Annotated in this window: 57 protein-coding genes and 1 tRNA gene (2 of these 58 only partly in view); 24 read left to right on the top strand and 34 right to left on the bottom strand. The window is 42.4% G+C overall.

What is annotated here, in order from left to right; translation table 11 throughout:
- Window positions 1–438, bottom strand: partial view of an AMP-binding protein gene (locus tag ACXACN_RS19410; protein WP_474966691.1) — the beginning only. 1,446 nt of this gene lie to the left of the window's left edge; only the first 438 of its 1,884 coding nucleotides appear in the window; the start codon lies at window positions 436–438; its stop codon lies beyond the left edge, outside the window.
- A 15-nt stretch (window positions 439–453) separates the two neighbouring features.
- Window positions 454–1,227: an ABC transporter ATP-binding protein gene (locus ACXACN_RS19405; protein WP_474966690.1), complete on the bottom strand. Its 774-nt coding sequence runs from the start codon at window positions 1,225–1,227 to the stop codon at window positions 454–456.
- 331 nt (window positions 1,228–1,558) lie between these two features.
- Here ACXACN_RS19405 and ACXACN_RS19400 point away from each other — a divergent pair.
- Both ACXACN_RS19400 and ACXACN_RS19395 read left to right on the top strand, forming a co-directional pair.
- Window positions 1,559–1,631, top strand: a tRNA-Ala gene (locus tag ACXACN_RS19400).
- 192 nt (window positions 1,632–1,823) lie between these two features.
- Complete coding sequence (locus ACXACN_RS19395) at window positions 1,824–3,848, top strand: methyl-accepting chemotaxis protein (RefSeq protein ID WP_474966688.1); 2,025 nt, start codon at window positions 1,824–1,826, stop codon at window positions 3,846–3,848.
- 37 nt (window positions 3,849–3,885) lie between these two features.
- On the opposite strand, the gene ACXACN_RS19390 is transcribed toward ACXACN_RS19395, so the two are convergent.
- From ACXACN_RS19390 to trpE, 8 genes are all read right to left on the bottom strand, one after another.
- Complete coding sequence (locus ACXACN_RS19390; protein ID WP_474966687.1) at window positions 3,886–5,298, bottom strand: sodium:solute symporter family protein; 1,413 nt, start codon at window positions 5,296–5,298, stop codon at window positions 3,886–3,888.
- A 716-nt stretch (window positions 5,299–6,014) separates the two neighbouring features.
- Window positions 6,015–6,599 carry an anthranilate synthase component II gene (locus tag ACXACN_RS19385; protein WP_474966685.1) on the bottom strand — a complete coding sequence of 195 codons (585 nt, stop codon included), beginning with the start codon at window positions 6,597–6,599 and terminating at the stop codon, window positions 6,015–6,017.
- A 31-nt stretch (window positions 6,600–6,630) separates the two neighbouring features.
- Window positions 6,631–7,431 (bottom strand): tryptophan synthase subunit alpha, encoded by an 801-nt coding sequence (gene trpA, locus ACXACN_RS19380; protein WP_474966684.1) that lies wholly within the window; start codon window positions 7,429–7,431, stop codon window positions 6,631–6,633.
- 1 nt (window position 7,432) lies between these two features.
- Window positions 7,433–8,626, bottom strand: a complete 1,194-nt coding sequence (gene trpB / locus ACXACN_RS19375; RefSeq protein WP_474966683.1) for a tryptophan synthase subunit beta — start codon at window positions 8,624–8,626, stop codon at window positions 7,433–7,435.
- On the bottom strand, window positions 8,607–9,263 hold the full coding sequence (locus ACXACN_RS19370) for a phosphoribosylanthranilate isomerase (protein WP_474966681.1): 657 nt from the start codon (window positions 9,261–9,263) through the stop codon (window positions 8,607–8,609). The genes trpB and ACXACN_RS19370 overlap by 20 nt, the downstream gene beginning before the upstream one ends.
- Window positions 9,260–10,024: an indole-3-glycerol phosphate synthase TrpC gene (trpC, locus tag ACXACN_RS19365; protein WP_474966680.1), complete on the bottom strand. Its 765-nt coding sequence runs from the start codon at window positions 10,022–10,024 to the stop codon at window positions 9,260–9,262. The genes ACXACN_RS19370 and trpC overlap by 4 nt, the downstream gene beginning before the upstream one ends.
- Window positions 10,017–11,039: an anthranilate phosphoribosyltransferase gene (gene trpD / locus ACXACN_RS19360; RefSeq protein ID WP_474966679.1), complete on the bottom strand. Its 1,023-nt coding sequence runs from the start codon at window positions 11,037–11,039 to the stop codon at window positions 10,017–10,019. The genes trpC and trpD overlap by 8 nt, the downstream gene beginning before the upstream one ends.
- Window positions 11,036–12,544, bottom strand: coding sequence for an anthranilate synthase component I (gene trpE / locus ACXACN_RS19355; RefSeq protein WP_474966677.1), 1,509 nt, complete (start codon window positions 12,542–12,544; stop codon window positions 11,036–11,038). Before trpE ends, trpD begins: the two co-directional genes overlap by 4 nt.
- 601 nt (window positions 12,545–13,145) lie before the next feature.
- Between trpE and sigY the strand changes: the two genes are divergently transcribed.
- From sigY to ACXACN_RS19315, 8 genes are all read left to right on the top strand, one after another.
- Window positions 13,146–13,661 carry an RNA polymerase sigma factor SigY gene (gene sigY, locus ACXACN_RS19350; RefSeq protein ID WP_474966676.1) on the top strand — a complete coding sequence of 172 codons (516 nt, stop codon included), beginning with the start codon at window positions 13,146–13,148 and terminating at the stop codon, window positions 13,659–13,661.
- Entirely contained in the window at window positions 13,654–13,974 is a 321-nt protein-coding gene (locus ACXACN_RS19345; protein WP_474966675.1) for a YxlC family protein, read from the top strand. Before sigY ends, ACXACN_RS19345 begins: the two co-directional genes overlap by 8 nt.
- Window positions 13,971–14,195 (top strand): sigma-Y antisigma factor component, encoded by a 225-nt coding sequence (locus tag ACXACN_RS19340; RefSeq protein WP_474966673.1) that lies wholly within the window; start codon window positions 13,971–13,973, stop codon window positions 14,193–14,195. The genes ACXACN_RS19345 and ACXACN_RS19340 overlap by 4 nt, the downstream gene beginning before the upstream one ends.
- Before the next feature lie 37 nt (window positions 14,196–14,232).
- Window positions 14,233–14,454, top strand: coding sequence for a PLD nuclease N-terminal domain-containing protein (locus ACXACN_RS19335; protein WP_474966672.1), 222 nt, complete (start codon window positions 14,233–14,235; stop codon window positions 14,452–14,454).
- The gene (locus ACXACN_RS19330) at window positions 14,451–15,371 is read left to right on the top strand and encodes an ABC transporter ATP-binding protein (protein WP_474966671.1); all 921 of its coding nucleotides are present in this window, start codon (window positions 14,451–14,453) and stop codon (window positions 15,369–15,371) included. Before ACXACN_RS19335 ends, ACXACN_RS19330 begins: the two co-directional genes overlap by 4 nt.
- Window positions 15,349–16,122, top strand: coding sequence for an ABC transporter permease (locus ACXACN_RS19325; protein ID WP_474966669.1), 774 nt, complete (start codon window positions 15,349–15,351; stop codon window positions 16,120–16,122). The genes ACXACN_RS19330 and ACXACN_RS19325 overlap by 23 nt, the downstream gene beginning before the upstream one ends.
- Before the next feature lie 147 nt (window positions 16,123–16,269).
- The gene (locus ACXACN_RS19320) at window positions 16,270–17,040 is read left to right on the top strand and encodes an SDR family NAD(P)-dependent oxidoreductase (protein WP_474966668.1); all 771 of its coding nucleotides are present in this window, start codon (window positions 16,270–16,272) and stop codon (window positions 17,038–17,040) included.
- A gap of 100 nt (window positions 17,041–17,140) precedes the next feature.
- A complete protein-coding gene (locus ACXACN_RS19315; RefSeq protein ID WP_474966666.1) occupies window positions 17,141–17,638 on the top strand; it encodes a DUF6241 domain-containing protein in 498 nt (165 codons plus the stop codon).
- Between the two features lie 27 nt (window positions 17,639–17,665).
- On the opposite strand, the gene ACXACN_RS19310 is transcribed toward ACXACN_RS19315, so the two are convergent.
- The gene (locus tag ACXACN_RS19310) at window positions 17,666–18,064 is read right to left on the bottom strand and encodes a GNAT family N-acetyltransferase (protein WP_474966664.1); all 399 of its coding nucleotides are present in this window, start codon (window positions 18,062–18,064) and stop codon (window positions 17,666–17,668) included.
- Between the two features lie 292 nt (window positions 18,065–18,356).
- On the opposite strand from ACXACN_RS19310, the gene ACXACN_RS19305 reads away from it, so the two are divergent.
- Window positions 18,357–18,824: a hypothetical protein gene (locus tag ACXACN_RS19305; protein ID WP_474966662.1), complete on the top strand. Its 468-nt coding sequence runs from the start codon at window positions 18,357–18,359 to the stop codon at window positions 18,822–18,824.
- Window positions 18,825–18,898: 74 nt separating this feature from the next.
- Here ACXACN_RS19305 and ACXACN_RS19300 read toward each other — a convergent pair whose 3' ends face one another.
- Window positions 18,899–21,052: an ATP-dependent helicase gene (locus tag ACXACN_RS19300; protein ID WP_474966661.1), complete on the bottom strand. Its 2,154-nt coding sequence runs from the start codon at window positions 21,050–21,052 to the stop codon at window positions 18,899–18,901.
- Between the two features lie 251 nt (window positions 21,053–21,303).
- Window positions 21,304–21,507: a hypothetical protein gene (locus tag ACXACN_RS19295; protein WP_474966660.1), complete on the bottom strand. Its 204-nt coding sequence runs from the start codon at window positions 21,505–21,507 to the stop codon at window positions 21,304–21,306.
- 214 nt (window positions 21,508–21,721) lie between these two features.
- Between ACXACN_RS19295 and ACXACN_RS19290 the strand changes: the two genes are divergently transcribed.
- From ACXACN_RS19290 to ACXACN_RS19280, 3 genes are read left to right on the top strand one after another with little or no spacing between them, the layout of a single operon-like run.
- Window positions 21,722–22,306, top strand: coding sequence for a TetR/AcrR family transcriptional regulator (locus ACXACN_RS19290; RefSeq protein WP_474966659.1), 585 nt, complete (start codon window positions 21,722–21,724; stop codon window positions 22,304–22,306).
- A gap of 13 nt (window positions 22,307–22,319) precedes the next feature.
- Window positions 22,320–22,664 (top strand): DMT family transporter, encoded by a 345-nt coding sequence (locus tag ACXACN_RS19285; protein WP_474966657.1) that lies wholly within the window; start codon window positions 22,320–22,322, stop codon window positions 22,662–22,664.
- A 2-nt stretch (window positions 22,665–22,666) separates the two neighbouring features.
- A complete protein-coding gene (locus ACXACN_RS19280; RefSeq protein WP_474966656.1) occupies window positions 22,667–22,981 on the top strand; it encodes a DMT family transporter in 315 nt (104 codons plus the stop codon).
- 883 nt (window positions 22,982–23,864) lie between these two features.
- On the opposite strand, the gene msrA is transcribed toward ACXACN_RS19280, so the two are convergent.
- Window positions 23,865–24,551 carry a peptide-methionine (S)-S-oxide reductase MsrA gene (msrA, locus tag ACXACN_RS19275; protein WP_474966655.1) on the bottom strand — a complete coding sequence of 229 codons (687 nt, stop codon included), beginning with the start codon at window positions 24,549–24,551 and terminating at the stop codon, window positions 23,865–23,867.
- A gap of 86 nt (window positions 24,552–24,637) precedes the next feature.
- Window positions 24,638–26,545, bottom strand: a complete 1,908-nt coding sequence (locus ACXACN_RS19270; RefSeq protein ID WP_474966653.1) for an endonuclease MutS2 — start codon at window positions 26,543–26,545, stop codon at window positions 24,638–24,640.
- A gap of 1,357 nt (window positions 26,546–27,902) precedes the next feature.
- Between ACXACN_RS19270 and bshB2 the strand changes: the two genes are divergently transcribed.
- Window positions 27,903–28,589 (top strand): bacillithiol biosynthesis deacetylase BshB2, encoded by a 687-nt coding sequence (bshB2, locus tag ACXACN_RS19265; protein ID WP_474966652.1) that lies wholly within the window; start codon window positions 27,903–27,905, stop codon window positions 28,587–28,589.
- 158 nt (window positions 28,590–28,747) lie between these two features.
- Complete coding sequence (locus tag ACXACN_RS19260) at window positions 28,748–29,497, top strand: FixH family protein (RefSeq protein WP_474966650.1); 750 nt, start codon at window positions 28,748–28,750, stop codon at window positions 29,495–29,497.
- A 123-nt stretch (window positions 29,498–29,620) separates the two neighbouring features.
- Here ACXACN_RS19260 and typA read toward each other — a convergent pair whose 3' ends face one another.
- The gene (gene typA / locus ACXACN_RS19255; RefSeq protein ID WP_474966649.1) at window positions 29,621–31,462 is read right to left on the bottom strand and encodes a translational GTPase TypA; all 1,842 of its coding nucleotides are present in this window, start codon (window positions 31,460–31,462) and stop codon (window positions 29,621–29,623) included.
- 320 nt (window positions 31,463–31,782) lie between these two features.
- On the opposite strand from typA, the gene ACXACN_RS19250 reads away from it, so the two are divergent.
- The gene (locus ACXACN_RS19250) at window positions 31,783–32,724 is read left to right on the top strand and encodes an RluA family pseudouridine synthase (protein ID WP_474966647.1); all 942 of its coding nucleotides are present in this window, start codon (window positions 31,783–31,785) and stop codon (window positions 32,722–32,724) included.
- A 32-nt stretch (window positions 32,725–32,756) separates the two neighbouring features.
- On the opposite strand, the gene ACXACN_RS19245 is transcribed toward ACXACN_RS19250, so the two are convergent.
- Complete coding sequence (locus ACXACN_RS19245; protein ID WP_474966646.1) at window positions 32,757–33,056, bottom strand: 4a-hydroxytetrahydrobiopterin dehydratase; 300 nt, start codon at window positions 33,054–33,056, stop codon at window positions 32,757–32,759.
- 19 nt (window positions 33,057–33,075) lie between these two features.
- Window positions 33,076–34,848, bottom strand: coding sequence for a M3 family oligoendopeptidase (locus ACXACN_RS19240; protein WP_474966645.1), 1,773 nt, complete (start codon window positions 34,846–34,848; stop codon window positions 33,076–33,078).
- An 841-nt stretch (window positions 34,849–35,689) separates the two neighbouring features.
- Between ACXACN_RS19240 and ACXACN_RS19235 the strand changes: the two genes are divergently transcribed.
- The gene (locus tag ACXACN_RS19235) at window positions 35,690–36,616 is read left to right on the top strand and encodes a TIGR03571 family LLM class oxidoreductase (RefSeq protein ID WP_474966924.1); all 927 of its coding nucleotides are present in this window, start codon (window positions 35,690–35,692) and stop codon (window positions 36,614–36,616) included.
- A gap of 16 nt (window positions 36,617–36,632) precedes the next feature.
- A complete protein-coding gene (locus ACXACN_RS19230; protein ID WP_474966643.1) occupies window positions 36,633–37,334 on the top strand; it encodes a DUF5694 domain-containing protein in 702 nt (233 codons plus the stop codon).
- A 60-nt stretch (window positions 37,335–37,394) separates the two neighbouring features.
- On the opposite strand, the gene ACXACN_RS19225 is transcribed toward ACXACN_RS19230, so the two are convergent.
- Window positions 37,395–39,020, bottom strand: a complete 1,626-nt coding sequence (locus ACXACN_RS19225; protein WP_474966642.1) for a BCCT family transporter — start codon at window positions 39,018–39,020, stop codon at window positions 37,395–37,397.
- Between the two features lie 255 nt (window positions 39,021–39,275).
- On the opposite strand from ACXACN_RS19225, the gene ACXACN_RS19220 reads away from it, so the two are divergent.
- Window positions 39,276–39,548: a hypothetical protein gene (locus ACXACN_RS19220; RefSeq protein ID WP_474966641.1), complete on the top strand. Its 273-nt coding sequence runs from the start codon at window positions 39,276–39,278 to the stop codon at window positions 39,546–39,548.
- Window positions 39,549–39,551: 3 nt separating this feature from the next.
- Here the strand turns inward: ACXACN_RS19220 and ACXACN_RS19215 are convergent, their stop codons facing one another.
- From ACXACN_RS19215 to ACXACN_RS19205, 3 genes are all read right to left on the bottom strand, one after another.
- The gene (locus ACXACN_RS19215; protein ID WP_474966639.1) at window positions 39,552–39,806 is read right to left on the bottom strand and encodes a hypothetical protein; all 255 of its coding nucleotides are present in this window, start codon (window positions 39,804–39,806) and stop codon (window positions 39,552–39,554) included.
- 671 nt (window positions 39,807–40,477) lie between these two features.
- Window positions 40,478–40,900, bottom strand: a complete 423-nt coding sequence (locus ACXACN_RS19210) for a hypothetical protein (RefSeq protein WP_474966638.1) — start codon at window positions 40,898–40,900, stop codon at window positions 40,478–40,480.
- A 135-nt stretch (window positions 40,901–41,035) separates the two neighbouring features.
- A complete protein-coding gene (locus tag ACXACN_RS19205) occupies window positions 41,036–42,463 on the bottom strand; it encodes an aldehyde dehydrogenase family protein (RefSeq protein ID WP_474966637.1) in 1,428 nt (475 codons plus the stop codon).
- A 147-nt stretch (window positions 42,464–42,610) separates the two neighbouring features.
- Between ACXACN_RS19205 and purU the strand changes: the two genes are divergently transcribed.
- Together purU and ACXACN_RS19195 are read left to right on the top strand one after the other, a co-directional pair.
- On the top strand, window positions 42,611–43,507 hold the full coding sequence (purU, locus tag ACXACN_RS19200; RefSeq protein ID WP_474966635.1) for a formyltetrahydrofolate deformylase: 897 nt from the start codon (window positions 42,611–42,613) through the stop codon (window positions 43,505–43,507).
- 132 nt (window positions 43,508–43,639) lie between these two features.
- Window positions 43,640–44,134: a L,D-transpeptidase family protein gene (locus tag ACXACN_RS19195; protein WP_474966633.1), complete on the top strand. Its 495-nt coding sequence runs from the start codon at window positions 43,640–43,642 to the stop codon at window positions 44,132–44,134.
- 41 nt (window positions 44,135–44,175) lie between these two features.
- On the opposite strand, the gene ACXACN_RS19190 is transcribed toward ACXACN_RS19195, so the two are convergent.
- From ACXACN_RS19190 to mbcS, 3 genes are all read right to left on the bottom strand, one after another.
- On the bottom strand, window positions 44,176–44,832 hold the full coding sequence (locus ACXACN_RS19190; RefSeq protein ID WP_474966632.1) for a reverse transcriptase-like protein: 657 nt from the start codon (window positions 44,830–44,832) through the stop codon (window positions 44,176–44,178).
- 68 nt (window positions 44,833–44,900) lie between these two features.
- Window positions 44,901–45,329, bottom strand: coding sequence for a GNAT family N-acetyltransferase (locus ACXACN_RS19185; protein WP_474966630.1), 429 nt, complete (start codon window positions 45,327–45,329; stop codon window positions 44,901–44,903).
- 91 nt (window positions 45,330–45,420) lie between these two features.
- Window positions 45,421–46,995: an acyl-CoA synthetase MbcS gene (mbcS, locus tag ACXACN_RS19180; protein ID WP_474966629.1), complete on the bottom strand. Its 1,575-nt coding sequence runs from the start codon at window positions 46,993–46,995 to the stop codon at window positions 45,421–45,423.
- A gap of 425 nt (window positions 46,996–47,420) precedes the next feature.
- On the opposite strand from mbcS, the gene ACXACN_RS19175 reads away from it, so the two are divergent.
- Entirely contained in the window at window positions 47,421–47,639 is a 219-nt protein-coding gene (locus tag ACXACN_RS19175; RefSeq protein ID WP_474966628.1) for a hypothetical protein, read from the top strand.
- Window positions 47,640–47,648: 9 nt separating this feature from the next.
- On the opposite strand, the gene ACXACN_RS19170 is transcribed toward ACXACN_RS19175, so the two are convergent.
- The 7 genes from ACXACN_RS19170 to ACXACN_RS19140 all read right to left on the bottom strand — a co-directional run bounded on the left by ACXACN_RS19170 (window position 47,649) and on the right by ACXACN_RS19140 (window position 55,812).
- Window positions 47,649–48,398 carry a GntR family transcriptional regulator gene (locus ACXACN_RS19170; RefSeq protein ID WP_474966626.1) on the bottom strand — a complete coding sequence of 250 codons (750 nt, stop codon included), beginning with the start codon at window positions 48,396–48,398 and terminating at the stop codon, window positions 47,649–47,651.
- Window positions 48,373–49,221, bottom strand: coding sequence for a YitT family protein (locus ACXACN_RS19165; protein WP_474966624.1), 849 nt, complete (start codon window positions 49,219–49,221; stop codon window positions 48,373–48,375). The genes ACXACN_RS19170 and ACXACN_RS19165 overlap by 26 nt, the downstream gene beginning before the upstream one ends.
- A 346-nt stretch (window positions 49,222–49,567) precedes the next feature.
- Window positions 49,568–51,427 carry an ATP-binding protein gene (locus ACXACN_RS19160; RefSeq protein WP_474966922.1) on the bottom strand — a complete coding sequence of 620 codons (1,860 nt, stop codon included), beginning with the start codon at window positions 51,425–51,427 and terminating at the stop codon, window positions 49,568–49,570.
- A gap of 177 nt (window positions 51,428–51,604) precedes the next feature.
- A complete protein-coding gene (locus tag ACXACN_RS19155) occupies window positions 51,605–52,474 on the bottom strand; it encodes a DNA-3-methyladenine glycosylase family protein (RefSeq protein WP_474966622.1) in 870 nt (289 codons plus the stop codon).
- Between the two features lie 905 nt (window positions 52,475–53,379).
- Window positions 53,380–54,159 carry a delta-lactam-biosynthetic de-N-acetylase gene (gene pdaA / locus ACXACN_RS19150; protein WP_474966621.1) on the bottom strand — a complete coding sequence of 260 codons (780 nt, stop codon included), beginning with the start codon at window positions 54,157–54,159 and terminating at the stop codon, window positions 53,380–53,382.
- A gap of 83 nt (window positions 54,160–54,242) precedes the next feature.
- Complete coding sequence (locus ACXACN_RS19145) at window positions 54,243–55,550, bottom strand: Na+/H+ antiporter family protein (RefSeq protein ID WP_474966619.1); 1,308 nt, start codon at window positions 55,548–55,550, stop codon at window positions 54,243–54,245.
- A gap of 112 nt (window positions 55,551–55,662) precedes the next feature.
- A complete protein-coding gene (locus tag ACXACN_RS19140; RefSeq protein WP_220585678.1) occupies window positions 55,663–55,812 on the bottom strand; it encodes an SE1561 family protein in 150 nt (49 codons plus the stop codon).
- Window positions 55,813–55,955: 143 nt separating this feature from the next.
- On the opposite strand from ACXACN_RS19140, the gene ACXACN_RS19135 reads away from it, so the two are divergent.
- The gene (locus ACXACN_RS19135; RefSeq protein WP_474966618.1) at window positions 55,956–56,831 is read left to right on the top strand and encodes a mechanosensitive ion channel family protein; all 876 of its coding nucleotides are present in this window, start codon (window positions 55,956–55,958) and stop codon (window positions 56,829–56,831) included.
- Here the strand turns inward: ACXACN_RS19135 and ACXACN_RS19130 are convergent.
- A complete protein-coding gene (locus ACXACN_RS19130) occupies window positions 56,801–57,595 on the bottom strand; it encodes a YfkD family protein (RefSeq protein ID WP_474966616.1) in 795 nt (264 codons plus the stop codon). The genes ACXACN_RS19135 and ACXACN_RS19130 overlap by 31 nt on opposite strands.
- Before the next feature lie 62 nt (window positions 57,596–57,657).
- Window positions 57,658–57,671, bottom strand: partial view of a YczE/YyaS/YitT family protein gene (locus ACXACN_RS19125; protein WP_474966615.1) — the final stretch only. Its footprint extends 598 nt past the window's final position; only the last 14 of its 612 coding nucleotides appear in the window; its start codon lies off the right edge, out of view; it ends in the stop codon at window positions 57,658–57,660.

Raw genomic sequence — 57,671 nt, 5'->3', positions numbered from 1 at the left:
AGTGTAGGACCTAAGGCCTTTTTCATTATAAAATAAGATCGCCTCAATAGTTGAAAACGAATCAATAATTTCAAGCAGCTTGTCTACTTGTTCCTGATCCTCTACAACTAATACCTTCGGTTCACATTCGCGCAGGTAATGAGCCAACGTTTCCGGGGAGGCATCTTGATAAATCCCTACAGGCAATGCTCCAATCGCCTGGGCTGCGAGTTCTGCCACTAGCCATTGCGGCCGATTGTCGCCGATAATTCCAATACGGTCACCAGACTGGATGGATAACTCCTCTTGGAATCCAAGAGCCAGTGACTCAACCTCTTTATAATAATTGTGCCATGTCCATTCTTTCCAAATGCCCAAATTCTTCTGTCGAAAGGCTACTTTCCTCCCTTCATTTTCCGCTTTTTCAAATAAAAGCTGAGGTAGCGTTCGGTGCGTCATTCCACAATTCCCTCCTTATGTGGTCACTTCTTGTTCACCCAAATAGGCTTTGATAACATCCGGGTTCTTCTGAATTTCTTCAGGTGTACCAAATCCGATACGTTTCCCAAAGTCCAACACAGCAATTTTGTCAGAGAGGTCCATGATGACTCCCATATCATGTTCAATGAGAAACACTGTAATGCCATTCAGTTCATGCATATCTAAGATGAACCGGGCCATGTCCTCTTTTTCAGCACTATTCATCCCTGCCATCGGTTCATCAAGCAGAATCACTTCAGGTTCAAGAGCAAGGGCACGGCCCACTTCGACTCTTTTTTTCAATCCGTAAGGAAGTGTACCGACTGGCGTATGACGGATGTCCTGCATTTCAAGAAATTCTATGACTTCCTCCACGGACTGACGGTGCACGACCTCTTCCTTCTCCGCACCACCCCAGTAAAGTCCACCAGCGAAAATACCTGCTTTCATTTTGACGTGACGTCCAAGCTTCAGATTATCCAGGACAGACATATGTTCAAACAGAGCGATATTTTGAAATGCACGGGCAATACCTAGAGAAGTCCTTTTGTAAGGCTTCATTCTCAGTATTTCTTTACCGTTAAAGCGGATTGAGCCTGCAGTCGGTTTGTACAGTCCACTTATACAGTTCAGCATGCTCGTCTTCCCTGCTCCATTCGGCCCAATCAAAGAAAAAATCTCACCTTTCTCTAAATGATAGGACACGTTGTCCAAAGCCTTTACTCCACCGAATTGCAACGAAACATTTTCGACCTCTAGAATAGGCAAAAGCGAGAATCCCCCTTTTATGTAAGCGTTATCATCGTTATAAAAGTATTATATAGCCTTAAAGAGAGAAGTCAATATAGTTTTTGTAATTTTGAGAATATTAAGTATATTGTTAGATTATGTAAAAACTTCTGACCTTTTGATATGAAAGGGGTGGAATCGGTCCCGCGACCCTCCCTCCAAAATTAAAATTTATTATATAATTTCACAACCTCCCATCTTCATTTTTAATGCTTTCCTTATTTTGAAAACAACCATCTATGAAGAATACAAAAAACTCTTGATTTTTATCAACGATCTAGATAAAATAATAATTGTCGAAAAAATATACGGGGCATTAGCTCAGCTGGGAGAGCGCTTCGCTGGCAGCGAAGAGGTCAGCGGTTCGAGCCCGCTATGCTCCACTGCTTAGAGCCACCATTTCTATTACTTGAAATGGTGGCTTTTTCTATATTCATAGAGCAACTATTGAAAACACTTTTCTTATTAAATGTAGGACGGTTCTATTGAAAATTGTATCTACTTGCCGATAAATGTAGAAGAACGATGTTGTCAACATGCGGCATCGATTCTACATACGAATCGGAGGTACAACTATGTTCAAAAAAAGAAACAAGAGCAAACAGGGGTCCTTTTGGAACCGAACCTTGCAAAGGCAAATCTTAATTCCATTTCTCACATTAATCGTGGCCGCTGGCATCATCATTGGTTATGCGAGTTATACATTCGGCGTTTCCATTACGACCGATGAACTCACCGATAATGTAGAAAAACAAATGAACTCTTTAAATGATTCATTCGAATTGTTTTTCCAATCTCAAGAAGATATCGTCAACCACTATTCCCAGGAACCGGCATTCATCAATTATGCTACTGAAGAAGACCGCGTCATTCGTCGCATGGATGACATCATTTCATCCAATGAAATCGTAAAGAACGCTTATATGGGTGTTGAAGAATCGGGTGAAACCATTACAGATTCCACCTTGACCTTACCATCTGATTTCGACCCTAGAGGACGTCCCTGGTACAAAGACGCAGTAGCAAGTAAAGAGGACCTCATATGGACCGCTCCCTATATGGATACCAATACGAATGAAATGATCATGAGTGTTGCCCGCACGGTTATGGATGGCAGTGAAGTAATGGGAGTGTTCTCCATCGATCTTAATATGACCTCCCTTCTTAACCTTGTGGAAAATGCAAAAATCGCCGAAACCGGCTACGCAGCCATTTTTGATAAAAACGGAACATTCATCTCCCACCCGGACGCTGAACTTGTAGGTTCAGACGAATCAGAAGAGAACTATTACCTGAAGATTATTGAGCAGGACCAGCCTTCAGGTGTCGTCACTTACGAATTTCAGGGGCAGGATAAAACATTAGGCTACTCGATTAATGAAACGACTGGCTGGATTATCATAGGCACGGTGTACAAATCCGAATTGGAAGCTAAAGGAGCTGCTGTCCTCTTACCAATTGCGATCACCGTTTTAATCATTTTAATCATATCTATCATTGTTTCCTTCATTATTGCACGTCGAATACGCCGTCCCATTGTTACCTTACAAGAAAATATGAAACTTGTTGAAGAAGGCGATCTGACTGTTGATCTCCTTCAACAAAGAGATGATGAAATTGGACAGTTATCAACTTCGACTCACGAAATGAAAGAAAGCATCAAGAGAATCATTGAACAATTGCAAGAAGCAACCGAAGCCGTATCTACACAAAGCATTGGCTTAAAACAATCTGCTGATGAAGTTCGAGAAGGAAGTGAACAGATTGCTTCCACAATGGAAGAACTTTCGGCTGGTTCTGAATCACAAGCGCATAGTTCCTCTCGCTTGTCTGAGATGATGGATTCGTTTGTTAACGAGATCAAGGAAGCCAGACAGAATGGAGAAAACGTCGCAGACTCTTCACAACAAGTGTTATCCATGACGAATGATGGCAGTCAGATGATGCAGCATTCGGTAAATCAGATGCAGAACATCGACCAGATTGTCAAAGATGCCGTCGAAAAAGTACGAGGTCTGGATCAACAATCCCAAGAAATTTCTAAACTTGTACAAGTCATTCAAGATATTGCCGAGCAAACCAATTTACTATCTTTGAACGCTGCTATTGAGGCTGCACGGGCTGGAGAACACGGAAAAGGCTTTGCCGTAGTCGCGGATGAAGTTCGTAAATTAGCCGAGCAGGTAACCAACTCGGTAGAAGATATTACAGGGATCGTGAACGGTATACAAAATGAGTCTACAAATGTCGTCACAACATTACAGCATGGATATGAAGAAGTGGATCAAGGAACAAAACAAATGAAAATAACCGGAGAAACTTTTGACAAAATTGAGGAATCAGTGACTGATATGGTAGCTAAAAGTCGTGAAATATCCGACAAACTGAAGAAAATTTCTGAGGATAGTTTTGAAATGAACGCTTCGATCGAAGAAGTGGCTTCAGTTTCAGAAGAATCTGCAGCCGGTGTGGAACAAGTGACAGCCGCTGCTCAACAATCTAACAGCTCGGTTGAAGAAGTTTCTCATAGTGCAGATGAACTATCTTCTCTATCTAAACAACTAGATGAACAAATCCGCCATTTTAAAGTCAAAGAGTAAACAAAAAAAGCCTCCCGAAATGGGAGGCTTTTTTAAATTATGAAGCTTTTGTTACCTTTTCTGTTTGAGTCGCGGATGTCGTCATTAACGTTGCGACGATCAATACAATAACCGCAACAGGTACAGCGACGACTACGCTGTTCACTTCAAAAGGCTGCCCTAGAACAATTTCCCATGTTAATGTGGCCAGCACACCAGCGATCATGGAAGATACACCACCGACCGCATTGACGCGCTTCCAGAAGAATACGGCCAGTACAGCAGGTGTCAACCCTGCGCCATAAACCGTATAAGCATACATTTGTACACTTAACACTGTTGGGAAGTAACTGATGATTACGAAGGCGAATACGCCAAGAGCCACAATGAAAATTCTTGTCATAGCAAGAAGTTTTTTATCAGAAGCATCTTTATTCACGTACTTACCGTACAGGTCATATGTTAAGTTCGTAGCTGCAGAAAGCAAGTAAGAATTCCCTGTCGTAATGATGAAGGAAGCTGCTGCTGCAAGCAAAATACCGCCGATGGCGACCGGCATTGCAATGGTAGTTGCCATCAATGCCATTCCTGGATCGATATCCGGGAACAAGGAGCGGGATGCGAAAGCGATTAAAGAAATGGATGGTGAAATGACGATCATCGCGATCAGCCAGCCCATTTGCGCACGCTTTGCGGATTTATCTCCTTTGGAAGAGGCAAGACGTTGATACATGTTTTGGTCACCAAGTAATAAGAACAAAGAAGGCAATAGATAACCGATCATTTGAATCGTCGTCAATCCACCCGTTGCACTCATGTGGGACTCAGGTACATTAGCGACGATCTCACTCCATCCACCTGCGACCATGATGATTGTTGGGACAGTAATAATCAAACCACCCACCATCAAAAAGCCGCTGATGGCGTCCGTTTGAGAAACAGAACGAAGTCCTCCGATCATCGCAAGGAAGATGATCATTCCAGCACCGATCATGGTACCCGTCTGCACTGTCATTCCTGTCGTTAAGTTAAGAATGAATCCAAAGCCTTTCATTTGATAAGAAACGATACCGACATAAGCAAGAATGATAATAACACTCGCAATGTTACGGGATGTACGCCCATACTTTGACTCTAAAATACCAGCAACGGTGAATTTACCATGTTCGCGGATTTTAGGTGCAACGACATAAAGAATGATAATACCGATTAACGTTGGGAGCATCATCATCAAAGAAGGAAGAATCCCGTAAGAGAAAGCCATAGACGTTTCTCCACCTGAAATACTTCCGCTTCCTGTCCATGTAGCCAGAAGCGTTCCCATCAATACAAAAGGTCCTAGACTCTTACCGGCTAATACAAAATCTTCACTGCCGGCTACTTTTTTCGACATGAATACACCAATGCCGACCATTAATATTCCATAGATTGCTATAAACCATAACAAAGTTGGATCTTGTTGCAGTTCCATAACTACTAAATCATCTCCTGATGTTTTTTGTTGGCTGGTTCCTGATGAGCTGTTCTACTAAAAACATCGGCCGATGTGAAATCGCTCTTTGAACACAACGTAAATAAAACTAACATAGATTTTCATATTGTGAAAATGGCACTTCATGTGTTGAAAAAGGGCAGATTCATGCGTTTTTTAAGGATTCCATTTTTTCACATACCCCTATGAAAGCGATAACCACACCCTTTCCAAGAATTGCTTTATTCTTACGAAATTTCTGTTAAATAAACAAATAACCGCCAGAATATTGTAGTAAAATTAGTTCTAAATACCTATAAATATTAATGCTATAAAGTTGCAGAAAAGGAAAAACCCTCCCTCCTTCTTATTCAACAATATGGCAGGATTATGGAAGACTCAGTTTTGAGATGTTTCGGGGTTCGTTGCTGAGTTGAGCGTCAGGGGTGGTTTCGAGATACTTACAAGGCAAAGGGGCGGAGGGGAATGGCGAGACTCCTGCGGGAAAAAAGTGCAGGGTGAGACCCCACAGGACGCAGTCCGAGGAGGCTCACCGCGCTCCCGCGGAAAGCGAGCTATTCCCCGCAGCCCTAATCCACTCAACAAAAGCCTCGAAACTGAGTCTTAAACTAAAGGGAGCAATTGTTGAGGAGTATACAAAAGCTGGCACCCTTTTGGGGTGCCAGCTTTTGTAACGTATTATATAAATAATAAACTTAAGATATAACGGCCTTCACACGGTTTTGAATAACATTGTTCAATAATTGCTTCCCATCACCTGTACCAATGGACTCCGGATGGAATTGCACCCCTTCAATAGGATATTCCAAGTGGCGAATACCCATCAATTCTCCCTCAACGGTCGAAGCGGTCACTTCAAAGCACTCCGGTAAATCTGAAAGCTCTACGATCAACGAATGGTAGCGCATCGCCTCCATCGGGTTGCTTAACCCTTTGTAAATACCTTTCCCATCATGGAAGATCCGTGAAGTTTTTCCGTGCATCAGTTTCTCTGAGCGTACAACACTTCCCCCAAACACTTGTGCAATCGCCTGATGACCAAGGCAGACACCGAAGATTGGGATCTCTCCTTTGAATCTGTCGATCACTTCGCAGGTCAGGGGTGTTTCATCCGGGGAACACGGACCCGGAGAAAGAAAAATCAAATCTGGACTAAGCTCTGTTATTTCCTCTATGGTTACTTCGTCATTTCTCTTCACTATCACTTCTTCCCCAAGCTCTCCTAGATATTGGACGAGATTATAGGTAAAAGAGTCATAATGATCAATCATATAAATCACTCTGCTCCACTCCTCTCAGCTCTTTCTAACCTTATTGAACGAGCGCTCTAATTTCCTTGGTGAAATGTTCGAGAACTTGCTCCGTTTTTCCTTTTTCGATATTTTCAAGCTCAGCTTCTATGAGACGAATGATCTTACTTCCTATGATGACACCGTCTGCGTGATTTCTTACAAGTTGAACATGTTCATTGGTCGATATACCGAATCCTACAGCGACAGGCACTTGACTGTGCTTCCTAACCTTTTCAATGAAATTCAAAGCCTCGGAGGACATTTCCTTTCTCTCTCCGGTTACTCCAAGAGAAGAAACACAATAAAGAAATCCTTTCGCGTGTTCTGCAATCTGCTTGATCCTTTGATCAGAGTTAGGAGCGACAAGAGAAATAAACTCAATGCCACTTTTCTCTGACTGGCTGCGAATATCCCCGCTTTCTTCAAAAGGAAGATCTGGGATAAGAAGACCTTCAACGCCATTCTTTTCTAACAGTTGAAAGAATTCCTCATGTCCGATCTGGAGGACAGGGTTATAATACGTAAAAATGACGACTGGAATTTCGAGTCCTTCATCTCTTAACTTCGGAACAAGCTCAATCGCTTTACGTAACGACATCCCGGACTTCAAAGCCCGTTGAGCTGCACGCTGGATCGTTGGCCCGTCTGCAAGCGGATCCGAATAAGGAACACCCAATTCTAAAATGTCCGCTCCTTCTTCCTGCAAACGCAAAGCGAATTCGATCGTCCACTCCGGAGTTGGATCCCCAGCTACAACGAATGGGATGAACAAATTTTCCGTTTTCGTTAGTTTTCCTTGAAATGATGTCTTAGTCAGCATGTCAAACCTCCTCCTGGAAGTGTTCCATTAATGTTGCCATATCTTTATCTCCACGGCCGGAGAGATTGATCAAGATGGTTTCATCCGGGCTCATTTGAGGTGCTTCTTTAAAGGCCTGCGCTAGGGCGTGGGCAGACTCAATTGCCGGAATGATTCCCTCCGTCTGTGTAAGAAGTTTCAATGCATCAAGCGCCTCTTTATCAGTGATGGCTTCATAGCGAACTTGTTTCGTTTTAAATAAATGGGCATGCTCTGGCCCGATCCCAGGGTAGTCGAGACCTGCTGAAATGGAATAAGGCTCGGTAATTTGCCCATTTTCATCCTGCATGAGATACGTCATCGATCCGTGAATGACACCTGGGGTCCCTTTTGAAAGAGTCGCCGCATGTTCAGGTGTATCCATACCTTTACCGGCTGCCTCTACCCCGACCAATTCACTTGTGTCTTCCAGGAATGGATAAAACATTCCCATGGCATTACTCCCACCGCCTACACAGGCGAAAATTCGATTCGGAAGCTCTTCTTCAACTTCTGAAAATTGACGTTTCGACTCATCTCCTATGATTCTCTGAAAATCGCGAACCATCCGAGGGTATGGGTGGGGGCCGACGACAGAACCAATTAAATAGAAATGGTCTTCACAGTTTGCGACCCAATAGCGGATCGCTTCATTCGTCGCGTCCTTGAGCGTTCCGTTTCCACTGGAGACCGAAACGACTTTCGCTCCAAGCAGCTTCATCCGAAAAACATTCAGCTCTTGTCTGCGGATGTCTTCTTCGCCCATAAACACGATACACTGTAGTCCAAACTTAGCGGCAACCGTAGCTGATGCCACTCCATGCTGTCCTGCTCCTGTCTCCGCAATGATTTTCTCTTTCCCCATACGTTTAGCTAGCAAAGCTTGACCAATTGCATTGTTGAGCTTGTGTGCACCTGTATGGTTGAGATCCTCACGTTTTAAATAAATTTTCGCTCCTCCAAGGTGACTCGTTAATTTGTCTGCGAGAGTCAAAGAAGTAGGACGCCCTGCGTACTCTTTCAAAACGTGATGATATTCATCTAAAAAGGAGGGGTCCGCCATTGCTTGATCAAGCGCTTCTTCCATTTCCTGCAACGGGCCCATGAGAGTCTCCGGGACATATTTCCCTCCAAAATCACCGTAACGTCCTTTTAAATCAGGAAATACTTGCAACATTTTGCTCCACCTCTTTCATGATTGCTTGAATTTTGCCGATATCCTTTCCTTCTCCTGTTTCAATGCCGCTCGAGAGATCAATGCCATCGGGATGATGGTACAAAAGCTCTGTCACGTTTTCGGGTTTAATTCCACCCGCAATCAGGCAGGGGACACCTTGGTCATAGGCTTTCTTCTGATAATTCGGCACAGAATCCCAGTCAAAGCGGACGCCGGTTCCGCCTGAAACTCCGTCTACTTTACTGTCCACAATGTACCCATCTGCAACTCCGCTGAAGACTTCCATTTGTTTTATCCCGTCCGATTGATGGTGAACCACTTTCCAAACCGGCAGACCAAATGCTTCTTTGATTCTCAACAACTGAGACACCGTTTCATTTCCATGTAGTTGAATAACATCCAATGGAACAAAGTGTAGAATCTCTTCTAGTTCCTCAATCGTGGGCTCGATGAAAACCCCGACAAGTTTTTGTTTTGGTCGGATTTTCTTCACCCAGCTCCCGACATATTCAGGTCGGACATACCGTTTGGTTCTTCTGACGAAAATAAACCCAAGATGGGAGGCCTTAGATGAAGATGTTTTAGCAACATCTGATAAAGACTTGTTGCCACATAATTTCACAATCGGTTCTTTCATCGAACCTCCACTCCTTCAAACAACTGTCGGACAGCTTTTTTAATGTCCTTCTGGCGCATAAGAGATTCTCCAACTAATACACCTTCTGCACCATAGCCAGCTACCTGCTTTAGATCTTCATAAGATGAAATGCCACTTTCTGAAACTAACAAACTCTCATCCGGAGCAAGTTTCGCCATGCGTTCAGTTTGAGAGAGTTTCGTTTCAAACGTATGGAGGTTTCGGTTATTGATGCCAAGAATTTTCGGTGTAAACTTATTCAGCACTTTTGTTAATGTCTCTTCACTGTGTACTTCGACAAGCACTTCCAAACCGAGTTCGTAGGCTTGAAGGTAAAGTTCATGCAACTTCTCCGCTTCCAGAGCTTCGCCAATCAACAAGATAGCATCCGCTCCAATGTGTGCACTCTCTGCCACTTGTATAGAGTCGATAATGAAATCTTTGCGCAATACTGGAACACCCACCACTTTTTTGATGTTCGTCAAGTAGTCGCGGTGCCCTTGGAAAAAATGTTGATCAGTTAGAACGGAAATGGCTTGAGCACCCGCCGATTCATACTCATGGGCAATCCGTACAGGGTTGAAGTCCTCACGTATGATTCCCTTAGATGGCGATGCTTTTTTCACCTCTGCAATCAACCCTGCTGCATAAGGCGATGCTTTCAGAGACTCATAGAGAGAATAATGATCGAATGATTGCTCTTCTGGTAAATACATTTTTTCGATTTCTTGTTGTTTCACAGCTAAGATGGTTTCAAGCATATTGACGATTCTCCTTTTCATTAACAATCGATTCATAGTACCTGCTTGTTACGCCTTCACCAATGGCACTTTGAACAAGGTGCACCCCTTCCTGAAGGTCTTCTGCTTTTCCTGCCACGTATAAACCAGCTGCTGCGTTCAATATGACAATGGAAGCGGCACTTTCATTGGAACAACCATAAAAGACATCCTTTATGATCTGGGCACTTTCTGCCGTTTCAGAAATACGAATATCTGACAGGTTTCCTAATGGAAGCCCGAAGTCTTCAGGTGATACAGTAAAGCGAGTGATCTTTCCATCTTTCAATTCAACGAGATCACTTTCCCCTGTAACTGTAATTTCATCCAGTCCGTCTCTTCCTGTAGCTAGAAGCACGTGGGTAGAGCCAAGTTTCTTTAAAGTTTCTGCCATTTTCTCTGCATAGTTGGTATCGTAAATACCGATCACTTGTCTTTTGGCGTTCGCTGGGTTGGACATCGGTCCAAGCAGGTTGAATATGGTACGAAAACCAAGTTCCTGCCTTGCAGGTCCTGCGTGTTTCATTGCTTTATGGTACAGAGGAGCATACATAAAGGTCATGCCTTTTTCTAGGAGTGCCTGTGCTCCTTGTTCTGGAGTTGTGTCAATGGGAACTCCCAACTTCTCCAGGACATCAGCACTTCCACTTTTGGAAGAAACTTTTCGATTTCCGTGCTTAGCGACTTTCACACCCATGCTTGCAAGAACGATTGAAACAGCTGTGGAGATATTAAATGTAGAAGCCCCATCTCCACCGGTGCCACAAGTATCTACAATCTCTGGATCGTTAATATCCATTTTAGTCATATTTTCGCGCATAGCCCGTACGAAACCGGTCATCTCTTCTACCGTTTCTCCCCGATAACGCATCACGCTAAGCATGCTCATTAACTGACCTGTCGTCGCTTCACCGTTCATGATCTTATCCATCGTTTCAAAGGCTTCCTGCTCCGTCATTTCTTCTCCAGCAACTACTTTACTTAGTGTATCTTTCATCTCGTCTCCACTCCTTCTCCACTCTTCTCAAAGATTCTCTCAGCTAATTGAATCGTCTTCTTCAATGCACTCGCTTTGCTCAATGTTTCCTGATACTCTGCTTCAGGATCAGAATCAGCAACGATTCCTGCCCCTGCCTGTATATAGAGGTCTTTTCCTGTTCTCGTCATGGTCCGGATGGTAATGCAAGAATCAATGTTTCCATCAAAACCTAAATACAAAATGCCTCCACCATAGAGATTTCGAGGAGTAGGTTCAAGCTCCCGCAAAATCTGCATAGCTCTCACTTTTGGTGCGCCCGATAATGTGCCTGCCGGGAAGGAGGAGATCAAGGCGTCAATGGGAGAAACGCTCTCCTTCAATTGACCGGTCACTTTGCTAATGATATGCATCACTTTCGAGAAACGCCCGATCGTCATATACTCCTTTACCTGTACAGTTCCATATTCAGCTACACGGCCGATGTCATTCCTTGCTAAATCAACAAGCATACGGTGTTCTGCTAACTCTTTCTCATCCTGCAGAAGTTCTTCAGCCAAAGCGTCATCTTCTTCTTCGGTTCGTCCTCTTTTCCTTGTCCCTGCTATGGGATGGATTTCAAGGTTTCGATCACGGACTTCAAGGAGTCGTTCAGGAGAGCTTCCGATCACTTCCACTTCGTCCATATTCAAATAAAACATATAAGGGGAAGGATTCACTCTCCGGAGCACCCGGTAAAGCTCAAATCCGCTTCGGTCTGTTACTGTATGAAAACGTTGAGATAAAACCGCCTGAAAGATATCGCCGGCACGGATATACTCTTTGATTTTTTCCACGTCAGATCTGAATTTCTCCGGTTCATAATTGCTATTCAATTGGAAAGGTTCATCATCTGTATCATTTTCAATCAGCATGAGGTCAGGAAGTGTATGGGCCTTCTGCAATTGACTTGTAATAGATGAGATTCTGTCTTTCGTTTCCGTATAGATATCCTTTAAAGGACGACCCTCTTCCTTTCTAGCAAAGGATAGAATCGTTGTTTCCTTTGTCTTATGGTGGTAGGCAATTAAAGTTTTGCAGAACAACAGATGATAGTTAGCCAGATTCAACTCATCCACCATTGCCCTTTCTACAGGCTCATAATCTGAAATGGCATCATAGCTGATATATCCGACTCCTCCTCCCTTGAAAGGAAGGTCGATCTCAGGAAGTTTCACATCAAGGTTGGCAACTACTTTTTCGTAGGCGGTCTTGAAGTCCTCCGCATACGTGATGTCGTCCTTGTCAAAATCCCTAATTTGGAACTGCTGGTTTTCCTCTTTGATTCGGACCATAGGATCAAGGCCAAGGAAGGAATAGTTTGACCATGGCGACTCAGGGTCCTGGCTCTCCAGCATGTACACAGCTTCATCATTCAGTGCATGAAACATGTGGATGGGTGTTAGCGTATCCGTATAAAACGATTGTGTGATTGGGATGGTTTGATGCCCTTCGGCATCACTTTGAAATGTATTAAAGTTGGTCATAAAAGCTCACCTCTCCATTAAAATCATGGAGAATGAGACGTTGAGGGATGAAAACGAGTGGATAGAAAAGGGGTAAAATTTGGCCAGGCAATCCGACAGCTCCTTATGTCCGCAGATCCCTCGCTCACTCAGCTCAGCTCATCCTATTCCTCAACTCAACTCATTCTCTACTCAACTTGCTTATTTGGACTTTATTGTAAAGTCACTTTGTAAAAATATCTTTCCAATAGTCTATAAAATTCAGATAATAAAGTCAACCAGTCTGTTTGATTATTTAATGATCATCCAATCTCAATGCCAATACGAGTAAACTCTAGATTGCGGAATCAGTTTCGAGATGTTTGTGAGAGGTTCTAGTGGCTCCGGGAAACCGTTCGCTTTCCATGGGGAGGGCGGTGAGCCTTTACCCACAGCACAAAAGTCTCGAAATCAAGTCTTTAACAATCCTACCTATTAGTTTAATAAATGTTTCAAACCATAATCCGAGGACTTTTATTAGATTTATGATAGAAAAGAGGATAATAGAAATTTTTTATCATTCATGTGAACGAATCAAAAAAAGCTTACGTCTTATAGGTAGGGAACGAAATGAGGGATGCTTATGGATTCAGAACTCATAAAGAGAGCACAGCAAGGGGATAAGCAGGCGCTTGCAGATCTTTTGAAAGAACACTATAGCTTCATCGTTAAATATGTATGGAAAATGAGTGGAGATGAACAGCTGGCTTATGATGTGGCCCAGGACACACTAATGAAGACCATTCAGAAAATCAACCAATTCAATCACCGTTCTAAATTTTCCACGTGGCTAATTCAAATTGCCACACACACATACTTGGACTACACACGAAAGCAAAAAAGGAAAGAGGCACTGGATGAGAAACTGCAGAAGGAATGCTCCCACTCCCCTCTTTCTGACCCAAGCGATTGGCATGAAGTTCAGGAGGCATTATGGAAACTTGAGGATGAACAACGGATCCCTCTCGTATTAAAGCATTATTACGGTTATGACTACAAAGATATTGCAAAAATGACCAAGGTAAAAGTGGGGACAGTGAAATCCAGGGTCCATTATGGTCTGGAGAACTTAAGGAAGGAGCTGAAAACGGATGACTGATGACAAGACACTGAAAAACTTGGAAGAAAAGCTGGAGGAAGCAGCCCGTCAAACGGATGAGCAAATGAAAGTAACGGAACCTTCCCTCTCCTATTTTGAAACTCTTGTTGAAGAACAAACAACCCTATGGTACCGAAAGCTGTGGTTTGAATTAACTTGTTTATGGGGGATTGCGTTCGTTTTCATTTCTTTCCTTATTTTCAGCTTATTGTATGTCCCCCTTTTATTTGTTTTTGCACAAATTACGTCCATGATCATTTTAATCCGATATTTTTATAAAGAACGCTATGAAATGGTGGAGATGCGTCAATGAAACACTACGGTCCTGAGGAAATGCCTTTATGGGGGTGGGGCATCGTCGTTCTCATCCTATTGACTCAAAGTTCCATTCTTTACATTAAAGCTAGGAAAATCGGAAAGGCTCCTTGGCTATGGGGCATCGTAGGTCTTATTCAATTCCCTGTGCCAAGCATCATCTTTTTCATCTTATGGAAAACGGTCTGGCAGAAGAAAGAAACAGGGAAGAAATCATAAAATACTCTAGAAGTAAAAGCAAAAAGGAGGTGATGTCATGCTATTCACTCAAAACGTGATTGAAATCATCAGCGAAAATATTGCGATCATCGCTCCCCTGATTCTTATACAAGTGGTTCTAATGGTTACAGCTCTCGTAAGCTTAATACGTACGGATTCTACAAATGGGCCAAAATGGATGTGGGCACTGATCATCTTATTCATCAACACGCTTGGCCCTATCGCTTATTTTATTTTCGGAAGGAGCCATGAGTCGTGATTCACTTAAAAAATTTAACGAAAACATTTGATAAAGCATATGTAGTTAAGAATATTACATTCGATTTGTCACCAGGGAAGTGTGTCGCATTGCTCGGACCTAATGGAGCTGGGAAGACGACCACATTGAAAATGGTAGCAGGACTCATGCGCCCCACTTCCGGCTACGTCGAATTAGCGAATGGGGCAAAGGGGGATATTCGCAAATATATTGGCTATCTCCCTCAACATCCGCAATTCCACAATTGGATGACGGGCAGGGAATTCCTTCGATATGTCGCACATCTTTCCCATATGCCCAAGCAGGATGCTCAGAAATTAGCGGACGAGTTGCTGGATCGAGTCGGTATTGCAGATGCAAAAAATCGAAAAATATCCAAGTACTCCGGTGGAATGAAGCAAAGACTCGGAATTGCCCAAGCCATGATTCACAAGCCAAGTGTCCTCCTGCTTGATGAACCGGTTTCAGCTTTAGATCCGATTGGTCGCCGCGATGTTTTGAACTTGATGGAAGAATTGAAGCAGGAAGTTACGTTGCTCTATTCCACACATATCTTAAGCGATGCAGAGGAAGCAAGTGATGAAATTCTCCTTTTGCACCAGGGGTCTCTTGTAGAATCAGGACCGCTCCAAGACGTCAAACAACGACACCAGGTCGATAAGATCATTCTTCGCATAGATGGAAACATGCAAACGTACAAAGAAAAAATAGCGGCTCTCCCATTCGTCACACGTATGGACATCCAAAAACAGGATATCCATTTGTATGTTCAAAATGTATCAAAAGCTCGTGACGTTCTTTTAGAGCTTGCTGCTAAGGAACAATGGCCGCTTCTATTCTTTGAAGTGGGGCAGACAACGCTTGAAGATTTATTTATGAAGGTGGTGAATGAGCATGCAGTGGCTGACCATCTATAAAAAGGAGTGCTTAGAGTCTGCAAGAAATTACAAATGGGTCTGGGTTCCCCTTGTCTTTATTCTTTTTTGCATCATGGATCCGTTAACAACTTATTATCTTCCTCAGATCCTTGAATCTACAGGAGGACTTCCGGAAGGGGCAACTTTCAATATTCCGACTCCATCTCCTGAGAATGTGTTCATGATGAGCATCTCACAATTAAACACACTCGGCGTGCTCGTCATAGCCCTGATTACCATGGGAACCATTGCTGGAGAACGAAAATCAGGAGTTGCGGAACTGATTCTTGTAAAGCCGGTGTCCTACACTGCCTATGTAACTGCCAAATGGTCAGCCCATATCACACTCGTGCTTCTTTCGATTTTCGTTGGCCTGTTTGCAAGTTGGTATTACGTTCAACTTCTTTTTGGTGATGTATCTTTCACTCATGTGTTAAGTACAACTGCCTTTTACAGCCTGTATATCATTTTTGTTATTAGCATAAGTCTCTTTATGAACACATGGACTAAAGTTCCCGGTCTTGTCTTATTCCTAACGATTAGTATAATCATGGTATTTCATGCGATTACAAGCATTTTCTCTCACCTTTTAGAGTGGAGTCCAACACAGATCGTAACCTACCTCCCTTCCCTGCTACGAAGCGGGGACGTGGGAAAAGACCTTTGGATCGCGAGCCTAGTCACCATAGGGGCGATCGTTTTCCTCCTTATAGGAGCCATTCAAACACTGAAAAGAAAAGAAATTGTATAGACAGCATCTACCAGACCAGGTCATCCAAAATTTGGATGACCTGGTCTGGTTTATTATTCTGAACAGACATGTGATTTGTTCTTCTTGGAAATTGGGTATAGACTAAAAGCATCGATTGCATATGAAGTTATTAAAGGAGAGATTTTCATGAAGCCAACTGCATTAATCACAGGAGCCTCTGGTGGTATCGGATACGAACTTGCCCGTCTATTCGCTAAGTCTGGCTACCACTTAATCGTTGTTGCACGATCCGAGGACAAGCTTCATCAATTAAAGGTAGAACTGGATGGTCACCCTATTACGATCATTCCTCAGGATTTATCCGAACCAGGAGCATCTGAAGTAGTTTATAGTAAGGTAAAAGAATTGGGCCTGAATGTGACTGTACTTGTCAATAATGCTGGTTTTGGGTTGAACGGAAATTTCGAAGACCTTTCGCTCCTCGACCAACAGAAAATGCTGCAGGTAAACGTCAATGCCCTCACGGAACTTACCCACCTGTTCCTCCCTGAAATTAAGGCAGCACGCTTCCGTTCCATTCCTAAAGGCGTGTTAAATGTAGCGAGTACCGCAGCCTTCCAGCCCGGTCCAAAAATGGCTGTGTATTATGCTTCAAAAGCCTATGTTCTCTCCCTTTCAGAAGCGCTTGTGGAGGAACTGAAAGATACAAGTGTGACCATTACAACCCTATGCCCGGGCGCAACAGCTACCAACTTCTTCAAAACTGCGCAAGCAGAGCATACAAAACTCGTCAACAGTACAATGTCTCCTGAAGCGGTAGCGAAGTCAGGGTTCCTCGGCTTTGTGAAAGGAAAACGTGTCGTTATTCCGGGCGTGATGAACCAAGGAATGTCCTATGCTTCCAAGTTCGTCCCACGCTCATTTGCAGCGAAAATAGCTCATTATGTCGATAGCTAAGGAGAGGTCATACAAGTTTATTTATGACCATTCTCTTTTGCTCCTTCGCCCCTTCCTATATAATTAAAATTACTGGTAAACACTTTTAAGGGGGCTGTACATGAAGAGGTTAATCGTATGGTTTTCGTTCTGTCTATGTATCGGTGCCGTCACAGGAGCTTATTTATATGTACAAACCCAAGGGGCAACCACAGTACAGGGTGTCACAGGGACAGTGAATGCAGAAGAACTGAGTGCCTATGAGAAAGATGGGAAAAACCCTTTTGGAGGAGAGGTTTCAGGTCCGGAGTTGACAGACAAGGAATACCAGGAATACATTCATGGCATGGCACACCAAAAAGTGAAAGCGGATGAAAAATGGACATTTTTTGAGATTCACCCCCTTCGTATTGCCTGGCTCCTCGAACACTTGGAAACCAATGATTTACAACACAAGCATGTTTATAAACAAATCTTGATGAAATGGGCCGATGATGATTTTTCCAATGCTGTAGCGGATCATAATACCATTTGGGAGTTACAACGCGGTACCATCGGAAAAGCCAAGCGCCTGCTCAGTCCCGAAGAAGAAGCCGAATATATAAAAGAAAACAACTGACCCGGTATAGACGGGTCAGTTGTTTTTTTACATTTCTTCAGCTGTTTTTCTAAATCCATAAAAGGAACGGTAACCCTGGTTGGAGTAGTACCCTTCAGACTCTTGGGAAGCTAACATTTCTACACGTGTACCTGGATAGCATTCATGGGCGGTTCTCATTAATTCACTCGCAATGCCCTGCTTTCTAAAACATTCTTTTACAAGCAGCTCGCACACGTACAAAGTCGTCGCCCCATCTGTCAGCCCGCGGAGAAAACCGACGACTTCTCCATCAACCACCGCAACCAATGCAGGTTCAGAGTTCAACCAGGAGCATAATGTTTCCTCCCCGCGTTCTACAAGGGTCCTCCATCCTTCTTTTTCATTCAATTGCTGGACAGCGTCAAAATCTTTCTCAAGAAACGTACGAATTTGAATGGCTTCCATGTTATCCTACCTTTCACCATGATTAAGATTTTCCCCTTTGAGCCGTCACCCAGTCTATGATTTCTTTTTATCTATTTATTATTACGTTTGATACCCTAAAATGTTTCAGTTTAAATAAGAAAACCCAACTTTTTTTTATTAAAACCACCAAAGTATATACACATGTATTGTCAATAGTGCGTTGAAATCTCCATAGGATAAAAATCAAATTAGAATTCTAAAGAATCAGATAGAAGAAATTATGATAAAATGTTAACGGAAGTTTTTCTTTAATGTTCAAGGAGTGGAAATGATGTGGAAAAGAGTGCTACTGTTCGCAACATTGATCTTTCTCGCCGCTTGTTCTTCACAAAATTTATCGTTTGAAGATTTGAAAACGGCTTACCCGGAAACATTCGCTCAACCTCTGGAATCTTTATCGGATGAGAAAAAGGAGAAGCTTGGTCTTCCTGAAGATGCGCCATTTGAAGTTACTCATGTTGAGTCAAACGTAGAAGACGAAAGAGTTGAGGTCCTTTACCTATCCGATGGTTCAGAAAAAGCCGCGGTGAACACCCTGTTTGAGCCTGGGAACATTCTTCAAGAATCAGAATTGCAGGTCCCTTTGAACTCAGGGGCGTTAGCAGGTGTCCAGGAAAAGGAAGACCATATTTTCGTTGAATGGTATGATGGAGATCTCGATGTCATTTATCAACTGAAGTACTATGGCCCTGAAGAGGAACGTGCAGAAAAAGCAATGAATGTTGCAAACGCTATATAATATTCGGTGTCTATGACATCTAGGATTTCCAAAGAAGAGCCGTCACTTATCCTGTGACGGCTCTTTTGGATTGCTTATATTTTTTCTAGTTTTTTAAAGTTCCGACTAATCGGTCTCGGTGCCTTGAGCCGGTCAAAAAAGACCAGGTAATTGTTTTTCTTGTCATCGACTTCCTCAATGGAACCTTCACCAAAAACGGGATGCTTCACACGAGTGCCCTTGTTAAAGTATTCCCCGGAGGGTTCACTCTCCATTCGATGTGAGGCCCGGATATATTCCTTAGCTTCTTCAATGAGAGATTCATCCAATTCTCCAATACGATCATACAAACCATCTTCTACTTCAAATATAAAACGGGAAGGATATTTCTTTTGCCCACCGTTTTGAAAGCCCTCAGACTCAGTCAAATAAAGTTCCTGTTCCGCCCTTGTTACTGCTACATAGGCAAGCCTGCGCTCCTCTTCGAGCCCTCTTTCTTTCCGTTGCCTAATTGCACGGACATTAGGGAGGACACTTTCCGACATCCCTATAACAAATACATAAGGATACTCAAGCCCTTTGGCTGTATGAATCGTCATGAGTTTAATCGAATCCACCTGATCGGCTCTGTCATCGTCCGTGTAAAGGGCAATCATTTGTAAGTACTCGTCCAAATCAATATCTTCACCAAGCGTTTGCTCATACTGGACAACGGAATGAAGGAGCTCTGCCATATTATCCAATCTCTCCTGGTCCCCATCTTCCCTCCGGTAAGCTTCGTACCCTGTCACTTGCATGGCTTCTTGGAGCAGTTCCGAAACTTTTCTTTTGCTTCGGATTCCCCTTAAGTACTCAATCGCTTCAATGAAATTGTTTGCACCTGTGCGTCTCAGCTGTTCATGGTCCGCGTATTTTTTCAGCGTTTCATAGAGAGAGAGCCCCTCTGCCTCCGCTTTTCCCCTGAGAAAACTCATCCGCTTCTTCCCAATTTGCCGCTTAGGGACATTTATAATGCGACTGAAAGACAAGTCATCCTGAAAAGCAATCATCCTCAAGTGAGCAAGGGCATCCTTAATCTCAAGACGATCAAAGAACTTGAATCCTCCGAAAATCTTATACTCTATATTTTCAGCAATCAATTCTTGTTCTACAAAACGGGATAAATAATTCGCTCGATACAAAATCGCGATTTCACTCAAGTTTGCTTTCTTTTTTTCTACGAGCTGTTTAATCCTGTCCACGATCCATTTAGCTTCCTGGATCTCATCCTTGCCGTGATAATGAACCACTTTCACTCCAGGTGGATTGACAGGAAGCATGTCTTTATCCACCCGGAAATAGTTGTTTCGGATCAAGGCATTTCCTAAAGAGAGAATTTCCGGTGTGGAACGGTAATTTTCCTTCAAAAATATGGTCTGAGCCTCAGGAAAATAACCTTCAAAGTCAACCATATATTTAGGATCTGCTCCCCGCCATTCATATATGGTTTGATCAGGATCACCAACTACAAATAGATTCTCCTGTTTCTCAGCGAGCATCTTCACAAGCTCGAATTGTTTGATGCTGCTATCCTGGAATTCATCGACCTGTATGTAGAAAAGTCGATTTTGCCACTTTTCAAGCACCTCTTTATTCTGCTCGAAAAGTGTGAAGACAAAGTTGAGTAAATCATCGAAATCCAACCCGTATACACGCTTTTGCTTTTTAAGGTATTGTTGAATAATTTGACTGTCGAGATCGCCCGAATCTTCTACGGAAGGCATTTCTCCACGTAAAATCATCTGTTGTACATAATGTGTGTTTCCTTTCAGAATTCCAATTTTATCAAGAATCCTTTTAAACGTTTTATCATTCAGTTTTAATCCTCGGTCCTCAAAAATCTCCCTCAGAAGAATTTTCTGATCTTCTACGTCTAAAATGACAAAATTCTTTGGATAAAATAATCGGTGGATATCTTCACGTAAAACCCGGACACAAAACCCGTGGTATGTCGTAATAAACCCTGTATCCTGCTCTCCCCCGATCAATTTCTTAACGCGTCGTCTCATTTCATGAGCAGCTTTGTTCGTAAAAGTTACAGATAGAATATTTGCAGGGTCGATCCCCAGTTCATTCACGATAAATGCATACCGGTGAGTCAAGGCTCGGGTTTTTCCGGAACCTGCACCAGCAATGACACGAACATAACCTTCTGTAGATACGACAGCTTCTTGCTGTGATGGATTAAGCCCGTCCAGTAGTTCTTCCATATTGATCACCTTTCAAGAACATTTGTTTGTATTATAGCACATGAGGCATACGGACGTCTCCGTTGTTTCACTAGATAAAAGGAGAGGAAGGCAAACCCAGCAGGGCCTTTCAGAATCATACCTGCACACCGTTTCAAGCATAAGGGGTACCAAACATCTTGAAACTGAGCGTTGCAATATGGATAAAATTTTTTTAAAAAAAGAAGAAGTGCGTCAACGGTTCAATGACTGAGCCGCTGACGCACTTCTTCTTAAGCTTTTTCCAGTTTGTCACTTTTAGACAGAACTGCTACATGCTTTAGGTTGCCAATGGAATCAAACTCTATTTCTAGGTAATCTCCTACTTTCACAAAGCTAAGCCTTTCTCTTAGTACAGAAAGTTCATTATTAAATTCGGATTCTTCGACCAAAATCGCATAAGCCCCTTCGTATCGATCCAGTTTGTATTGGTTCACCGATTCAATCCCCTTCTGTTTTAGTTTCAGGCACCTTGTGATACTATGAATGCCTTTGTTCTTACCATTTCCTATTATGGTATAAGTCCTCTTATTACAAAGCTTTCCCTTACTTACTCATGACTAAACATGTCGAAATTAGAATTCTGGACACCTTACAACTGATGTGGTAAGATTAGACTAACAAACGTTAGTTAGTAAAAGGAGAAACAGAATGACAAAAGAAACAATTATGGAAGAGAGCCTTAAGCTCTTTGCCAATTATGGTTACGAAAATACAACCCTTGCCAATATAGCGGATGCTGTTGGGATAAAAAAACCTTCACTCTATAACCATTTTGAAAATAAAGATGATATCTTTCTGCATGTTCTTTATGACGTGGGAGAAAGAGAAAAGAGTCATTTGATAAAACAAGCAGCCTCCATTCAACAAGATTCAGTAGCTGATCATCTACATGATATCTATCGTGTGTATCTCAATCATATGGCACATTCAACAGAAGGCCTGTTTTTCAAGCGTGTCACTTTCTTTCCACCCGAAGAGTTCGCGGATGAAATTAAGAAGGTTTTCTTAATTGTGGAAGACTGTATGACTGAGATTATCCGTCCGGTATTTGAACGTGGGATAGAAAAAGAAATCATTCGCCCTCTTTCTACAAATACGCTAACTTCTGCTTTTTATACGTTGATTGACGGTTTGTTTCTGGAAGAAAACTTTTATGACCGGGATGTTTTTGAAAAAAGACAAGAAGCAAGCTGGCAAATTTTCTGGCTTGGAATTCAAAACCCGGAGCAATAGGGAGGTATGAACGATGGCATGGATGTATCTATTCTTCGGTGCTTTTTTTGAAATCGGCTGGGCCGTCGGGTTGAAATTGTCTAAGGGGTTCACCGATCCTCTCTTTTCAACCATCACCATCATTTGTATCGTTATCAGTTTTACTTTTTTCACCAAAGCTCTAAAAGTGATTGATATTGGAACAGGTTATGCTATATTCACCGGAATTGGTGCAGCTGGTACAGCTTTAATTGGAATGTTCTTTCTTGGCGACGAAGGCGGAGCTGGGAAAGTCTTTTTTATTGTTCTTCTAATTACAGGAATCATTGGCTTAAAAATGTCTGAGACAACGACAGAACAGGGACAGCAGGAGGGATAAGAATGGCGTGGGTATTTTTAATGATGGCTGGAGTAGGTGAAATGACGGCTATGTTCTTCTTGAAGCTATCCGAAGGCTTCCAAAAACGAAAACCTGCATTCATGGCTATGGTTGCAGGTGCAGCGAGCTTCTATTTCCTTTCTTTATCCTTAAAAGATCTTCCTATTGGAACCGCTTATGGTATATGGACAGGAATCGGATCGGCAGGTACCGTATTGTTGGGGATCTTTTTCTTTAAAGAAAAAGCAAATCGAAAGCGACTATTATTCATTTCTTGTATCGTAGCCGGTGTCATAGGGTTAAAAATGGTTTCATAGACTGTTCATAGACTTGTAATCTTTATTTTGAATGCTTACAATAGAAGAAGCAACAATCTACAATATTCGACAGAACTTTCGTTTTTATGTCGTTTGTAGTGATGGAGGAAATGTAATGAGAAGAGTACTACTTGCCATTCTAATGATCATTGTCATCGGTTTCAGTTATGTTGGCTACACAAGTATGGATACGGATGCGAATCCTTCCATTCCTAAAGAAACAGAGAGTTATTGATGATCGTCCTTGATTAAAACCCCTTCGCAAAAGCGAAGGGGTTTTGTTTTACCTTAAGAAAATTATTCAACTAAATGGCAGGATTCTGTAAGACTCAGGTTCGAGATGGTTCGGGGTTCGTTGCTGAGTTGAGCGTCAGGGGTGGTTGGGAAGCCACTCGCTTTCCTGCGGGGATGACGGCAAGCCTCCTCGTGCTTCGCACTGCGGGGTCTCCCCAGCCAATCCATTCCCGCGGGAGTCTCGCAGCTTCCCAACCACCCCATTCGATATTGTGAGAAACGACCCCCTATACCAGGAAGGAGCATCTTCCACCATCACTACCTATTGTAAAAAGCGCTCTATAACAAGCGATCATGAGCTCTATCCATTCGATGGAGGCTTTCTGTTACAACATACGTATAGAACGCACCTAATTCTGGAAATAGTTTCGAGATACTCCTTTGTTTAAGGGGCGGAGGGGAATGGCGAGACTCCTGCGGGAAAAAAGTGCAGGGTGAGACCCCACAGGACGAAGTCCGAGGAGGCTCACCGCGCTCCCGCGGAAAGCGAGCTATTCCCCGCAGCCCCACTCACTCAACAAAAGTCTCGAAACTGAGTCTTCCGCTAAAGGGAGCTTATGTGAAATAGGCAGTAGGATTTAATGAACATTTATTTCTTAGGAAGGTTCAATTCTAAGTCTTCTCCCCATTTTTCTTCTAAATATTGATCGCGCCCCGAGTTTCCACGATAGAAATCGTATCTTAGTTTGTTCTTCTTGTAATAATCCTGGTGGTACTCCTCAGCCTTGTAAAACTCTTTCGCTTCTCGAATCGGTGTGACGATCTCCTCCTGAAAGCGATCAGAATTTTGAAGCTCCTGTTTCGATTGTTCAGCCATTTCCCGCTGTTCAGGAGTGTGGTAGAAAATGGCGGTCGTATATTGGTAGCCTCGGTCCACAAACTGCCCTTCGTCATCGGTCGGGTTGATTTGTCTCCAGAAGACATCAAGAATTTGTTCATAGGAAATCACGTCTTCATTGTAATAGACTTGGACAGACTCGATATGGTCCGTGCCTCCTGAAGAAACTTCATTGTAAGAAGGGTTTGCTGTTCCTCCTCCCGTATAACCGGATACGACACTATGAACGCCCTTCAGTTTTTCAAAGGGCGGCTCCATACACCAAAAGCACCCTCCCGCGAGCGTCGCCACTTGGTATTTGTCTGGAATCTCATTTGCTGTGACAACTTCACTATCATAATTTCGTTTGGTTAAATAAGCATAAGCTTCCGGGAAGGCAAAAACAGCAAGTAATGAAAATACGACTATCGTGATCATCCATTTCGTCTGCTTCTTCACACCCTTCACCTCTTTCAGCTGTTTGTATCAGAATAACACGTTTCTCTGCAGCAATAGAAATCCAAACCCTCTCTTTACGTGAACACTCATTCTTCGTCTTCTAAAGTTAAGCCATCGACATGTTTTCGATCCATCACTTTTTTGATTTTCCGATATTCCTTGGATTTAAAGATAATATCGAAATCATAATCATCGGGGTATAGTTCTTCGGCTGAAATATGGAGTTTCAAGCGCTTATGATTGTATTCTTTCTTTTCCCCTTTGACTTGAACGACATAATTCCCAAGAGCATCAGGACCTTTATAGACAATACCCATTTCTTCCTCTGCAGGAATCCAAACATTATCCCCCATTTGCAAACCTGCTTTCTCCTTCTTCTGAGTTTTGCGTTTTTGTCTATACCTATTGATCGCTATTTGCTTGGCATAGGATGGATTTTTCAAAAGTTTCTCCTCTTGCGTAAAGCTCGCTTTTTGCTTATATGTGATCTCATAAGCATGATTCAATATATCTGGATGCAGCCCTAATTTATAGGCGATATCAAAGGCCTGACTTTTTCCAGCTGTTCCTATTTGCAGCTGGTACGTAGGCTTAAGAGTTTCCAAATCGAAGGTCATGGCTCCATTGATAAATCCTTCTTTCTCCATGGCATAGGTTTTCATTTCACTATAATGAGTGGTTGCCAAAATGGTCGAGCCTTTGTTGGCAAGTTGATCCAAAATCGCAGTCGCTAATCCCATTCCCTCACCAGGATCTGTTCCAGAACCGATTTCATCAAGGAGAAGCAAAGAATGGTCATTGGCTTGTTGCAAAATATGAATCAAGTTTGTGAGCCTTGAACTGAATGTGCTCAAATTCTCCTCAATGCTTTGCCCGTCGCCAATATCAACAAAAATATGTTGAAAGAGAGGTAACCTGGTCCCAGGTTGTGCAGATATCGGCAGACCGCTTTGAGCCATTAAACAAAACAAGCCTATCGTTTTCAGCGTTACCGTCTTCCCACCTGTATTCGGTCCAGTAATAAGGAGGGCTTGATCATCTATACCCATATGAAGGTTGAGCGGGACGGCTTTTTCTCCCAATAGAGGATGGCGCCCTTCCTTGACGTCAATTTCTCCTTGAGAAAAGGATGGGGAATGACCATCGATCAATTTGCTGTATTTCGCTTTTGCAAAAAGTACATCATACTGATGCATCGTTTCCATAGCGATATTCAATTCATATTCTTTTTCCAAAACAGAGGCCGTCAACGAGTAGAGAAGACGTTCCACTTCCTGCTCTTCCTGCATTCTCAAAAGCTGGACTTGCTCTTGAAGGGACGTCACTTCACCCGGTTCTACAAATAACGTCGCTCCAGAAGAAGATTGGTCGAGGATGACTCCCTTTACTTTAGATCGGTTCTCTCTTTTTACAGGAAGGGTCCATCGCCCACCTTTATCCACCGGCCGTGCCTCTTGAAGGAAGGAACTATACTTTTTCGCTGAACTTTCCATCCTTGTTTTCATATCACTGAGTGATTTGTCTATTTTTCTTCGCAGCTTCCCTAACTCTTTCGAAGCAGACTCATCCACTTGACCATGGCGTATTGTCCCATGAATCTCCTCTTCCAACCGAGATAAATCTGCAATGGAATCGACATAAACAGAGATGGTAGGGGCTAGAATATGTTTATCCTTCATAAACCTCTTCAATTTTGTGCAATGCTCCAAAAAAGAAACCAGTGAACCAAATTGCTGTGGTCGCATATAGACTCCTTTATTCCCTTGATCAATCATGACCTGAATGTCACCGAGGGTATGAATGGGCACATGACTGTGACTATCGATTATCGCTCTAGCTTCTTTCACTTCCTCATGCATTCGTTCCAATCTCTTTTGGTCATTGGATGGGTGCAGGTGGAGTAACGTTTCCTTTCCTCGATCAGTATGAGCAAATTCACTGACCCTTGTTAAAATACTGTTTAATCCTAGACTTTCGAATGTTTGTTGATTCAATGTTTTTCCTCCTCTGATTCACAGGTGCTGATCAAAAATAAAAAAGTCCGCAACAAGCTGAAGATAGCTCGCTGCGGACTCCGTAGGGACTCATAAAGAATGTCGTTCCACGAATGTACGAAAAAAAGCTATGACTGAATAAGCCAGTCATAGCTTTTAGGATCGTTTTATCCGGCTATGCTTATGCTTGTTCTTAACTGTTCCTGAAAAATGGTATAGCAAACCAAGCCTGCTTTCGCACGCTTTTTTCAGGACGTATCCAGTTCATGGATTAGTTAAGAACAACCACACTCATAAATCATTTCTCCTTCACGGTTGAAAGTTACATTCGTGAAACCATCACCTGTGTCCCCTTTACTATATGACAGCTATTCCGTACTGTCAACTACTGAAAATGTTATTCAAAAGATGGATATCCATTGAATCTGTTCTGGCAGCCAATGATCGTTTCATAATTCCTAAGGCATTCTCATTATCTTCTTTAAACTCAAAAGCTTCCCCATCTTCCGGTACCCACCTCACGCCATATACTTGTTATTAAAGTATATGGCAGGATTCTGTAAGACTTGATTTCGAGACTTCTGTGCTGTGGGTAGGGGCTGCGGGGAATGACTCGCTTTCCGCGGGAGCGCGGTGACGCTTCTCGGACTGCGTCCTGTGGGGTCTCACCATGCACTTTTTTCCTCTTAGATATCCGTTTCCAGCGCCTAGCGGCTAGTGAGACTTCCCTCGCTTCTGTACGATATGTCAACATCGAATCACTACGTTCTTCGTGTGTTTCCTTTATCTCCGCCAGCTCAGTCCAGTCCATACGCCGCTGACCAAAGCACCTCCACACTTAAGTTAGGAGTCTCGCCATTCCCCTTTGCCATGGAAGCTTCTAGAAATCACTTCTGGAACAAATCAGCTTGAATGACTGAGGATGAATCATATAACCTCTCCACAGCAGACATTCAAAATTTATAAACTTGATGCAGAGCACTTTATTCCTGCCTGAGGAATGGAAGTGGGAGACACTCCCTCTAGGTATAGGGGTTCGTTTCTCCTTACTATGAAAGGGGTGGTTGGGAAGCTGCGAGACTCCCGCGGGAATGGATTGGCTGGCGAGACCCCACAGGACGAAGTCCGAGGAGGCTTGCCGTCATCCCCGCAGGAAAGCGAGTTGCTTCCCAACCACCCCTGACGCCCAACACGGCAAACGAACCCCGGTTATCTCGAAACTGAGTCTTCAAGAATAGGGAGCGATTGGTGAATGATTATAGGGTGATCGTAGCAAGCTTATAAACAAATGACTTTTCATTTTTTCTGATTTAAGCAATAATGAAGGTTAGTGATCCTCTTGAAGGAGTGAAAGAAAATGATCGAACAAGAAAAACATGTACTCGTTATTTTCCCGCATCCCGATGATGAAGCTTTCGGAGTTTCGGGGACAATTACATCTTATATAAAACAAGGAACCCCACTTACCTATGCCTGCTTAACGCTAGGAGAGATGGGACGCAATCTCGGAAAACCGACCTTCGCGACAAGAGAATCCCTGCCTGAAATCAGAAGGAAGGAATTGATTAAAGCTACGGAAGAGATGGGCATTGAAGACCTTCGTATGATGGGGCTGAGGGATAAAACGCTTGAATTTGAAGATGATGGTGAAATGAAGGAAATGGTCCGTCAGTTAGTTGATGAACTGCAACCATCTTTAGTCATTAGCTTTTATCCTGGATTTGCCGTCCACCCTGACCATGAAGCAACGGCACGCGCCGTTGTGCGGGCTTTAAGGGAAATAGATGAAAAAGACCGCCCGAAATTTCACGCGGTAGCTTTTGCCAATGATACAGAAGAAAAGCTCGGCCAACCGGATGTCATCAATGACATCCGCTCTGTTCAAAATGAAAAATTGGCAGCCATGCGCGCCCATATTTCTCAAACCGCAAGAATGCTTGAGATGCTTGAAGAAGGCATTAAAGTCAATGATCCGGAAGCGTTAAAATGGGTAACGGACGAACGCTTTTATACGTATGATTGGAAAAACGACGTTGTCGAATAGAGGGAAGCTTTAATAAGCTCCCCTCTATTTTTTTATCATCCGCAGGGATTGTCACAGGATAGTCTAAAATCAGGCAAGATTGTCAAAGCTTTAGATGATATTCTAATTATAGGTGTCGACTATGAAAGACTCCAATACACAGAAAAAGGAGATGCCTTATGAAAAAAGTATTTATAACCCTCATTATGTTATTAGTGATGAGTGCTTGTGGAGAGACCAATAACGAGCAGGATTCATCAACAGCGGAGGAAACGAACAAGGCGGCTGAAGTTCCTGAAGTCGAAGTGAAATTCGAGCATGAACCACTCCCCGTGAATAAAGAAACGACAATTCAAGCATTGGTTACCCAGGGGGGTGAACCCGTCCCGGATGCAGAGTATGTGAAATTTGAAATATGGGCCAGTGAAGATGGACAGGATGCATCTGAAACGATGAAAGCCAAACATACAAAAGATGGTGTCTACACCCTCCCCTACACTTTTGAAAAAGAAGGCACGTATCAGGTCATTGCTCATACTCAGGTAGATGACCTCCATACAATGCCTCAAAAAGAGGTGGCCGTTGGACAGCAAGCAGAACCTAGTGGGCATAAACATGATGATATAGATGGAAAGTTCATGGTCCACTTAATGACAGAGCAAACGTTTAAAGCGGGAGAACCATCCATGCTGACAGCACATGTCAACCATATGGAAGAACCTTTTTCTGAAGCGCTTGTACGGTTCGAAATAAGTTCAGAGCAAATGGAGAAACACATGTTCATCGATGCTGAAGAAAAGGAACTTGGAGAGTACACTGCTACTTACACATTCCCTGAATCCGGGTCCTATACCATCAACATTCATTACGAGAAACCAGCAGAGGACATCCATGGACACCAAGTAGAGACGATCGAAGTTGTCCAATAAACGATAAAATTGAATGGATGTTGCTTTTTCGACTCTGCAGCATCTCAAGGAATCCTATGATTCCAGAAGTAAAAAACAAAAGAAAGCCCGCGGCAAATGGATGCCGCGGGCTTTCTTTTTTCATTATACTTCAGTGTTTTGAAGTTTCTTCTTCTTCGCCATTTTTTCACGTTCGTTCTTATTCAAGTACTTCTTACGAAGACGAACATTTTCAGGTGTTACTTCGCAATATTCATCATCATCAAGATACTCAATAGCTTCTTCAAGAGTCATTTGGCGAGTTTTCTTAATCGTATTTGTGGTATCTTTGTTCGCTGAACGGATATTAGTCAGATGTTTTTCTTTCGTGATGTTGACAGTAAGATCGTTTTCGCGGTTATGCTCCCCAACGATCATTCCTTCGTACACTTCTGTACCAGGTTCAACGAAAATTGTTCCACGGTCTTCCAGGTTCATAATACCGTAAGTGGATGCTTTCCCTTTATCAAGGGATACTAGAACACCTTCACGACGGCCGCCGACTTGACCTTTTACAAGTGGAGCATAGCCATCAAAAGTATGGTTCAAGATTCCATATCCACGTGTTTGTGTCATAAACTCTGTGGAATAACCAATTAGACCACGAGATGGTACTAGGAACTCAAGACGCACTTGACCATTTCCATCGTTGACCATGTCCTGCATTTCACCTTTACGGTAACCAATGGATTCCATAACCGCACCTTGGTATTCTGCAGGTGTATCAATTTGAACGCGTTCTACCGGTTCACACGTCTGTCCGTCAATTTCTTTCAAGATTACCTTCGGTTTGGAAAGTTGTAGCTCATACCCTTCACGACGCATGTTTTCCACCAGAATGGAAAGGTGAAGTTCACCACGTCCTGAAACCGTAAAGGCATCCGGAGAATCTGTAGGATCGACACGCAAGCTGACATCTGTCTCAAGCTGTGTCATCAATCGCTCTTCGATTTGACGAGACGTTACATATTTCCCTTCTCGACCAGCGAATGGACTGTTGTTGACAAGGAATGTCATTTGTAGTGTCGGTTCGTCAATACGAGGGATTTCCATCGCATTTTGGTGTTCAGGGAGACAGACCGTTTCACCCACGTTAATATCTTCCAATCCAGCTAGGGCGATAATATCTCCTGCTTTTGCTTCTTCAATTTCAACACGTTTCAAACCGATGAAACCGAACAACTTGGAAACACGGAAGTTCTTCACAGATCCATCTTTCTTCATTAAGGATACTTGCTGTCCAACTTTAATTGATCCATTGAAGACACGTCCGACTCCGATACGACCAAGATAATCATTGTAATCCAGCAACGTCACCTGGAATTGCAATGGGTTTTCTTTCGTATCGACTGGGGCTGGAATGTTGTTCATGATCAATTTGAAAATTGGATCCATTGTTTCTTGCTGATCTTCTGGTTCATCTCCAGAAGTACCGTTCAACGCAGAAGCATAGACCACTGGGAATTCCAACTGCTCATCATCAGCGCCAAGCTCGATAAACAGGTCTAGAACTTCATCGACAACCTCATCCGGGCGGGCATTCGGGCGGTCGATTTTATTCAATACGACAACTGGTGTCAATTTTTGTTCCAATGCTTTCTTCAAAACAAATCGAGTTTGTGGCATACAGCCTTCATAAGCATCAACGACAAGCAGTACACCATCAACCATCTTAAGAATACGTTCAACTTCCCCACCAAAGTCTGCGTGACCAGGGGTATCTAAAATATTTATACGCGCATCATTGTAGTTGATGGCGGTATTTTTTGCTAGAATCGTAATTCCGCGTTCTTTTTCCAAATCATTAGAGTCCATTGCGCGCTCATCGACATGCTCGTTATCACGGAAAGTTCCGGAATAGTGAAGCATTTGGTCGACCAACGTTGTTTTTCCGTGGTCAACGTGCGCGATGATCGCTATATTACGAATATCATCTCTGTGTTGCATGAAGCACACACCTCTTTCGTATCACAAATTATTCAACCCTTCTATTATAACATAGTTCTATTCCCATAGATACCAGCTTTACACATCATTAACATAGGAAGCCAAAGATCATCTTCTTCCATGACCAGCTGCAACCGATGTTTCACTCATTGATTCCAAACCTGACCCTCCATCTATTCCCATGTGTACCAGGTACACAATGATAAGGTGATTGCGTAAACGGTACAGGAAAGAGTAAAATAAAGGGCAGTTCGTACCTGGTACCAATATGCGCGATAAATGCACCAGGTATTCAGTATTTTAGGAAATTAGGTGTAGAAATGAAGACGAAACGTATGGGGGATTGGCTTGAGGTCATCATCCCTGATCAATGGGACGGACTTACAATAGAAAAGATTTTGAAGAAAGAATGGAATGTGCCAAGGAAATTGATGCATAGTTTCCGTTCCAACAGAGAAGTGTCGTTAAACAATGAAAATCCACACTGGAAGACGGCTAAAGTCAAAAGTGGCGATCTTTTACGTGTCCGGCTTTTCCGACCGCAACCACTTGAAGTGACCCCAACTTATATGGATATTGATATCGTTTACGAAGATGACCATATGCTTGTCGTCAACAAACCAGCCGGTGTGTTCACACATCCGAATACACCACACGAACATGACACTCTGGTGAATGGAGTGGCCTTTTACTTCCAAATGAATGGGATTGAATCCACCCCTAAATATGTCCACCGCCTCGACCGTGATACTTCAGGAGCAATTCTATTCGCCAAACATGACCTTGCTATTGCGATGCTGGGAAAAGAGCTGCAGGAACGGAAAATTAAGCGGACATATTTGGCCTGGGCACACGGAAAGTTGAAGCCACGTCGTGGAAAAATTGAACAGCCGATCGGCAAAGACCGCCATCATCCAGTAAGAAGAAGAGTCTCTCAGGGTGGTCAGCATGCCGAAACTCATTACGAAGTTCTCACATACGATTCAATCCACGATGCTTCCCTCGTAAAATTACAGTTACAAACCGGAAGAACCCACCAAATCCGGGTCCATCTCAGTCATATCGGACACCCTCTCATAGGCGACGAAATGTACGGTGGAAAAGGAAGCATTGATTATAAACAAGCCCTACATGCGGCAAGACTTACGTTGGTACACCCTTTTACAGAAGAGGAAATTCAGTGCCTGGCCATGCCTGCAAAAGACTCCCCATTATTTACAGATGAGCAGGTAAAGGCGTTAGACCAATCACCTTCAACATAAGAAAAGCCGCTCCTGAACAGAGCGGCTTTTCTTCATTTGATTGAATCATAAAGTTCGTCATATCTCTCAGCACAGGAAAGGTCTAGTTCGGTGAGTCCCTTCGCATTCCAAGAGGTCAGCTTAAGTGTAACCATTTTATAATCGATACTAATGAAAGGGTGATGTTGAATATCTTCCGAATACTCAGCAACATGATTGACGAACTGTACGCCTGTGAGAAATTCTTGAAACCGATACCGCTTAACAATGAACTTTTCATCGGTAAGTTTCCAACCGTTCAACTGTGAGACCCGATGCTCTTTTTCTTCTTCCGGAATCAGCTTTTCTGCCATCATAAACTCCTCCTTAAGATCAAACCAAATCCATGAATGACTCTAGGTCAGAAAGACACAACTCCAATGCATGCATCCAGAAATCTTTCTTTTCTAAATCTACATCCAAATGTTTCTTTGCAAGCTCCTCTACCGTCATTTTCCCTGTATCCTGAAGCAAGGAAATATATTGGTCTTCAAACGCAGGCCCCACTTCAAGGGCTTTGGCATAGATCCCCATGCTGAAGAGATAACCAAAGGTGTATGGGAAGTTATAAAAAGGGACATCCGTGATGTGGAAATGCAACTTGGAAGCCCAGAATGTCGGATCGTACTCGTCTAACGTTTGGACGTAGGCTTCTTGTTGAGCCTCTGTCATCAACTCGTTCAGCCTTTCCGGTGAAACGACTCCTTCCTTGCGCTCTTCATAAAAACGCGTTTCAAACAAGAATCTTGCATGAATGTTCATGAAGAAAGCAACACTACGCTGGACTTTATCCTCCAATAACACAACTTTTTCCGCCTCTGTAGCCGCTTCTTTAACTGCTGCATCTGCAACAATCATTTCAGCAAATGTCGATGCCGTTTCAGCAACATTCATGGCATACCCCTGATTCATCACGGGTAACTGATCCATGACATGCTGATGGTAGGCGTGACCAAGTTCATGAGCCAGAGTTGCTACACTGGACGGACTACCAGAGTACGTCATGAAAATTCTCGTTTCCCCGCTGTCCGGGAAGCTTGTACAAAATCCACCCGGTTGTTTTCCAGGACGATCCTCTGCTTCAATCCAATTCTTTTCAAAGGCCATTTCAGCAAAGTCCGCCATTTTGGGACTGAACTTCCTGAACTGCTGAATGATGAATTCCGCGCCTTCTTGAAAGCTCTTTTTCTGGTCAGCCTCTCCTATTGGAGCTTCTACATCATAAAAACTCAATTGTTCAAGCCCCAACATTTCGGCTTTCTTTTTCATATAGGGAACGTATTGCTTTTTATAATCTGTAATGCTCTCCCACATAGCTTCCAGTGTTTTGTTGCTCATTCGATTGTAATCGAGTGGTTCTTTTAAAACATTCTCCCAATTACGGTGTTTATAGGTTTGCAGCCTGAAACCTGACAAGTGATTCAATGTCTCTGTAAATAGATCTGAAGCCTCTCCCCATGTTTCTTGCAGTTTATCAAACGCCTCTTTCCTCACCGAACGCTCAGGGTTATCCAATTGATTAGATGCTTGTCCCACGGATAACTCTTCCCCATTCATCTCGATGGATAACTTCGCAACAAGAGCATCATACATCTGCCCCCACGCATGATAACCGTCCACGCCCAAGTCATTAATGAGAGATTCTTTTCCTACTTCTAATTTGTCCTTAGCAAGACGACGTCTCTCATTCAAAACAAAGGAAATCTCTTTGAAAGGGGCTTGATTCATTATGGATTTCCAAACATCATCATCCACCTGGACAAAAACCTGGTCCATTTTGGTTAGGGCATTCCCCAGACGCGCACCCAGTTCACTTCTTTTCGATAACCACATACTTGCTTTTTTATCAGTAACGTCTTGTGCATTTAAACAACTCACAAAGGCGCTGAATTCACTTAATCGTTTCATCACTACTTGCACAACTTCTACGATCTTATTAAGTTCTTCCGTTTGGTCTGTATTTTTTGGAGGCATAAACGTATGAATGGATGCTTCTAAGTCATCCATCAGACTTTCCGTCTGCCTAACATAATCTTTCAACTCTTCTGAATGGCTACCTCCTTGAAAAATAACATCTAAATCCCAAGTCGTGCTGTATGTTCCCATTCAAACTTCCCCTCTCGTCTATGTAGATTCTTCCATCAAGCACCATTTCTATTATATCAGAATTTTCTAACCTTCTCTCCTATCGTCTTGTTATCCTTTTTTCCCGGATTTTGTCATATTTGGTTGAAATGTTTTTGATATGTTATTGTAATATAAATGAAACCTTTCTGACTATTCAATCGTATTACTAAGTAGAATGTTCAAAACTTGTCCGCTCTGTTCTTAAGACCAGTCATTTGAAAGGGGATACCAAACATGAAAAAAAGAATTCAATACGATGCCACCGAAATCGCAAGTGTAGCAGGAGGATCAGCTTTTCTTACCTTCCTTCTCTATCTAACCATCTACATCATATAATAACGCCAAAAGCTCCCTCTCTAAGGGAGCTTTTATCATTTATCCTTTCTTCATATAAGCTTGTTTATCTTGAAGACTCAGTTTCGAGACTTTTGTTGAGTGGATAGGGGCTGCGGGGAATAGCTCGCCACTCCCCCACAGGAAAGTGTTCAAATGCGGAATCGCCCTGGTAGACACGACTGGCATAAGCAGAACAGCAACGGAATGTGCTTTTCATTCTTTTGCTGTTCTGCTTATGAAGCGAGTGTCTGGGCGATCCAGCTAGACGAGTAGCTTCCTAGCCACCCCTGACTCCTCACATGGCAAACGAACCCCGAACGATCTCGAATCCGAGTGTTCTACAATCCTTTCCATATAGTTGAATATCCTTACTTCTTTAACCTTTTTGGTTAGTTTTCTGAAGGAGTTCTCATTATAATAGAAAATAGTCGATTACAATGAAGGAGGATTCCTTTTGTTTCAAGACCACCGTGGCTATCAGCAGATGCTGCAACCAGACCAAATCTCATTCGGTTTAACCATACCTATTGAAAATTACGACCAAGCCCCTCCAGAGATGAAGAATCAAGTTCAAATGGCTCAACTAGCTGAAGATTTGAATTTTCATTGTCTTTGGTTCCAGGACGTTCTTTTAGAAGATCCTACGTTTGAAGATCCCGCGACAGGCCAGATCTTTGACAGCTTGATTTACCTGACGTACTTGGCGGCTCATACAAAGAAAATCAACCTGGGGACAGCAGCTCTTGTTATGCCGCTCCGTCACCCTTTAAGGACAGCAAAAGAATTGGCAAGTATTGAAAAACTTTTCCCTGAAAGACTAATGTTCGGAATTTCATCAGGGGATCGACGGAAGGACTTCGAAGGGCTGAATATTCCAATTATGGAGCGTAGTGAATGGTTCAGGGAAGCCTTCCATTTATTTAATGAAGCAATTTACAATGAATTCCCTGAGGTCCACTCCTCTTTTGGTACGATGAATCGATCAAACATTGTGCCAAAGCCTGAAAAACGAATCCCCACTTTTATGACAGGCTATTGCCAACAGACGTTGGATTGGGTTGCTGAACATGGAGATGGATGGATGTTTTATCCCCAACGACCAGCTCAACAGAAAGAAACCATTTCTCAGTTCAGAGAGAAAGTGAAGCAGTACCATGGTGAAGAAGCGTTTCGTCCCTTCTTTATGCCCCTTCCATTGCAACTCCAAGAAGACCCAGATGCTCCTGTAGAAAAAATACCAGCTGGATATAAAGTGGGGAGAAATGGACTGATGGATTTGATTGAACAGTATCGTTCCATCGGCGTTAATCATTTGATGTTTGGATTATCCAAAAACCAGAGACCTGTGAAGGAAATTGTGCAGGAGCTTGGAGAAGAAGTCCTCCCTTCATTCAAAATAAATCAATCATAAAGGAGGAGCTATCGCTTTGACCAAACCAAAAATTTTACTTGTAGGAACTTTTCATATGGCCATGAATCCCGAAATGGTCAACGATCAACAAATGGAAATCCAGGAGGTTGTTCACTCCCTGAAAGATTTCAATCCAACTAAAATAGCCGTGGAAAAACCCTTCCTCATTGAAGAAGAACTGGACCGTAAATACAACGCTTTTAAGGATGATACGCTTACGCCAACTTACGATGAAATCGAACAAATTGCTTTTCGTCTTGCTAATGAGTTGGACTTACCGTCTATTTATCCTGTCGATGAAGTAGTAGACATGTCAAGGCCTTCTTTAGACCAGGTCTTTCAATGGGCGAAAGAACATCAAGAGTCTTTGTTTAAAGAAATTATGGAAGTACAAAAAAGCCTCAAGACAATGGAAGACAATGAAACAATAAAAACCATCTTACGCTACATTAATGATCCAGATTATGTAAAAGAACTCCAAAGAGTCTATATGAAACTCTCACGTGTCGGGGACAGGCAGCACCAAGTCGGGGTTGAATGGCTGAAACAGTGGTATCATCGTGATCTGGCGATTGCTGCAAACATCGCAAGAATATCTGAAGAAGATGACCGCATCCTCGTTCTTATTGGAGGGGATCACCTGCACCTGCTCCATCAATGCTTAACAGATAGCGGAGATTATGAAGTTCTCTCTGCCCCATCCTATCTACCCCTTTAATCTTTTTTCAAATAAAAACGAAAAAGAGGTTTCCCTAACTTTAGGGAAACCTCTTTTTTATTAATCCTGATCAGGTTTATCTTCGAGTGCTTCAAGAGCCGAGCGTTTTTTCTTCTTCTTACGGTTTTTCCAACGTCTAATGTGAATCGTACTCGGTTCATAATCATCCGATTCACGTATGTCCGTGTTGGAAGCCTTCATGAATGACCATGCAAGCAGGAACATAATGCCTAACAGTGGAAATCCACCAACGATACTTGCTGTCTGCAAAGTTCCCAACCCTCCGAGGAACATAAGCGCAAGAGGCATCAAGCACAATGCGAAGGCCCAGAACAAACGGTTCCAACGCAAAGGCTCTCCTTCTACGTTCTTCTGTACAACAGAAGCCAGGATGTAAGAAGAAGAATCGAAAGTCGTTGCAAGGAAAATAATCGCAAGAACGGTAAAGATCAATACCATGAACTTCGCTAACGGAAGCTGATTGATGATTTCAACAATGGTCGCAGGGGCACCATTCGCATCCATGAATGCGATCGCATCGAATTGCCCAGTCAACTGCATGTACAATCCGAAGTTCCCCATAATTCCGAAGAAGAGGATACAACCGAGCGTACCGTAAACCATCGTTCCAAGCACCATTTGACGGATGGTTCGACCTCTGGAAATACGTGCCACAAACAACCCGACGAATGGAGCATAAACAAGCCACCAAGCCCAATAGAATATTGTCCAATACTCAGGGAAGCTGGTCTTTTCAAATTGCCCTAAGTTTCCAAATGGCTCCATCCATGTCGCCATAACGAAGAAATTATCTGCTAATATTCCCAACGCGTTGAAAGTTGTTTCACTAATGAAGCGCGTCGGTCCAAAGATGAAGATAAAGGCAAGTAGGAAGATCGACAACCACAAGTTCACATCACTAAGTACTTTGATTCCTCGTTTCAGTCCTGAATACGAGCTGATTGCAAAGATCAATGTACAAAGTAACATAATGCCTGCTTTAAGCCCTAACGTTACAGGGATACCAGTCAAACTGTTAACCCCTTGCGCAATCATCGGTGTACCAAGGGCAAGTGTCGTTCCTGCTCCACCTAAAAGTCCAAACATGAATAACACATCAATGATGTTTCCAAGAGGACCGTCTACCGAATCACCTAAAACAGGACGGACAGCCTCACTGACCTTAAGTACAGGTTTTTTTCGAACATAGTAAAAGTAAGCGATTGGGAGAGCCGGCAGTGTATAAATGGCCCAGGCGATCGGTCCCCAGTGGAACATTCCATATGCGGATGCCCATTGGATCGCTTCTTTCGAACCAGCTTCTACGCCAAACGGAGGGCCCTGGTAATAATACGCCCATTCAATAACCGCCCAATAAAGGATACTGGAACCAATTCCGGCAGCAAACAACATGGCTGCCCAGGAGAACGTATTAAATTCTGGCTTTTCACCTTCGTCACCCAGTTTAATCGATCCGTTTTTGCTAAAAGCAACATATACAAGGAAAGCGAAAATAACGAAGCCCATAATCATATAAAGGACACCAAAGTTTTCCGTCATGAACGTATTCGCTTGGGATACAACCTCTTTACCCGCTTCCGGGAAGATGATCAGTGGTAACGTGACACCGAGCAGCAACACGAGAGCGCCGATAAACGTTGGCCAATCAATTAATTTTGTTTTCAAATGACATACATCCTTTCTACTTCTTCATTCTTTAGTTTGTTCTGCAAGAGGCAAATCATTCAATGTTGCGGAGCTATGTACCGGAGAGAAACACGAGCATCATTGTAACAAAGTGTATAGACAGAGGCAAATGGACTTGTATGTTCTATACCCTATCTAGGGAAAAAGTAACGGACTTTTTCGAAATTTGACAAATTAGAACAAAAAGCGGAAAGTAAAAAGTAGGAAAAATCGTTGAAATGAGGTGGGAATCTCTTGTCTGAACAGAAGAAAAAGTGGGATGATCATCTCGATCCTTTATATCTCCCACTCTTCACAGCCATTCCAGTGGAAGGATGGCTTACACTCAAACCCCCTCCTTTTTCGGGGGTGGAAACGTCATTGTTTATTATCGGAGTGCTTTTTTTAGTTTTCGCAGGGTCTGTTGAAACAAACAGTGAGGAAGGAAAGCACAAAGCTTTCGGTTACATTTATTTAGTGGCCGCGCTGCTTTTCGGAAGCATCGGGTTATTCAAATGGCTCGCTTGATTTTTATATAAAAAACAACCAGGGGAGAATCATTGGAATCAATATAATAATCGTCACAATTAACCAGGCACTAGGATTTTCACTGGTCAGTTGCTTGCGGTAAGACATTCCCCATGCTAAAAATAACAGAGCCGTCATCACAATACTTCGTAAATGGAATTCCCCATCTTTATTGTTCATGAAAATATATACGGCACCCTCGGCTACAATTAAGATGCCGACGAGAATATTAAAAATATGAGTAAACCATTTATTCATGATCACAGACCTCCTTTGCATCCTCTTTTATCTTTATCCTTTCCAAGTATATTACAACCTCATCCATAAAGAAACGAACAAAACCCTCCCTTATCCAACTCCCCTCCACCTTAACTATCTCCTTTCATTTAACAATATGGCAGGATTGTTGAAGACTCAGTATCGAGATGTTTCAGGGTTCGTTGCTGAATTGAGTGTTAGGGGTGGTTGGGAAGCCACTCGCTTTCCTGTGGGGGAGTGGCTTCCCAACCACCCCATTCGATATTGTGAGAAACGAACCCACCTACACAAATGGAGCATTTTCCATTAACACTGCTTCCAGTAAAAAAGCGCTTCATAGCAAGCGTTAAAGAACAGAGGACTGCTTGTTTATAGTTGGATTCACGAACTTCCATTACGCTGGACAGCTGCTTATTCTGGAAGTAGTTTCGAGATACTTATATGGCAAAAGGGCGGAGGGGAATGGCGAGACTCCTGCGGGAAAAAAGTGCAGGGTGAGACCCCACAGGACGCAGTCCGAGGAGGCTCACCGCGCTCCCGCGGAAAGCGAGTCATTCCCCGCAGCCCCCTTCCACTCAACAAAAGTCTCGAAACTGAGTCTTCAAAAATAGGGAGCTATCGTTGAAGATTGAAAAATAAAGAAAACCAGTTGGAATGGGAGTTCCAACTGGTTAAAGAGTGTCGATTAATCCTTTTAAATCCTGAGTCAATTCATACATCGTGCCACTTTCACGAAGGATTTCCCAATAACCTTCGTAGAAATATACTTCCAATAAAGTCTCTCCTTCACAAGAGAGTTTCAGCGCTCCTTCTACTTCTGATGTTGCAGCCGGTTTCTGTACAGGTGGACTGTTTTTCATTTCTTCCAAAAACTTGCGGACTGGCTTTTCCTGGTCCAGTTTGTATGCTTTTCTTTCTGATTCTAAATCGTAGTAAGTAATCGTGACCGGCCGTTCATATTCACTCCAATGATAGGGAGTAATATCATCTTGACTGAACGCGATAGGGTTGAAAAAATACCTTTGATCGACGTATATGTATGCAAAAAACACGACAAGTATAAGCCCTCCAAAAATGATTCCCTTTTTTCCCATTCCTCCACCTCTTCGCATGTCCATTCGACTTCATTTACACTTAATACGAACGAAAAGGTGGTAAGGTTTCATTTTTTTAAAAATTTCCTTTTATTACCAAAAGAAAAAGACGGAGCAATCTCCGCCTTTTCACTCTTATCTTTTTGGATAGCCTAAAACTGTTTTTACTTCTAAATATTCTTCAATCCCATAATCGCCCCATTCTCTACCTATTCCTGATTGCTTATATCCACCGAATGGTGCGGCAAAGTCCGCTTCTGCATCATTGACCTTAACTCGTCCCGCTCGGATGCTTGAGGCAACTTTTGCTAGTGTCTGTTCATCTTCACCGAAAACGTAACCAGCCAATCCGTATTTAGTGTCGTTGGAAATTTCAATGGCTTCTTCGATCGTGTCATAAGTGATTAGGCAGGTGACGGGGCCAAAGATTTCTTCTTGTGCGATTACCATATCGTTACTCACATTTGTGAATACCGTAGGTTTAGCATAGTAACCTTTCTCTAATCCTTCAGGCTTCCCAGTACCTCCTGCAAGTAGCGTGGCTCCTTCCTGCTGACCTTTTTCTATATACGATTGAACCGTGTCCCATTGTTTTTGTGACACCAAAGGACCCACATGATTGTCTTCTTGAGGATCACCTACAGGAAATTCAGGAAGTACTTTTTTAATAGCCTCTTCAAATGAATCTTTCATAGAGGAAGGCACCAAGACTCTTGTTGCAGCTGAACAAACTTGACCACTGTTGGTTGCGATGTGATTGATCGCAGCTTTAGCAGCTTCCTCGACGTCAGCATCTTCAAGTATGACAAGTGGTGATTTACCTCCAAGTTCTAATGCAACGTTAGCAATACGTTCAGATGCATTTTGCATGATTTTCTGTCCGACAGCACCAGAACCAGTGAAAGATACAAAATCGATATCAGGGTGGGAACTGATGCCATTACCAATAACAGAGCCGGATCCATTCACTAAGTTAAACGCTCCCTTAGGTACGCCGACCTTATCAAAGATTTCGGTTAAAATAATGGCAGCAAACGGTGTCAATTCTGCCGGCTTGGCGATAACAGGACTACCCGCTGCAAAAGCACTGGCAATTTTCGTAGATATTTGGTTGGTCGGAAAATTCCATGGAGTGATTAAGCCACTAACTCCCACCGAGTCCTTCATAACCGTATGGCCACCCCGGTCTTCAATAAATGAAAAATCTCTTAACGATTCTGCTGCTTGTGAAAAATGATTATACCCCATCATATAATGGACCTTTTCTGAGACAGATTTGGGTGAGCCCAACTCTTCTGTAATCGTCTCAATAATCTCATCTTTACGATTTTCATATTCAGCAGCTATGCTTTCCAGCAGTTTGATTCTCTCTTCTTTAGATGTCTGAGAGAAAGACGGAAAAGCATCCCTGGCTGCCTGGACCGCTTTATTCAAATCCTCTTCCGTACCCAGACTAATCGTACCGATGACTTCTTCTGTTGCAGGGTTAATGACATCTTCTGTTTCATTGCCTGTAGATTCTACCCATTCGCCGTTTATATAGTGCTTCAAATAGTTACGCATTTTCATTTCTCCTTTATAAAAAGAAAATTTCATTTCCTCGTTACAGAAGAATGTATCCGTATTTTCCCATTCCAAAACATGACTGTGCTTTCCAAACGTCTTTGACTCGACTATAATGAGTAGAACAAAAAGGAAGGATGAGTGTTGATGACTTCGACCAACCAACAAATTCAACATTACTTAAACAAGAATGAGGATAAAGCCCGTTTGCTCGTCAGTTGTCCAGATCAACCAGGAATCGTTTCCAGCATCTCAACATTCCTATACGAACACGGGGCAAATATTGTGGAATCAAATCAATTCACAACCGATCATGAAGAAGGAACCTTCTTTCTCCGGATCGTATTTTCTTCAGAAAATATGAAATCAAAGGAAGACACTATGAGAGCAGATTTTCATGCTCTTGCCGAACAATTCGAGATGACGTGGCGTATGACTTTCCTCCATGAATTGAAACGCACGGCTATTTTTGTATCGAAAGAACTTCATTGTTTACGTGAGCTTTTATATGAATGGGAAAGCGGCGATCTTGTAACCGCCATTCCTCTGGTTATCAGCAACCATGAATCAGCGAGAGATATTGTTGAGTCTTTTGGTATCCCCTTTTATTACATTCCGGCAAATAAAGATATCCGGGAAGAAGTAGAAGAGAAACAGTTGAATTTATTAGAAGAATACAATATTGATTTAATCATCTTAGCCAGGTACATGCAGATCCTAACCCCTAAGTTTGTAGACAGCCATCCATCTAAGATCATTAATATCCACCATTCCTTCTTGCCTGCATTTATTGGCGCTAATCCGCATAAACGTGCCTACAAACGTGGGGTGAAGTTGATTGGTGCCACCTCGCATTATGTGACAGATGATCTTGATGAAGGACCAATTATTGAACAAGACGTGATTAGAGTCGACCATAGGAACAGTGTGAACGATTTAAAGAAAAAGGGCAGATTGATTGAACGAAGTGTCCTGAATAGAGCCGTCAAATGGGCTCTTGAGGATCGTGTGATTGTTCATAAAAATAAAACCATCGTTTTATAACAAATTACTAACCACTAACAAATCAAGGACCTGACTCATGGTGTCAGGTCCTTTTAAGTGATTATAATGGATGAGCAATTCTCCTGTTTTCCCACATAAAATGATATAACCCCATTCAACGAGGTGACAGGAATGATCCATTATGTAAAACCAGGTGAAACATTAGCTCAAATATCAAGAGATTATCGTACGCCTTTGAGGGATATCCTGGCTGCAAACCAAATTGCAAACCCAAATATGATTTTTCCAGGTCAACCATTCAATATCCCAGGATTTCCAAACCCGGATACCAATCCGTATAGAATAAATGTATCCACATCGCAACGTCATTTACGTTTGTATAAAAATGGCTCGTTGCAAAAAGAGTATCCTATAGCGGTAGGACGCATGCTCTCAGCTACACCTGTTGGGAACTTTTTCATCATCAACAAAGCACCAAACCCTGGAGGTCCATACGGAACCATGTGGATGAGTTTATCCAAGCAGCATTATGGGATCCACGGTACCAACGACCCTTCTTCAATTGGAAAAGCTGTTTCCAAAGGATGCATACGCATGTATAACAAAGATGTAGAAGAATTAGCAAAGATCATCCCTTTAGGTACACCAGTATCTATTCAAGCGTAAAAGTTAAAAAAGACGATGGAACCCCCATCGTCTTTGAGCATTTAATCAAGCTCTGCTCGACTTGTTACTTCCACTCCTTTTAAAGCTTGTGTCGCAAGTCTGTCTGCTTCTCCATTATCTTTTCTCGAAATCACTTCAAAACTAGGCGTAATCCCCATTTGCTTAACCTTTTCTTCAATTCGATCCGCCCAATTATTCAGATCCTCTTCCATTGTGGGCCACTCATCATTCATTTGATTGATTACAACTTGTGAATCTCCTACAAACCGAACAGGAATGTGATGCACCCCCATGAAGTCCAATTCCTGGACAGCTAAATGTAAGGCGGCATACTCCGCTTCATTATTCGAATTCAACTCATCGATGAGCGCATTCATTCGAAAACGCATGGATTTGCCACTCTGACTATAATAAATAACGCAACCCAGCCCTGCCTTACGTTCCTTAATTTCGTAGCCGCCATCAAAATAGACCGTGATATCGTGTGGCTCGGTTTCAAGATTATCCAAGTATTTCTGTAAATCCTTCCGCTTCCATGTCGTATCGTATTCATCGATGAAGGCAACGGACTTGGCACGTCCTGTCTTTTCCAGATCTTCTGTAATTAACAATGCCTGCCCGATCGTCATCTCTTCTGATTTAAAAAAAGCTTCCGTTTTTTTCGGCGTTTTATATGTAACTTCCAGTCTGATTTTCACCTAATATCCGCCCTCCTTATCCCTGTTTGCTGTACGTATGTATTATAGTCTGATCATAATTGGAGATTTTAATCGAGCCGCTTATAAAATCCTGTTGCCTTTCCCTCGAAGCCAAAAGAATGGTAAATCTCATGGGCTTTCCTTCTTTCCTCTCTATTTCCACTATTCAATACCATCGTTTTCGCCCCTCGATCAACCGCCCACTCCTCGGCTTTTTGCATGAGCATTTTCCCTATCCCGTTTCCCTGCTCGAATTTATGTACCACGAATGCAATGACCCTTACGTGCGGGTCATCTGTATGATAGGCTTCGTTGTAAGTCATCCCGATCATGCCCAGCACCTCGTTATTCCCCTCATAGACGAAGGTTTGGTAATGCTCTTGGGATAGGATGCTCTTCAATCTATGGTTCATCTGCTCTTTATTTGAGGGGTAACCAAGTTCCTTCATTAAAGGAATGAGTCCTTCTGCATCCCCAAGCTTTACATCCCGTATCATCTCTTCCCCTCCTCGTTTCTTTCACATAATTTTCCTTTAAATCATAACAAACCCGAAGGCCAATCTCGACCTTCAGGTTTGGGTGAATCTTCTATTTCATGACATTTTCTTTTTGACGAAGTTCAACTCTTCGTATTTTTCCAGAAGTCGTCTTCGGCAGCTCTTGTATGAATTCCACTTTTCTTGGGTACTTGTAAGGAGCCGTCAATTCCTTCACATGATTTTGGAGATCAGAAACCAAATCATCGTTTTCTTCATACCCTTTTTGAAGAACAATGTAGGCCTTTACAACGTTTCCCCGAACTTCATCCGGACTTGCGACAACGGCACATTCTTGGACAGCCTCATGCTTGACTAGTGCATCTTCCACTTCGAACGGTCCTATGGTATAGCCGGAACTAATGATAATATCGTCACTTCTTCCTTCAAACCAAAAGTAACCCTCTTCATCCTTTTTCGCCTGGTCGCCAGTCACATAGTAGTTGCCTCGACGAGACATCTTCGTGCGTTCTGGATCTTTATAATACTCTTTGAACAAAGCAGGAGTATCTAAGTGAACGGCAATGTCACCTACCTCTCCTGCCTCTACAGGTGTCCCCATTTCATCAATGATTTCAACCTGATTCCCAGGCGTTGGACGTCCCATTGACCCTGGGCGGACCTCCATATCTTTCATAATTCCAACGAGTAGAGTATTTTCTGTCTGACCATAACCATCTCTTACCGTTACATCATAATGTTTTTGGAACGTGTCAATGACTTCGCGATTTAAAGGCTCTCCTGCAGATACAGCGCTGTGTAATCCCTCTAATTTATAGTCAGATAAATTATCTACTTTAGCCATCAAACGATATTCTGTCGGTGTACAGCAGAGAACATTTACATCATGTTTATCCATCAAGCTTAAATACTTCTTGGGGTCGAATTTCCCTTGATAGATCAACCCTTCGGCCCCAGTTCCCAGCACGGATAGGAAAGGACTCCATATCCACTTCTGCCATCCTGGTCCAGCTGTTGCCCAAACCGTATCCCCATCTTGTATGGCCAGCCACTTATCAGCAGCCGTCTTCAAATGCGCATACCCCCATCCATGTGTATGCACAACACCTTTCGGATTACCTGTTGTTCCAGATGTATAAGAAAGGAACGCCATATCCTCTCTTGAAGTATCTGCAAGACCTAGCTCCTCGCTTTGGTCCTCCATGAGAGAGTCAAGATCACGCCAATTTTCTTTAACACCACCTACAGAAAAAGTAATGAGTTCATCGAATTCGTTCACACCATGGAATTGGTCTGTATAAGGATAATAGCTGATGACACCTCTTACTTCGCCATGCGATATTCGATATTGTAAATCCTTTGTCCTCAACATTTCAGAACTTGGGATCACGACAAGACCTACTTTAAGAGCAGCTATATACACTTGGTACGCTTCAATCAAACGTGGAATCATGACAAGTACTTTATCCCCTTGTTTAAATCCCTGCTCCAGGAAAGCGTTTCCAATTTTGTTCGCGTTTTGCATTAACGTTTCATATGTAACTTCTTTCTGGTCTCCTTCTTCGTTCAACCATAACAAAGCTTTTCTTCCCGATTCTTTCGCGTACTTCTCCATTTCAGAAACGACATTGTATCTTTCAGGAGCGATCAATTCTTCTCTTTTCATATAGCGGCCTCCTTTTTAATGAGCGACTGTTCAGTTTGTCCATTCTATTATAGCAATTTTTCTTAATATTTCAAATAATGAATCATAAAAATAATCCGACAACACTATCTCCCGATTGTGGAAGATTCAGTTTGGAGACGTTTGTTTAGGATGGGGTGCTACGGGGAATAGCTCGCTTTCCGCAGGAGCACTGTGAGACCCCGGAAGGCGCAGCCAGAGGAGGCTCACCGCCCGCCCAGAAAAGCGAACCGTTTCCCGGAACCCCCTTGAACCTTCACAAACATCTCGAAAATCGAGTCTTCAAAGATCTGCCTAATAGTTGAATGATGTAGGGTTAGTGTTAAAGATGGAGCATACAATGTAATTGACAAATTATTTCGACTTTTCATATAATGTGTATAAGTATATTCAGGGAGTGATCAGTAGTGGAAGCTCGCCCTGTCCGTAAACAGCTTGGACTTAGCATGTACCAATTGTTTTTTATATCAACCATCATGGTTATCGCGTTTTTACCTGTATCCATGATCACGAAAAATTTCAATTATACGCTCGCTTCTTTGGTCACAGTCATTGTTATTAATGTCAGTATCTTACTTAAAACGTTACGCCATCAAAGAAAAAGAGCCTTTAGATCCGGACTGTAGTAATCTGGATCAAAGGCTCTTTTTCTTTTCTTCTTTCATATTTCTGCTTTTACCAATCGACATATAATTCAAGCTTTCTTCCATATGCTCATCGATCAGTTGAAGCAAGCGTGGGAAATTTTTATTCCTTAATGCTTCAAGTAAAAGTTCATGTTCTCTAAATCGCTGCTTCTCGTACAGGTCTTCATCTACAAACACATCATACAACATAAGATATACATTGATTTGATTGAGGATCCGTTCAGTAAAGTCAATCAAAAACGTATTCTTTGTTTTTAATGCAAGGGTCATATGAAATTGCTTGTTCACATCAAGGTACTCTAATATATCTCGATTTGCGTAGGTTTTTCTTTCATGTTCGATCCATTCTTGCAAGTGAATGAAATCTTCTTCATTCATTTGGTCATAGATTTGTTCAAGCGTCATTTTCTCTAAATGACGCCTCATATCAAAGGCTTGTCTTATTTCTTCAAGTGTAGGTTCAACCACAAAAGCCCCACGATTAGAATAAATTTTGACTAACCCTTCCTGTTCCAGCTTTTTCATAGCATTTCGAATCGGGGTGCGTGACACTTGTAATTCTTTCCCGATCATGTTTTCTACAAGCTGGGTGCCTGGTGGTAGATGACGAAACAAAATGTTGTTCTTCAAGTATTCATAGACGTCGTCCGTCCTGGATTGACGCTCATTGATCGTATCTGTAAACGTGCGGTTCTGGATGTTATCCCACCTTTTATGCCAAGCGTTTAAAGTTTTCACCAAGAATCTCGTTCATGGAGTGCACCGTAATGAAAGCTTGTTCATCAATAGCTGTCATATATTTTTTCAAACGCGTATAGTCTTTGCGGCTTAAGATTGTTGTGATGACCTCTTTGTCTTCCTGATTGAACGCACCTTTCGCCTGATGGATGGTAGCCCCTCGGCCAAGCTGGTTGACAATAAAGTACCGGACTTGCTCACTCTCACGACTGATAATGACGATCTCTTTATTGTCTTCAAACTGTTGCAGCATGTAGTCAATAACAAGACCATTTAAAATCACACCGAAAAACGCGTACATTCCTACGGTTGGTCCGAAAAGGAAAATAGATGAGGTTGCAATCGCAATATCAGAGAATAAGACCCCTTTTCCGACTTCAATAGAAAAGAATTTATTCAGGATCATAGCTAGAATATCTGTTCCGCCGGTAGAGGCTCCCTGATGGAAAACAAGCGCCATTCCGGATGCTGCGATAATCTGACCAATAATTAATTGAATCAGAAGATCATTACTTAAAGGCTCCTGCATCGGGAAAAATGCTTCCAGTCCCCAAACCATAAAGGACAGAGCAAAACTCGCATAAATCGTCTTGATACCAAATTGAAAACCTAAGAATATTAAACCGACAACGAAGAGTATGACGTTCAAGATGATCATAATCATACCTAGTGAAAGATCAGGTATGATTTTATTGAGCACAATTGAAGCACCACTTACTCCTCCTGTGGCAAGATCGTTTGGTGATAAGAAAAAATGGACGTTGATGGCTACCCCGAGCGCACCTAAGTTCATCAACAGAAAGGACCATACTTTTTTCAGCATCAGAAAGCCTCCTTTTTATGTGGAAATAAGTTAGAATTTGTCGAACGAAAATTGTAGTACAATCGGGATTATAGATCCCATAAGTACGTTTGTAAACAGCTTTTTATGTAAAAATATATATTATTTTTTGTAAGCGATTGAACGTAGAAAATTCTAATAATTACTAGTGGTGATTGGATTTAATTTTCAAAATAGGATGAACTCTGTCAAGGAAAAAGAAAAAAAGGACCCTTTGCATATAAAGTTTCCGTTAGTTTTTTCTTGTCGAATTTTTTAATTTCGTTTCCAAAAACGCTAATAATCAAAAAAAATCATCATCCCTTTGGATGATGATTTTTAAAAGTATCTATTTTGGTAGAGAGACAGTTACCGTTGTCCCGGTACCTTTTTGACTCTCGTATGATATTTCTCCATTCAGGTCTGAAATGATTTTCTTTGTCACCATTACTCCTAAACCGGTCCCTTTTTCTTTAGTAGTAAAGAAAGGTTCACCAATTTTTGCAAGTTCCTGTGGTGTTAATCCAGGCCCATTATCTGTAACGGATAGCGTTAGGTGAGTGCTGGACATCCGAATAGTTACCCGGACCTCTCCTCCTAAATCCACAGCATCAATGGCATTTTTGACAAGGTTGATTAGAATTTGATTCAACCGCTTCGGTTCTGTTTCGAATTTGTCCTGAATCGGATCACAATCAAAGAGAAGATAGATTTGTTTTTCATTCGCTTCAGGTTCCAACAAACGCAACACGTAGGAAACGAGTTGTTCCGGGTCTACCTGTTCAAGCTGAATGGATGACTTCGGTTTGGATAGCATCATGAAATCCTGAACGATGGCTTCAATGCGATTGACTTCATCAAGAATGATTTCCTGATAGTTATCCCTTAACTCTGGATTAGCTGCCCCAATCTGAAGGAAACCTTTAATTGCAGTCAAAGGGTTTTTAATTTCATGTGCGATCCCTGCTGACATTTGGGTAATTGTAGATAACTGCTGAGATCTTTCCTTGAATTCAAGCATCTCTTTATATTCCGTCACATCTTCATGAATTCCGAGCACATAAGAATTCCCGTAATATTCGACAGGAAAGCCTTTCGTACGGATCCATTTCGTTTCTTGCTTAGGACCTACAAGACGGTACTCGACTTCACTTTCTTTCTTTTCCATTTCCCCAAGAGCCGCTCTTAAGGAAGCACGGTCTGATTCATGTACACGTTCTACAAATGTATTTGGATCAAAGAAAGCTTCTCGACGGGAAATGCCGAACATTTCTTGAAAAGCTGGACTGACATAATGCAGTTCTTTAAAGTCAGGCTCGCTGATCCAAAAAACATCTTTGATGTTATTTGCCAGCAAAGCGAATCTTTCTTCTGAAGCTCTTAATGCTTTTAATTGATTTTTGTATTCCGTTATGTCCTGAAGGAACACAGTAATTCCCATCTCTGTAGGATGAACCGTGACCTGGACAACTGTTTTGGTTCTCTCAAGGAATCCTTCAAACTCCACAGTCTCTTGCGTTTCCATTGCCCTCAAATATTGTTGAAAGAAACGATAGTGTTCATGGATAGGAAAAATGTCCCACAACTTTTTGAAGTAGTTTTGTAAAAAAGGAACCATTGTCATTTCTTCCATTTTTGGATTGGCATACGTGACTTCCCAATTGTGGTTGATCAATGCAAGGCCGTGAGGGAATTTATCGACCAGATGCATCATTCGTTTTTTTATGGAAGAAGACCTAGATTCAGACATGTGTATCCTGTTTCGTTGGTGTCGATATCCGGCGGATGGGTTCAATGACAAAGTCGTTTCTTTTTGCTTCGAGGAGAGAGTCATGGAGGCTGGACCCTCGAGCAGGCCCTTAATGCTCTTGAAGGAAAAAGCAATCTGACCATTTGTCAGGTGAACCATTTTGCATTGATATTTATGCTTGTTCATATCAGTCAGCTGGACAGACGATTCCGTGAGACCTTCTGTAAGGAGACTGTGCAAGACCTGCTGCAATCGTTGTTGTCCGGGGTGACCAAAACTACGGATCCACTGAGAGAACGACATGTCCGACTCTTGCAGTTGAAGTGTTCCTTGCATCTGCTGATTTAGCGTAACCTTTTGTAGACGCAAATCCAGTAAGCATGCAGGTGTACCATTCAAACTAAGAACATCCAGAATTTCGCCGCTATGCACTTGGTCAGAATACCTCTCTCTAATCACCAATATTAAGACCTCTTTCCTTTTATCCGTTCAATATTTACCAGTACGTTTATCATTATAACGTAACCATTAACAATTTTGAATATTTTCAAAACAATTCACACTATTATTTTTCTATTTACAACAAATTATGAGACAGAAGACAAGGTTATGACTATTTTCTTCTTCCTTCTTCCTTCACCCTTCAATACTTCTCCATAGTGTTAAGGAAGCATAACTCAAATATGGCTCCCATTCCTTACTCCACCGCTCCATTTGCTCGTATGTCGGTTTCGTGTCCATATTGAAATAAAGTTTCAAAGCATTTTGAATACCAATATCAGCTTTTGGAAAAAGGTTCGGTCGACCAACTCCGAACATCATCCAGTTTTCGGCTGTCCAAGGCCCAATTCCTCTAACCTTTACGAGGTGCTTCATAATCTCCTCATCTGATTCATTCGCTAATGACTCCAAATCCAGCTTTCCATCTACAATCAAACGTGATGTATCAATGACGTATTCTGCTTTTCGCTGGCTGAATTGTAACTCCCTTAACGTCTCATAGGAAGTATCAGCTACGACCTCTGGATCCGGGTAAAACCACACCCCGTCCTTTTTTGTTCCCAGCGTTTCTACAAAACGAGTACTCAACGTGTAAGCGAATTTCATATTCAACTGCTGGTGAATAATCACTTTCATCAAACAGTCATAAAGATGAAAATCTTTGACAATAGGTGTACCAGGATGCTCTTGAAACATTTTTTTCAGTCTTGTATTTAAGAAGTGATGGTGCACTTTTTCTATATCTATATTCCATTGAAATAAATCAGATATGTGGGAGAGTAACGCTTCTTTATCTTTTTCACTGTCACTCGACACTTCAAAAGCAGGATCATCTGTAGTGCCAAGTCCCTGGACACGGACAATATGATGAGTTCCTCCCAGCTTCACTGGAACATCCACCCAACGCTCTTCCCGGTTTAGACGGGTTGTCGGGTCAAACGCCCACCGAAGCAGGGTATAATCAAAATCATAAAAAGTATTTGCTTTAAACTTTTCTTTCCACAAACTTTTTTTCCTCCCTTTTGTCGGACGATTTGTTTATAATTTGTTAAGAATGGGAACTATGCCCTAATAACCTCTTTTACTCTTTTCCACGTTCGTTCTTTTTCAAACATTGTTCTACATTCCCATACATCTGTCCAATCATTTTTCAGCACACATTCAATTGCATATATGCTCCTGATTGTGGAAGACTCAGTTTCGAGATGTTTGTAAGAGTTTAGGGGCTCCGGGAAACAGTTCGCTTTCCATGGGGCGGGCGGTGAGCCTCCTCAGGCTACGCCTTCCGGGGTCTCACCGTTTCCCTCCGCCCCTTGACCATAAGAGTGTCTCGAAACTACATCCGGGATAAGCTGCTTTTATCCTCCTACGCAGGCATGAAGTGCTATGTACCGAGCTTTTAGGTCCTGAATACCAAACGTCAGGAGGTTAACATTCTCATCTTTATTCAATCATAAAAGCTGATTCTTCCAGAAATGATTTCGAGAATCTTCCATGGCAAAGGGGCGGAGGGGAATGGCGAGACTCCTACCTTAAGTGTGGAGGTGCCTCGATCAGCGGCGTATGGACTGGACTGAGCTGGCGGAGATAAAGGAAACACGAAGAACGGATTGATTCGATGTTGACTTATCGTACAGAAGCGAGGGAAGTCTCACTAGCCGCTAGGCACCGAAACCGGATATCACGAAGAAAAAAGTGCTTGGTGAGACCCCACAGGACGCAGTCCGAGGAGGCTCGCCGCGCTCCCGCGGAAAGCGAGTCATTCCCCACAGCCCCATCCACTCAAAAAACATCTCGAAATCAATTCTTCAAGAAAACTGCCATATACTTTAATAACTTAATCATACACATACAATCTAACTTTTGATGAATATGAAAAACCACTGCACGGAATGTGCAGTGGTTTGGGCTTAAAGTCCCCAAACTGGTGCTGGAACCATCTGTTTGATCATGAGGTCATTCAAACTTCCAAATCTATACCCTCTTTTTGTCAATTCATCAATCAGTTGAGACAAGGCTTCCGCATTATCTTGAGAAACGGTGTGAAGAAGAATGACAGCACCTGGATGGATTTGATCGATGACACTTCTATAGGCGTATTCCCAACCACGTTGTTTGTCTGTTTCCCAGTCAACGAAAGCTAGAGACCAAAAGGCATGGGTATATCCGAATTCTTGCGCCCAGGCTAAGGTTTTCTCATTAAAGGTTCCACGTGGTGGACGGACGTAAGTCATCACTTCCTGGTCTGTCAACTCCTTGACGGCCTGTTCCACTTTTTCTAACTCACGTTTCATTTTCTCTTTCGATACTTTTGTAAAGTCAGGATGGCTCCAGGAATGATTTCCAATGATGTGCCCTTCCTTTGCCATTCGTTTTAATAGTTCCGGGGCACTATCAATGTAATGGCCGGTAACAAAAAAAGTGGCCGGTACATTTTTTTCCTTTAATACATCAAGAACTTGACCTGTGTACCCTTGTTCATAGCCATTATCAAAAGTCAAATAAACAACCAGGTCTCCAGAAGGATCTACATAAAAGCCATCATATTTCTGGATCATGGGTCCGTACCGTCCGACATCTGGGACAGAACCATCTTTCTTTTTACTGAATCCCCAGCCTTCAGCGAACGCCTGATTCGGTAAAGCTAAGATGAAAAACGCCATGAAAACGGCGAATGATTTTTTCAACATACGTACCACTCACTTTTTTCTTAGTATGTGTGGACATCCGATGAATATAAAAAAAGGCAAGTGGGAAAATTACCCACAAGCCTTTATAGAAATAGTGACGCTGCCCATCCGAAGATGAACAAGGGAATATTGAAGTGTAAAAATGTTGGTACACAGGTATCCCAGATGTGATTGTGTTTTCCGTCCGCATTCAAACCAGACGTTGGTCCAAGGGTACTATCAGACGCAGGAGAACCCGCATCACCCAGAGCTCCAGCTGTACCTATTAACGCAGCTGTTGCCATTGGTGAAAAGCCTGCTGCCAAACAAATCGGCACGAAAAGTGCAGCCAAGATCGGAATGGTAGCAAATGAAGAACCAATCCCCATAGTGACAATTAAACCGACGAGCAACAACAAGAAGGCGATGAATGCCTGGTTGTCACCGAGATAATCGGAACTGACTTCAACAAGAGCCGATACAGACTCTGTTTGAGTCAATACATTCGCATATCCTGCCGCTACTAACATGACAAAAGCGATGAAGCCCATCATGCCGATTCCTTCATTTACTACTTTATCTCCCTTGTAATAAGGAACGACACGGAAGATGAACATAAGAATAATTCCTGCAAGTGCAGCTAGGATAAGATTCTGCCATACCGCTTGAATCACTAATGTGACAACGATTGCGACAATTGTCCAGAAATGTTGACGGTTGAAAGTCGCTGTTTGTACTTTCTCGACTTCAAACCCGTCTCCTTCTGTCGGTACATCCGGCAATTCACGTTTGTTCCGGTACGTAAAGAAAATGGCAATGAATAGACCAACGATCATACCTGAACCAGGAATGATTAAAGACTGTGCGATTGAACCAATTCCGAGGTCGATTCCGCTGCTGCTCATCGATGATTGAATCGTTTCATGGAAGATGTATCCGAAACCGATTGGCAACATCACATAAGGAGCTTTCAAACCAAAAGTCAACGCTGCAGCTACAGCACGGCGGTCCAATTTCATTTCATCAAACAATTTCAATAATGGTGGAATTAATATAGGAATAAAAGCAATGTGTACAGGGATCACATTTTGGGATAAGCTCGCTACAAATGCGATGACAAGCACCATCATCGTTCGTTTATCCTTTAACACTCGGAGCAGGTAACCAATCAGCAATGACGTGATCCCAGAATAGCTGATCGCTACAGCAAATGCTCCTAACAATATATAACTAAGCGCCACACTCGTCTGCTCGCCCATACCGCCGACTAGTAATTCTAATGAACTTACTAATGTTTCACCGTTCATAAGTCCTGCGGTCAGTCCTGCGGCAAGAATGGCGATAATGACATTCACTCGTAACAAACTTAAGATTGTCATTACCAGGACAGAGACAACAACTGCCCATGCCATAAAGCATTCTCCTCTCACTCTTTTTCATGCATTAACGATTTATCATGATAAAGCACGAACGTAAAAAAATCAACCCTCAAAAAAAATGAGAGTCAATTCTGACGATAAACCCTTACCCCATGTTCTTTTCAAGGTCCTCTAACATGGAAATAAGACGATCAATATCTTCAACAGATGTTTCTTCTGGGTCTAGTTTTTCAATACGTCCCATAAAATCCGCCAGGCGCACTTTAAGATCTTCTATTCTCTCTTGTTGTGACATTTCTCTGCACCTCTTTTCATCAGCATTCATTCACGTTTTGACCATGTCCATCATAGTACATGTCACTATGACTGTCCACATAGAAGAAATCCTCCCACCACTAATGCTATAATGCATGTGAAAACATATAGGAGGACGAACCAATGTCTATAGCTGAGTTCGATACTTACTTGGATGAGAACCCTGTAATCAGGTTGTTAGTGATTGCAGCTATTCTTTTTGTAGTTGTTCTCATTCTCCGTAAAGTCATTCATACGTTTTTTAAGAAAACAGACTTCATTGAGGAAAGAAAGGAAAACACTCTGGAATCCATGCTCAATTCCATCATCAGTTACACCGCGGTCATTGGTTTCATTCTGGCCGTACTGGATGTATTTACATCTATTGAGAAATTACTGGCTGGTGCCGGAGTTATCGGTATCATTGTAGGTTTTGGTGCACAGAGTCTGATCAAAGACTTTTTTGCAGGCTTGTTTCTTTTGTATGAAAAGCAGCTCCACAAAGGGGACTTCATCTCTGTCAACAACACCTTTCACGGAACGGTTGAGGACATTGGTCTCAGATTCTTAAAGGTGCGCCAATGGAGTGGAAAGTTACTGACGATAAGTAATGGTCAGATCAACTCGATTGAAAACTACAATTTTGAGTATATGCGTGTCATTGAGAAAGTGACGACAAGTTTCCATCAAGACCCGAAACAAGCGTATCAAGTCTTAGAAAATGCCTGTGAGCGTCTCAATGCGGAATTGCACGAGTACTTGAAGAAAGATTTGACTGATAAGCCGTATGAACCTTTCCAAGTGTATGGCATGTCATCATTGAACCATGAACATCGTGGATATGAATACACTGTTGTTGGTGTAGTCAATGACCTGGTCTACTGGACAGCTGCAAAAAAAACGCGCCTCATTCTTGCTGAAGAGTTGTTTGAAAACAACATCTTCATGGCAGAACAGCGCGTAGAATTGACTTCATCTTTTCAAGAGGATCATTTTACTTCAAAAGAGAAACTTACGTGATCTTGGATCGGGATCCACGCCCCGATTCCTTGTCTCGTAACGTTTTTTATATTCAACGTTTTATTTGAACCTTTCAGTTGAATGTACACATCACCAAAGGTCACTTCCCCTTTTTCATTCACTGCTGGAGCATAAGCATGTAGAATCCCTACTTTGTTAATTGGCACTCCATAGGTATTGTTCTGCTTGGTCCCTTTACCAATGACGGTGTTGAAGGAAAGTGGAAGCTTCGTATTCTTTTGTGCTTCCAGAAGAATAAGCTTCATCATTTGGTCGCTGTGACTGATTCTCGAAGTCAATCCACCTTTGATCTGCTTTTCTTCTTTTTGTACATAACCTAACTTCTCTGTTTGCTTACCACCATGGTTGCTGTACTCATTCGTATTGATCTCCTGGTACTCCCAATTGATATTTGTTTCCTTGGATTCGTAAGCAAGCGGCCATCGCCCTAAAAAAATTTCGCCTCGATAACCAATAGCAAACGGGGAAGGCTTTAAGGACGTTTCATTTAACATTTCGATCAATTGCGGATTCGATATACGGACATCTGTATTTTCCAGCAATTCTTTCGTAATTTCTTCCGCTTCCAACAACTCTTGATCATCCGTTGAATTCGGATACGTATTGTCTTTGGATATGTTCAGTACATGGTTCGGAATCGCACTTTCTTTTTCTGTTTTCTTATTTTCAGCTGATATAGATCCAGCACTGATGAACATGAAAATCCCAATAAATATGATCAGTCCTAACCATTTTCTTTTCACATCATGGGCCACCTTTCTTTTTTTATATTTTGTGAAAAATGGCCCAGACTATACACAGCGAATCACGAAAGCATCT

Source organism: Halobacillus sp. AWM4_238 (assembly GCF_056158265.1).
This window is presented reverse-complemented; position numbering and strand designations above follow the sequence as displayed.

Bases quoted from the DNA above. Each gene is read 5' to 3' on its own strand.
- trpA (WP_474966684.1), bottom strand. From the start codon at position 7,431: ATGCTGACTAAGACATCATTTCAAGGAAAACTAACGAAAACGGAAAAT.
- ACXACN_RS19145 (WP_474966619.1), bottom strand. From the start codon at position 55,550: ATGGCATGGGCAGTTGTTGTCTCTGTCCTGGTAATGACAATCTTAAGT.
- ACXACN_RS19300 (WP_474966661.1), bottom strand. From the start codon at position 21,052: ATGGAAGAACTACTGGACGGGCTTAATCCATCACAGCAAGAAGCTGTC.
- ACXACN_RS19370 (WP_474966681.1), bottom strand. From the start codon at position 9,263: ATGAAAGAACCGATTGTGAAATTATGTGGCAACAAGTCTTTATCAGAT.
- ACXACN_RS19210 (WP_474966638.1), bottom strand. From the start codon at position 40,900: ATGGGAAAAAAGGGAATCATTTTTGGAGGGCTTATACTTGTCGTGTTT.
- mbcS (WP_474966629.1), bottom strand. From the start codon at position 46,995: ATGAAAAGAGAAGAATTGATCGCTCCTGAAAGATACAATGTCGTTTCT.
- typA (WP_474966649.1), bottom strand. From the start codon at position 31,462: ATGCAACACAGAGATGATATTCGTAATATAGCGATCATCGCGCACGTT.
- trpE (WP_474966677.1), bottom strand. From the start codon at position 12,544: ATGACCAACTTTAATACATTTCAAAGTGATGCCGAAGGGCATCAAACC.
- trpB (WP_474966683.1), bottom strand. From the start codon at position 8,626: ATGTTGCAAGTATTTCCTGATTTAAAAGGACGTTACGGTGATTTTGGA.
- ACXACN_RS19310 (WP_474966664.1), bottom strand. From the start codon at position 18,064: ATGGAAGCCATTCAAATTCGTACGTTTCTTGAGAAAGATTTTGACGCT.
- ACXACN_RS19240 (WP_474966645.1), bottom strand. From the start codon at position 34,848: ATGGGAACATACAGCACGACTTGGGATTTAGATGTTATTTTTCAAGGA.
- ACXACN_RS19340 (WP_474966673.1), top strand. From the start codon at position 13,971: ATGAAACACTACGGTCCTGAGGAAATGCCTTTATGGGGGTGGGGCATC.
- pdaA (WP_474966621.1), bottom strand. From the start codon at position 54,159: ATGTTGAAAAAATCATTCGCCGTTTTCATGGCGTTTTTCATCTTAGCT.
- ACXACN_RS19250 (WP_474966647.1), top strand. From the start codon at position 31,783: ATGAAGACGAAACGTATGGGGGATTGGCTTGAGGTCATCATCCCTGAT.
- ACXACN_RS19285 (WP_474966657.1), top strand. From the start codon at position 22,320: ATGGCATGGATGTATCTATTCTTCGGTGCTTTTTTTGAAATCGGCTGG.
- trpD (WP_474966679.1), bottom strand. From the start codon at position 11,039: ATGAAAGATACACTAAGTAAAGTAGTTGCTGGAGAAGAAATGACGGAG.
- ACXACN_RS19165 (WP_474966624.1), bottom strand. From the start codon at position 49,221: ATGCTGAAAAAAGTATGGTCCTTTCTGTTGATGAACTTAGGTGCGCTC.
- ACXACN_RS19315 (WP_474966666.1), top strand. From the start codon at position 17,141: ATGAAGAGGTTAATCGTATGGTTTTCGTTCTGTCTATGTATCGGTGCC.
- ACXACN_RS19245 (WP_474966646.1), bottom strand. From the start codon at position 33,056: ATGGCAGAAAAGCTGATTCCGGAAGAAGAAAAAGAGCATCGGGTCTCA.
- ACXACN_RS19185 (WP_474966630.1), bottom strand. From the start codon at position 45,329: ATGATACGGGATGTAAAGCTTGGGGATGCAGAAGGACTCATTCCTTTA.
- ACXACN_RS19260 (WP_474966650.1), top strand. From the start codon at position 28,748: ATGAAAAAAGTATTTATAACCCTCATTATGTTATTAGTGATGAGTGCT.
- ACXACN_RS19335 (WP_474966672.1), top strand. From the start codon at position 14,233: ATGCTATTCACTCAAAACGTGATTGAAATCATCAGCGAAAATATTGCG.
- purU (WP_474966635.1), top strand. From the start codon at position 42,611: ATGACTTCGACCAACCAACAAATTCAACATTACTTAAACAAGAATGAG.
- ACXACN_RS19305 (WP_474966662.1), top strand. From the start codon at position 18,357: ATGTGGAAAAGAGTGCTACTGTTCGCAACATTGATCTTTCTCGCCGCT.
- trpC (WP_474966680.1), bottom strand. From the start codon at position 10,024: ATGCTTGAAACCATCTTAGCTGTGAAACAACAAGAAATCGAAAAAATG.
- ACXACN_RS19390 (WP_474966687.1), bottom strand. From the start codon at position 5,298: ATGGAACTGCAACAAGATCCAACTTTGTTATGGTTTATAGCAATCTAT.
- ACXACN_RS19290 (WP_474966659.1), top strand. From the start codon at position 21,722: ATGACAAAAGAAACAATTATGGAAGAGAGCCTTAAGCTCTTTGCCAAT.
- ACXACN_RS19205 (WP_474966637.1), bottom strand. From the start codon at position 42,463: ATGCGTAACTATTTGAAGCACTATATAAACGGCGAATGGGTAGAATCT.
- ACXACN_RS19320 (WP_474966668.1), top strand. From the start codon at position 16,270: ATGAAGCCAACTGCATTAATCACAGGAGCCTCTGGTGGTATCGGATAC.
- bshB2 (WP_474966652.1), top strand. From the start codon at position 27,903: ATGATCGAACAAGAAAAACATGTACTCGTTATTTTCCCGCATCCCGAT.
- ACXACN_RS19325 (WP_474966669.1), top strand. From the start codon at position 15,349: ATGCAGTGGCTGACCATCTATAAAAAGGAGTGCTTAGAGTCTGCAAGA.
- ACXACN_RS19215 (WP_474966639.1), bottom strand. From the start codon at position 39,806: ATGAATAAATGGTTTACTCATATTTTTAATATTCTCGTCGGCATCTTA.
- ACXACN_RS19195 (WP_474966633.1), top strand. From the start codon at position 43,640: ATGATCCATTATGTAAAACCAGGTGAAACATTAGCTCAAATATCAAGA.
- ACXACN_RS19280 (WP_474966656.1), top strand. From the start codon at position 22,667: ATGGCGTGGGTATTTTTAATGATGGCTGGAGTAGGTGAAATGACGGCT.
- ACXACN_RS19395 (WP_474966688.1), top strand. From the start codon at position 1,824: ATGTTCAAAAAAAGAAACAAGAGCAAACAGGGGTCCTTTTGGAACCGA.
- sigY (WP_474966676.1), top strand. From the start codon at position 13,146: ATGGATTCAGAACTCATAAAGAGAGCACAGCAAGGGGATAAGCAGGCG.
- ACXACN_RS19345 (WP_474966675.1), top strand. From the start codon at position 13,654: ATGACTGATGACAAGACACTGAAAAACTTGGAAGAAAAGCTGGAGGAA.
- ACXACN_RS19140 (WP_220585678.1), bottom strand. From the start codon at position 55,812: ATGTCACAACAAGAGAGAATAGAAGATCTTAAAGTGCGCCTGGCGGAT.
- ACXACN_RS19135 (WP_474966618.1), top strand. From the start codon at position 55,956: ATGTCTATAGCTGAGTTCGATACTTACTTGGATGAGAACCCTGTAATC.
- ACXACN_RS19235 (WP_474966924.1), top strand. From the start codon at position 35,690: ATGCTGCAACCAGACCAAATCTCATTCGGTTTAACCATACCTATTGAA.